Source organism: Shewanella corallii, from assembly GCF_023349125.1.
Taxonomy (GTDB): Bacteria; Pseudomonadota; Gammaproteobacteria; order Enterobacterales; family Shewanellaceae; genus Shewanella; species Shewanella corallii.
In genome coordinates this window covers 1-57,671 of record NZ_JAKIKT010000012.1, presented here as the reverse complement: position 1 = coordinate 57,671, position 57,671 = coordinate 1, and the positions used below count along the sequence as shown (strand labels likewise).

The 57,671-nt window shown below is 51.7% G+C and carries 41 protein-coding genes and 6 tRNA genes; 19 read left to right on the top strand and 28 right to left on the bottom strand.

All coding sequences use genetic code 11. From position 1 onward, the window contains the following. The first annotated feature begins 225 nt into the window (after positions 1–225). Together L2725_RS21060 and L2725_RS21055 are read left to right on the top strand one after the other, a co-directional pair. Complete coding sequence (locus tag L2725_RS21060; protein WP_249250787.1) at positions 226–1,017, top strand: TetR/AcrR family transcriptional regulator; 792 nt, start codon at positions 226–228, stop codon at positions 1,015–1,017. An 85-nt stretch (positions 1,018–1,102) separates the two neighbouring features. Next, positions 1,103–2,194, top strand: coding sequence for a branched-chain amino acid aminotransferase (locus L2725_RS21055; RefSeq protein ID WP_249250785.1), 1,092 nt, complete (start codon positions 1,103–1,105; stop codon positions 2,192–2,194). Between the two features lie 71 nt (positions 2,195–2,265). Here L2725_RS21055 and L2725_RS21050 read toward each other — a convergent pair whose 3' ends face one another. From L2725_RS21050 to L2725_RS21025, 6 genes are all read right to left on the bottom strand, one after another. Then, a complete protein-coding gene (locus tag L2725_RS21050) occupies positions 2,266–2,670 on the bottom strand; it encodes an energy transducer TonB (RefSeq protein WP_249250783.1) in 405 nt (134 codons plus the stop codon). Positions 2,671–3,037: 367 nt separating this feature from the next. Next, positions 3,038–4,234 carry a 2-methylaconitate cis-trans isomerase PrpF gene (prpF, locus tag L2725_RS21045; protein ID WP_249250781.1) on the bottom strand — a complete coding sequence of 399 codons (1,197 nt, stop codon included), beginning with the start codon at positions 4,232–4,234 and terminating at the stop codon, positions 3,038–3,040. Positions 4,235–4,462: 228 nt separating this feature from the next. Beyond that, entirely contained in the window at positions 4,463–7,075 is a 2,613-nt protein-coding gene (gene acnD, locus L2725_RS21040; protein WP_249250814.1) for a Fe/S-dependent 2-methylisocitrate dehydratase AcnD, read from the bottom strand. Positions 7,076–7,175: 100 nt separating this feature from the next. After that, complete coding sequence (gene prpC / locus L2725_RS21035; RefSeq protein ID WP_249250780.1) at positions 7,176–8,303, bottom strand: bifunctional 2-methylcitrate synthase/citrate synthase; 1,128 nt, start codon at positions 8,301–8,303, stop codon at positions 7,176–7,178. Between the two features lie 147 nt (positions 8,304–8,450). After that, on the bottom strand, positions 8,451–9,323 hold the full coding sequence (gene prpB / locus L2725_RS21030) for a methylisocitrate lyase (protein WP_249250779.1): 873 nt from the start codon (positions 9,321–9,323) through the stop codon (positions 8,451–8,453). Positions 9,324–9,333: 10 nt separating this feature from the next. Beyond that, the gene (locus L2725_RS21025) at positions 9,334–10,062 is read right to left on the bottom strand and encodes a GntR family transcriptional regulator (protein ID WP_249250778.1); all 729 of its coding nucleotides are present in this window, start codon (positions 10,060–10,062) and stop codon (positions 9,334–9,336) included. A 290-nt stretch (positions 10,063–10,352) separates the two neighbouring features. On the opposite strand from L2725_RS21025, the gene L2725_RS21020 reads away from it, so the two are divergent. Next, entirely contained in the window at positions 10,353–10,814 is a 462-nt protein-coding gene (locus L2725_RS21020) for a 2-thiouracil desulfurase family protein (RefSeq protein WP_249250777.1), read from the top strand. 83 nt (positions 10,815–10,897) lie between these two features. On the opposite strand, the gene yihG (L2725_RS21015) is transcribed toward L2725_RS21020, so the two are convergent. From yihG (L2725_RS21015) to L2725_RS20975, 9 genes are all read right to left on the bottom strand, one after another. Beyond that, positions 10,898–11,845 carry a 1-acylglycerol-3-phosphate O-acyltransferase, YihG family gene (gene yihG / locus L2725_RS21015; RefSeq protein WP_249250776.1) on the bottom strand — a complete coding sequence of 316 codons (948 nt, stop codon included), beginning with the start codon at positions 11,843–11,845 and terminating at the stop codon, positions 10,898–10,900. A gap of 24 nt (positions 11,846–11,869) precedes the next feature. Then, the gene (yihG, locus tag L2725_RS21010; RefSeq protein WP_249250775.1) at positions 11,870–12,751 is read right to left on the bottom strand and encodes a 1-acylglycerol-3-phosphate O-acyltransferase, YihG family; all 882 of its coding nucleotides are present in this window, start codon (positions 12,749–12,751) and stop codon (positions 11,870–11,872) included. A 182-nt stretch (positions 12,752–12,933) separates the two neighbouring features. Further along, a complete protein-coding gene (locus tag L2725_RS21005) occupies positions 12,934–13,395 on the bottom strand; it encodes a MarR family winged helix-turn-helix transcriptional regulator (protein WP_249250773.1) in 462 nt (153 codons plus the stop codon). 10 nt (positions 13,396–13,405) lie between these two features. After that, the gene (locus L2725_RS21000) at positions 13,406–13,888 is read right to left on the bottom strand and encodes a glutathione peroxidase (protein WP_249250771.1); all 483 of its coding nucleotides are present in this window, start codon (positions 13,886–13,888) and stop codon (positions 13,406–13,408) included. Between the two features lie 171 nt (positions 13,889–14,059). Further along, positions 14,060–14,866 (bottom strand): tetratricopeptide repeat protein, encoded by an 807-nt coding sequence (locus L2725_RS20995; RefSeq protein ID WP_249250769.1) that lies wholly within the window; start codon positions 14,864–14,866, stop codon positions 14,060–14,062. 187 nt (positions 14,867–15,053) lie between these two features. Then, positions 15,054–17,195 carry a M3 family metallopeptidase gene (locus L2725_RS20990; protein WP_249250767.1) on the bottom strand — a complete coding sequence of 714 codons (2,142 nt, stop codon included), beginning with the start codon at positions 17,193–17,195 and terminating at the stop codon, positions 15,054–15,056. A gap of 287 nt (positions 17,196–17,482) precedes the next feature. Further along, complete coding sequence (gene pcp, locus L2725_RS20985) at positions 17,483–18,121, bottom strand: pyroglutamyl-peptidase I (protein WP_249250765.1); 639 nt, start codon at positions 18,119–18,121, stop codon at positions 17,483–17,485. A 14-nt stretch (positions 18,122–18,135) separates the two neighbouring features. After that, on the bottom strand, positions 18,136–19,041 hold the full coding sequence (locus tag L2725_RS20980) for a DUF979 domain-containing protein (RefSeq protein WP_249250763.1): 906 nt from the start codon (positions 19,039–19,041) through the stop codon (positions 18,136–18,138). Beyond that, positions 19,041–19,727, bottom strand: a complete 687-nt coding sequence (locus L2725_RS20975; protein ID WP_249250760.1) for a DUF969 domain-containing protein — start codon at positions 19,725–19,727, stop codon at positions 19,041–19,043. The genes L2725_RS20980 and L2725_RS20975 overlap by 1 nt, the downstream gene beginning before the upstream one ends. 391 nt (positions 19,728–20,118) lie before the next feature. Between L2725_RS20975 and L2725_RS20970 the strand changes: the two genes are divergently transcribed. After that, positions 20,119–21,342: a cyclic di-GMP phosphodiesterase gene (locus L2725_RS20970; RefSeq protein WP_249250758.1), complete on the top strand. Its 1,224-nt coding sequence runs from the start codon at positions 20,119–20,121 to the stop codon at positions 21,340–21,342. A gap of 4 nt (positions 21,343–21,346) precedes the next feature. Here L2725_RS20970 and ung read toward each other — a convergent pair whose 3' ends face one another. From ung to L2725_RS20955, 3 genes are all read right to left on the bottom strand, one after another. After that, a complete protein-coding gene (gene ung / locus L2725_RS20965; RefSeq protein WP_249250756.1) occupies positions 21,347–22,006 on the bottom strand; it encodes a uracil-DNA glycosylase in 660 nt (219 codons plus the stop codon). Between the two features lie 75 nt (positions 22,007–22,081). Next, positions 22,082–23,608, bottom strand: a complete 1,527-nt coding sequence (locus L2725_RS20960; RefSeq protein ID WP_249250753.1) for a YifB family Mg chelatase-like AAA ATPase — start codon at positions 23,606–23,608, stop codon at positions 22,082–22,084. A 29-nt stretch (positions 23,609–23,637) separates the two neighbouring features. Further along, on the bottom strand, positions 23,638–24,468 hold the full coding sequence (locus L2725_RS20955) for a GGDEF domain-containing protein (RefSeq protein ID WP_249250751.1): 831 nt from the start codon (positions 24,466–24,468) through the stop codon (positions 23,638–23,640). Between the two features lie 390 nt (positions 24,469–24,858). Between L2725_RS20955 and paeA the strand changes: the two genes are divergently transcribed. Further along, positions 24,859–26,196 (top strand): polyamine export protein PaeA, encoded by a 1,338-nt coding sequence (gene paeA, locus L2725_RS20950; RefSeq protein WP_248937462.1) that lies wholly within the window; start codon positions 24,859–24,861, stop codon positions 26,194–26,196. A 21-nt stretch (positions 26,197–26,217) separates the two neighbouring features. Here paeA and ilvY read toward each other — a convergent pair whose 3' ends face one another. Then, positions 26,218–27,090, bottom strand: a complete 873-nt coding sequence (gene ilvY / locus L2725_RS20945) for an HTH-type transcriptional activator IlvY (protein ID WP_249250749.1) — start codon at positions 27,088–27,090, stop codon at positions 26,218–26,220. 185 nt (positions 27,091–27,275) lie between these two features. On the opposite strand from ilvY, the gene ilvC reads away from it, so the two are divergent. From ilvC to L2725_RS20915, 6 genes are all read left to right on the top strand, one after another. Further along, positions 27,276–28,757 (top strand): ketol-acid reductoisomerase, encoded by a 1,482-nt coding sequence (ilvC, locus tag L2725_RS20940; protein WP_249250747.1) that lies wholly within the window; start codon positions 27,276–27,278, stop codon positions 28,755–28,757. A gap of 420 nt (positions 28,758–29,177) precedes the next feature. After that, positions 29,178–30,878: an acetolactate synthase 2 catalytic subunit gene (gene ilvG / locus L2725_RS20935; protein WP_249250745.1), complete on the top strand. Its 1,701-nt coding sequence runs from the start codon at positions 29,178–29,180 to the stop codon at positions 30,876–30,878. Continuing rightward, a complete protein-coding gene (gene ilvM / locus L2725_RS20930; RefSeq protein ID WP_115138625.1) occupies positions 30,878–31,129 on the top strand; it encodes an acetolactate synthase 2 small subunit in 252 nt (83 codons plus the stop codon). The genes ilvG and ilvM overlap by 1 nt, the downstream gene beginning before the upstream one ends. A 27-nt stretch (positions 31,130–31,156) precedes the next feature. Then, the gene (gene ilvD, locus L2725_RS20925) at positions 31,157–33,016 is read left to right on the top strand and encodes a dihydroxy-acid dehydratase (protein WP_249250743.1); all 1,860 of its coding nucleotides are present in this window, start codon (positions 31,157–31,159) and stop codon (positions 33,014–33,016) included. Then, on the top strand, positions 33,016–34,563 hold the full coding sequence (gene ilvA, locus L2725_RS20920; RefSeq protein WP_249250741.1) for a threonine ammonia-lyase, biosynthetic: 1,548 nt from the start codon (positions 33,016–33,018) through the stop codon (positions 34,561–34,563). The genes ilvD and ilvA overlap by 1 nt, the downstream gene beginning before the upstream one ends. A gap of 510 nt (positions 34,564–35,073) precedes the next feature. Next, entirely contained in the window at positions 35,074–36,204 is a 1,131-nt protein-coding gene (locus tag L2725_RS20915; protein WP_249250740.1) for a pyridoxal-phosphate-dependent aminotransferase family protein, read from the top strand. Between the two features lie 44 nt (positions 36,205–36,248). On the opposite strand, the gene L2725_RS20910 is transcribed toward L2725_RS20915, so the two are convergent. From L2725_RS20910 to L2725_RS20890, 5 genes are all read right to left on the bottom strand, one after another. After that, entirely contained in the window at positions 36,249–37,370 is a 1,122-nt protein-coding gene (locus L2725_RS20910; RefSeq protein WP_249250739.1) for a PepSY-associated TM helix domain-containing protein, read from the bottom strand. Positions 37,371–37,445: 75 nt separating this feature from the next. Beyond that, positions 37,446–39,569, bottom strand: coding sequence for a TonB-dependent siderophore receptor (locus L2725_RS20905; protein WP_249250738.1), 2,124 nt, complete (start codon positions 39,567–39,569; stop codon positions 37,446–37,448). A gap of 379 nt (positions 39,570–39,948) precedes the next feature. Then, a complete protein-coding gene (gene pepT, locus L2725_RS20900; RefSeq protein WP_249250737.1) occupies positions 39,949–41,169 on the bottom strand; it encodes a peptidase T in 1,221 nt (406 codons plus the stop codon). Positions 41,170–41,178: 9 nt separating this feature from the next. Beyond that, complete coding sequence (locus L2725_RS20895; RefSeq protein WP_249250736.1) at positions 41,179–42,756, bottom strand: AbgT family transporter; 1,578 nt, start codon at positions 42,754–42,756, stop codon at positions 41,179–41,181. A 213-nt stretch (positions 42,757–42,969) separates the two neighbouring features. Further along, on the bottom strand, positions 42,970–43,488 hold the full coding sequence (locus L2725_RS20890; RefSeq protein ID WP_249250735.1) for a DUF4395 domain-containing protein: 519 nt from the start codon (positions 43,486–43,488) through the stop codon (positions 42,970–42,972). A 516-nt stretch (positions 43,489–44,004) separates the two neighbouring features. On the opposite strand from L2725_RS20890, the gene L2725_RS20885 reads away from it, so the two are divergent. Continuing rightward, complete coding sequence (locus L2725_RS20885) at positions 44,005–46,482, top strand: PKD domain-containing protein (protein WP_249250734.1); 2,478 nt, start codon at positions 44,005–44,007, stop codon at positions 46,480–46,482. Between the two features lie 165 nt (positions 46,483–46,647). Here L2725_RS20885 and ubiK read toward each other — a convergent pair whose 3' ends face one another. The 3 genes from ubiK to L2725_RS20870 form a co-directional block, all read right to left on the bottom strand. Then, positions 46,648–46,899 (bottom strand): ubiquinone biosynthesis accessory factor UbiK, encoded by a 252-nt coding sequence (ubiK, locus tag L2725_RS20880; protein WP_249250733.1) that lies wholly within the window; start codon positions 46,897–46,899, stop codon positions 46,648–46,650. 123 nt (positions 46,900–47,022) lie between these two features. Continuing rightward, positions 47,023–50,157: a multidrug efflux RND transporter permease subunit gene (locus L2725_RS20875; RefSeq protein ID WP_249250732.1), complete on the bottom strand. Its 3,135-nt coding sequence runs from the start codon at positions 50,155–50,157 to the stop codon at positions 47,023–47,025. A gap of 12 nt (positions 50,158–50,169) precedes the next feature. Then, entirely contained in the window at positions 50,170–51,288 is a 1,119-nt protein-coding gene (locus L2725_RS20870; RefSeq protein WP_249250731.1) for an efflux RND transporter periplasmic adaptor subunit, read from the bottom strand. A gap of 399 nt (positions 51,289–51,687) precedes the next feature. Between L2725_RS20870 and rep the strand changes: the two genes are divergently transcribed. Beyond that, entirely contained in the window at positions 51,688–53,706 is a 2,019-nt protein-coding gene (gene rep / locus L2725_RS20865; RefSeq protein ID WP_249250730.1) for a DNA helicase Rep, read from the top strand. A 50-nt stretch (positions 53,707–53,756) separates the two neighbouring features. On the opposite strand, the gene L2725_RS20860 is transcribed toward rep, so the two are convergent. Continuing rightward, positions 53,757–56,384, bottom strand: a complete 2,628-nt coding sequence (locus L2725_RS20860) for a sensor domain-containing phosphodiesterase (RefSeq protein ID WP_249250729.1) — start codon at positions 56,382–56,384, stop codon at positions 53,757–53,759. Positions 56,385–56,601: 217 nt separating this feature from the next. Between L2725_RS20860 and L2725_RS20855 the strand changes: the two genes are divergently transcribed. The 6 genes from L2725_RS20855 (at position 56,602) to L2725_RS20830 (ending at position 57,279) form a co-directional block, all read left to right on the top strand. Continuing rightward, positions 56,602–56,678 (top strand) — tRNA-Arg (locus L2725_RS20855). Positions 56,679–56,720: 42 nt separating this feature from the next. Next, positions 56,721–56,796: transfer RNA gene (locus L2725_RS20850), tRNA-His, on the top strand. A gap of 66 nt (positions 56,797–56,862) precedes the next feature. After that, positions 56,863–56,939: transfer RNA gene (locus L2725_RS20845), tRNA-Pro, on the top strand. A gap of 18 nt (positions 56,940–56,957) precedes the next feature. Next, positions 56,958–57,034, top strand: a tRNA-Pro gene (locus tag L2725_RS20840). A 62-nt stretch (positions 57,035–57,096) separates the two neighbouring features. Then, positions 57,097–57,172 (top strand) — tRNA-His (locus L2725_RS20835). Positions 57,173–57,202: 30 nt separating this feature from the next. Further along, positions 57,203–57,279, top strand: a tRNA-Pro gene (locus L2725_RS20830). The last annotated feature ends 392 nt before the right edge of the window (positions 57,280–57,671 follow it).

The window sequence follows — 57,671 nt, the reverse complement described above, 5'->3', positions numbered from 1 at the left end:
AAGTGAACTGGCTCACGGCCGGAATCGAGTGGAAACTTTCTTCATGATTAATATCACGAACAAGTTTTCTCCCCGCCAGGCCCCGTGGCATGAGGTAATTCACGGATTGATTATATTAACTGGAGGGAAATGTGAATCAGCTTCAGCTTTAATGAGGGGCTGCTGTTGTTTTGCCCGAAGTTTACACATACTCGCCGTCGCCACTAACCCTAAGGTGATACAAATATGAAGTGCCCATCCGAGCCGCTGACTACATTGAGATGCAACCAAATTCTGGACGCTGCCGAGTACCTGATTGAAACTCAGGGCATAGTGTCTTTTAAGTTCTCACAACTGGCCAAGGAGGTGGGGTGTTCTACCGGTACTCTGTACAAATTCTTCGAGGGCAAAGAAGATATTCTGGTGTGCCTGTTTATGCGTAATGCCACCAGTAACAACCTGCCGATTTTCATTGCTCAGAATCCCGAGCTGACCGCCCAGGAAAAGGCTTTGCTGCCAGTATTATTCACCTTTGAGACGATTAAGCGTTCGAAGAGCTTCTTTACCCTGAGGTCTGTCTCGGTCAACACCATGGTGTGGCAGTTGGCCAGTGCCGATAAGATTGAGCGCTTCAAAAAACGTATCAACACCTTCTGGACCTTTATCCGCAGCTCATTGGAGGAGGCCGTTGCCCGTGGCGAATTGCAGGCGACACCGCTTCAGCAGAGCGAGTTGGCACAGGGCATCGCCTTCTATCTGACCGGCTCCCTGACCCAGTTCGAGAGTCAGCTGATTAATCCTGAATTTCTCGGGGACCGCCGGGAGACCTGTTACCGTCATTTGGCGCGCCTGATGGCCCAATATAACTGGAGTCTGCCGCTGACCAGGGAGAAGTTTGATGCCCTTGAATATCAAACCAAGGTCTTTTTCGATAAACACTACCGGGCCCATATGACCTGTGCAGCCTGCAACCAGTTGGCCATGGTCAAACCGGGGGAAACTATAGGCTGTACCCGTGAGCAGACAGGCTGCAGCTGAGTAATTTTACGATAGCCATGCCACCAACTTGACTTTGCCTGAGCCTCTCCCTAGTCTGCTCAAACAATCAACAAGGTGGTATGCCATGGAAATAAAATATAATTTAAAACCCTCATCGCAACGCCGCTCGGAACCTTTCGTGCCGGAAGGGGATGTCGGCTTTGGCGTACATCGCACCGATCATATGTTCGTCATGGATTTTTATGACGGCGAGTGGCGCGATCCCCGGATCGAACCTTATGGCCCGTTTGAACTTATGCCGGGTACCATGTCTTTGCATTATGGTCAGGCTATCTTTGAAGGCGCCAAAGCCTTTATGCATGACGATGGCGAAATCTATACCTTCCGCATTAACAAAAATGCCGAGCGTATGAACCGCAGTGGTGAGATTGTCTGTATTCCCCATCTGCCGGAAGATATGCAGGTTAAGGCGATTCAGGCACTGATCGATGTGGATCGTTTGTGGTTCCCCCGTCAGCCGGGTGCCTGTCTGTATATACGTCCTTTTATCTTTGCTACCGAAGACAGGTTGTCTGTCAGCCCCAGCAATCGTTACACCTTCTGCGTGATGTTGAGCCCAAGTGGTGCTTACTATAAGTCTGGTTTCAGCAATGCCATTCGACTGCTGATCAGCACCAAATACCATAGAGCTGTTTCCGGTGGTACCGGCGCCTCCAAAGCTGCGGGTAACTACGCCGCTTCCCTGCGGGCGGCCAAAGCGGCAGCAGATATGGGCGCTGCGCAGGTGTTGTATCTGGATGCCAATAATCAGCAAATTGAAGAGGTGGGTGCCATGAACCACTTCCATGTGCTTAAAGATGGCACTGTGATTATTCCTAAGTTTACTGACACAATTCTCAAGTCCATTACCTCTCTTTCCATCATGGAGCTTAGTGAGATGCTGGGCTGCGAGGTTAGACAGGAAACTGTCATGCTGGATAAGTTTATCGCTGATATTGAAGCCGGTGAGATTGTCGAAGCCGGAGGTTTTGGCACGGCTGCAGTGGTATCGCCCGTGGGTTCATACATCTTTGAAGATGGTCGCACTGTTACCGTGGGTGACGGCGAAGTCGGACCCAAAGTGAAGCGTATCTACCAACTGTTTACCGATATCCAGAACGGAAAAGTACAAGGCCCTGAAGACTGGGTTGTGCAGGTGCCTCATTTGCACGCTTAACTCTGATTAGCCTGCAGTAAAAAGCCACCCTTGAGGTGGCTTTTTGGTTTTGTTCACTTTGCGTTCTGGTGTTAGTGAGATTTGCTGCTCATTAACACGGGGGCCACCGCGGCTCTGATTTCAATCCGATTCGTGATGCTTACTGGAGTGCGTTGCGGATTTTCCTGAGTGGCGATAAACCGGGTTTGCTGCAGCCTAGCCAGCGCTGTTTCATCTATCTGGGTGACCGGTTCAATATTGGTTAGTTCAATATTCGCAATTTCCCCGCTTTCGTTAATTCTGTAGCTGACAGTAAAGCTGACATTGGCAGAAGCAAACAGCTGCTCAAAATCCAGAGGACCCGTTTCAGGTAACCATAAACGGCTGTTTATATCATTGGCATTGATTTTGGGGGCGGAAGTACTGCAGCCATTAAGCAGGCAACTCGCTAACAGTATCATCAGTACAGGCACACACTTTATTATTGTTATTTTCATATTTGGGCCCTGGCAGGATTATTATGCTTATTATTTGTCTGATTCTTATTGGTATTAACACTTGTGTCAAGTGTGATACATGTGTTGCGAGGGGAAATATGTTGGCTGACGCAGCGAACAAGATGGCTTCATAAAAACATTATTTGTCAGTTGTTTATACGTGACTGGGTGGATGTGCTGTTGTGTTGTCTTGTACTGGATATTGGTGCTGTGAAGGTGTGAAATTTAGAATTATTCAGCTTGGTGTGAACTTGGCTGCATTATTGAGTATTAGCTTTTATCGTTGAACGAAAAAAGGCTGAACCGAGCATTAGCGCTGCTTCTGTTCAGCCTTGGGGCTTATCCAAATCTTGTGAATAGGCCGTGGTTACGGAAGGGATGTCTCCTGAGGAATACGTACGGCACCTTCCATCAGTATGCGGGCACTGCGGCTCATAATCGCTTTGGTGACCTGCCACTGACCATCAACCAAGCTGGCCTCGGCGCCCACTTTCAGAGTGCCTGAGGGGTGTCCGAACGTCACGGCCTGACGCTCACTGCCACCTGCAGCCTGATTCACCAAAGTGCCCGGAATTGCGGCCGCTGTACCTATGGCGACGGCGCAGGTGCCCATCATGGCGTGGTGCAGTTTACCCATAGACAATGCGCGAACCAGTAGCTCTACATCTGTAGCCTTTATCTGTTTACCCGCTGAAGAGACATAGTCTTTGGCCGGGGAGACAAAGGCAATCTTGGGAGTATGCTGGCGGGTCTTGGCTTCTTCCAGAGAGTTAATCAGCCCCATCTTGATTGCACCGTGGGCGCGCAGGGCTTCAAATCGCTCCAGCGCCTTGGCATCACCATTAATCACGTCCTGCAGCTCTGCGCCTGTGTATCCCAACTCATCGGCATTAACGAAGATAGTGGGGATGCCCGCATTGATCAGGGTGGCATTGAGTACGCCATCAGTGACTAATTCCTCTGGCACTTCAAGCTTATCGACCAGGTTACCGGTTGGGAAAATCGCCCCTTCTCCATCGGCAGGGTCAACAAATTCCAGCACAATTTCAGCTGAGGGGAAGGTGACACCATCCAGCTCGAAATCACCGGTTTCCTGAACCTCTCCATTGGTGACAGGCACTCTGGCGATAATAGTTTTGCCTATATTGGCCTGCCAGATACGTACTTCACAGATGCCGTTCTCCGGTACCCGGGACGGGTCAATCAGGCCTGCGTGTATGGCAAAGGCACCTGCTGCTGTCGACAGGTTACCGCAGTTGCCACTCCAGTCGACAAAGGCCTCTCCTATGGCCACCTGTCCATAGAGGTAGTCCACATCATGATCCGGCACTGCGCTTGTGTTCATGATGACGCATTTGCTGGTACTTGAGGTGGCGCCCCCCATACCATCGGTATGCTTGGCGTAGGGATCCGGGCTGCCGATCACTCGCATCAGCAAGGCATCACGGGCTTGTCCCGGTGTTTGCGCCTCTTGTGGCAGATCGCCTAAGCGGAAGAATACGCCCTTGCTGGTGCCACCGCGCATATAGGTCGCCGGGACCTTAATTTGAGGTTTGAACGTCATTATCAGTTCCTTATGTCCTGACTACCTGGCAACACAGGGCCTGTCTTACGGAATTCAGGATGAATTTGGAAAGTTCCTGGCAGTGACTGACACTGCTTTATCTGTCTTAAAACGGATGAACAAATATCTTTGCGCGATGTCGGGTCTGAGAGGCGCAATGTAGCTTCTACACATGCATCTCAGACCCCAGGTCCTGGAATTCAGGATCGCGCAAAGAGGTTATTCATATTAAGCGTTAGCCAGGAAGTCCTGGGCAAAGCGCTGCAGTACACCACCTGCCTCGTAGATAGAGACCTCTTCAGCGGTATCCAGGCGGCATTTCACCGGCACTTCCAATGTCTGACCGTCGGCCTTGTGTACCAGCAGAGTCAGAGTGGTACCCGGTACCCGCTCGCCAACCACATCGAAGGTTTCAGTGCCGTCTATCCCCAGAGTCTTGCGGGTGGTGCCCGGCTGGAACTCCAGTGGCAGTACGCCCATGCCGATCAGATTTGTGCGGTGAATGCGCTCAAAACCTTCTGCGACAATGGCTTCAACACCGGCCAAACGCACCCCTTTAGCGGCCCAGTCACGGCTCGAGCCCTGGCCATAGTCTGCGCCAGCGATAATGCACAAGGGTTGCTTGCGATCCATATAGGTTTCAATCGCTTCCCACATGCGGGTGACTTTGCCTTCCGGCTCAACCCGTGCCAGTGAGCCCTGCTTAACCTGCGCCGTGCCATCGGGTCCATTCTCCAGCACCATCTCATTGAACAGCTTGGGGTTGGCGAAGGTCGCGCGCTGGGCGGTCAGGTGATCGCCCCTGTGGGTGGCGTAAGAGTTAAAGTCCTCTTCCGGCAGACCCATTTTCGCCAGATATTCACCGGCGGCCGAGCTGGCCAGAATGGCGTTGGAAGGTGACAGGTGATCTGTGGTGATATTGTCACCCAGCACCGCCAGTGGGCGCATACCCTTGAGCGTACGCTCCTGAGCCATTGCACCTTCCCCCTCTTCTTGCCAATACGGTGGACGGCGGATATAGGTGCTCTGCGGACGCCACTGATAAAGAGGATCGTTCTGCTCGCCATAGTCAACGCTCAGATCGAACATAGGCTCGTACACCTGACGGAATTGCTCCGGCTTAACGCACTCTTTGATTACCGCATCGATCTCTTCATCAGATGGCCAGAGATCTTTCAGTGTCACAGGGTTGCCATTGGCATCATTGCCCAGCACGTCTTTCTCTATGTCGAAACGCACACTGCCTGCGATGGCGTATGCGACCACCAGAGGTGGGGATGCCAGGAATGCCTGCTTGGCGTAGGGGTGAATACGACCATCGAAGTTACGGTTACCTGACAGTACCGCGGTTGAGTAGAGATCTCTGTCGATAACTTCCTGCTGGATCCTGGGATCCAGTGCGCCGCTCATACCGTTACAGGTGGTACAGGCAAAAGCCACGATACCGAAGCCCAGGGCTTCCAAATGTGGCAGCAGGCCGGCTTCTTTCAGGTACAGCTCAACGGCCTTGGAGCCGGGGGCCAGAGAGGTTTTCACCCACGGCTTGCGAACCATGCCTTTTTCCACCGCGTTGCGGGCCAGCAGACCGGCGGCAATCACATTGCGTGGGTTACTGGTGTTGGTACAGCTGGTGATAGCAGCAATGATAACGGCGCCATCCGGCATCTGACCGTCCGCTTCCTGATAGTCTGCAGCAATGCCTTTTTCCGCCAGGGTGCTGGTGGCAACGCGGGCATGAGGATTGGAAGGACCTGCCACATTGCGTACTACGCTGGAGAGATCAAAGCTGAGTACACGCTCATATTCGGCGTTCTGCAGGCTATCGGCCCACAGGCCGGTTTGTTTGGCATATTGCTCTACCAGTGCGACTTGTTTGTCATCGCGACCGGTCAGTTTCAGATAATCTATGGTGGCATCATCGATATAGAACATGGCCGCTGTGGCACCATATTCAGGCGTCATATTGGAGATGGTGGCACGATCGCCCAGGGTCAGGGCGGCAGCACCTTCGCCGAAGAACTCCAGATAAGCACCTACCACCCGCTCTTTACGCAGGAATTCGGTCAGGGCCAGCACGATATCCGTCGCGGTTATCCCCGGCTTTGGCTTACCCGTCAGTTCAACCCCGACGATATCCGGCAAGCGCATCCAGGAAGCGCGGCCCAGCATGACGCTTTCGGCTTCCAGTCCGCCAACACCGATGGCGATCACGCCCAGCGCATCCACATGCGGGGTATGACTGTCGGTACCGACACAGGTATCCGGAAAGGCGATGCCATCTCTCACCTGAATCACAGGAGACATCTTCTCCAGGTTGATCTGGTGCATGATGCCGTTACCCGGCGGGATCACATCCACATTGCGGAAGGCGGTTTTGGTCCAGTTGATAAAGTGGAAGCGATCGTCGTTACGTCTGTCTTCGATGGCGCGGTTCTTCTCAAAGGCATCGGCTTCGAAACCTGCATGTTCCACTGCCAGTGAGTGATCGACGATCAGCTGTGTTGGAACCACTGGGTTAACTTTGGCAGGATCGCCACCTTTGTCTGCGATGGCGTCACGCAGACCGGCCAGATCCACCAATGCGGTTTGTCCCAGAATGTCGTGGCACACCACGCGGGCAGGGAACCAGGGGAAGTCCATTTCGCGCTTACGTTCGATAATTTGCTTCAGCGAGTCAGTCAGGGTATTGGGATCGCAGCGGCGAACCAGGTTTTCTGCCAGCACTCTGGATGTGTATGGCAGTTTGTCATAAGCGCCGGGGCTGATAGCGTCGACAGCTTCACGGGTGTCGAAGTAGCTTAAGTTTGTACCCGGCAAGGGCTTGCGATAAAGGCTGTTGATTGTCATGGCATCATCCATACTTCAGGATCGAAAAGGGCAGGCGCTGCCTATTAATTAGCCGCGCCTGCCATGGCAGAGAGTGACTAGCCGTATCCGGCAGTTAACCACGCTCGGCTATTGGCATCACTTCTCTTGGCTCTTCACCCACATAGTCAGCGCTTGGGCGGATGATGCGGTTATTGGCACGTTGCTCCATCACGTGGGCAGCCCAGCCGGTGACCCGTGAGCACACAAAGATAGGAGTAAACAGCTTGGTTGGAATGCCCATGTAGTGATAGGCGCTGGCGTGGAAGAAGTCAGCGTTACAGAAGAGTTTCTTCTCATCCCACATCAGCTCTTCACAGGCGACAGAGACATCGTACAGACGGCTGTCACCAAACTCATCGGCCAGCTTGGCAGACCACTCTTTGATGATGGCATTGCGTGGATCTGACTCACGGTAGATGGCGTGACCGAAGCCCATGATCTTTTCTTTACGATCCAGCATGCCTTTCAGTGTGGTCTTGGCGTCGACCGGATCTTTCATATCCTGGATCAGCTCCATGGCTGCTTCGTTGGCACCGCCGTGCAGTGGGCCGCGCAAAGAACCAATGGCACCTGTGACACATGAGTGCATATCAGACAGGGTGGACGCACACACGCGAGCGGTAAAGGTTGAGGCATTGAACTCATGCTCGGCGTACAGGATAAGCGATGAGCTCATTACATCGGCGTGCAGCTGTGATGGCTTCTTGCCGTGCAGCAGATGCAGGAAGTGAGCCCCAATCTCTTGATCATCAGTCTCAGTTTCAATGCGTACGCCATCATGGCTGAAGCGGTACCAGTAGCAGATGATGGATGGGAAAGCGGCCAGCAGACGATCGGTGATATCGCTTTGCTCGGAGAAGTCATTTTCCATCTCCAGGTTACCCAGCATGGAGCAGCCTGTGCGCATCACATCCATAGGGTGAGCATCGGCAGGAATGCGCTCAAGTACGTCTTTCAGAGCCTGTGGCAGACCGCGCAGGCCTTTCAGCTTCAGGCGATAATCATCCAGCTGAGCCTGAGTTGGCAGCTCACCGTACAGGATCAGATAAGCCACTTCTTCGAAGCGGGTATTGGCTGCCAGATCCTTGATGTCATAACCACGATAGGTCAGGCCTGAACCCGATTTACCCACAGTACTCAGTGCTGTTTCACCGGCTGATTGCCCACGCAGACCCGCGCCACCTAATTTCTTGTCGACCATTGCTCTTTCCCTCTTGCGTTCGTTCTTATGTCGCCCCGGTTATCTCCGGGGCAATATCAGCAACGACTTCAGGCATCTTGCCCATGCTGCTGTGGCCGGGTTGCCATACAGGGTATGGGTCCGGCTCAGTGTTTGAATTTGGTTTGCTTACTTGCCTTCGCTGAACAGCTGATCCAGCTTGTTTTCAAAGTCGTGATAACCCAGGAACTGATACAGCTCGGCGCGGGTTTGCATCTTATCCACAACAGCACGCTGATGACCGTCATTGAGCAGTGCCTGCATCACTTCCAGTCCGGCTTTGTTAGCGGCGCGGAAGGTGCTCAGTGGATACAACACCATATCGGCACCGGCATCTGCCAGTTGGCTGGTAGAGAACAGCTCCGTTTTACCGAACTCTGTCATATTGGCCAGAATTGGGGCTTTTACCGCTTGGCGGAAACGGGTGTACTGATCCAGTTCGGTCAGTGCTTCGGCAAAGATCATGTCGGCGCCGGCTTCCAGATACGCCTGGGCACGTTCGATTCCTGCATCCAGACCTTCTACGGCTACTGCATCTGTGCGGGCCATAATCACGAAGTTGTCGTCGGTGCGGGCATCAACTGCCGCCTTGATACGGTCTACCATCTCTTCGGTACTGACTACGGCTTTGTTGGGTCTGTGACCACAGCGTTTTTGAGCGACCTGATCTTCCATGTGCACAGCAGCAACACCGGCTTTTTCGAACTCTTTGATGGTTCGGGCGATGTTGAACGCGCCACCCCAACCTGTATCGATATCGACCAGCAATGGTACGTCGGTGGCAGAGGTGATACGACCGGCATCGATCAGCACATCATTCATCGAGGTCATCCCCAGATCCGGCAGACCATAAGAGGCATTGGCGACGCCTGCGCCGGACAGATACAGTGCCTGGGCACCAGTTTGCTCAGCCATTTTGGCGAAGTAGGCATTCATGGTGCCTATAATCTGCAGTGGTCTGGCATTGGCCAGCGCCTGACGGAATCTTAATCCTGCGCTCATTTGCTTTTCCTTATTGATTGAGTGACGACAGGCCTTCAGCCTGTTGCATAGCTTTAAGTTTGTTTTCTGTGCTGATGCGGCCCCGTTCGATATGACGGCGCATCAACAGAGCGGCCAGCTCGCCATCACCCCCGGCAATGGCTTCCACTATGGCCTTGTGCTCTGCAATGGCTTCTACAGGGCGGTTACGGTTGGACGTTTGGAATCGGTACATACGCAGCAGATGGTACAGACCACCCACCAGAGTTTCCTGCAGATGGCGGTTACCACTGGCCTGAATAATCTGATAGTGAAAATCCACATCCCCCTGTTGTTGAAAATAGGGGTCGTCGCTGGCAAGTGCTGCCTGCTGGGTTTTTATCAGGGATTTGAGTTTGGCTAATTGTTCCGGGGTGATGTTTTTGGCGGCCAGTTCACAGGCCATGGCTTCAAGCACGCTGCGTAATTGATAAAGCTCATTGAGCTCTTCTATGGTGAGATGCGCGACTCTGGCACCTATATGGGGGGCGCGAACAACCAGGCGTTGTCGCTCAAGAGCCTGCAGCGCTTCTCTGGCAGGGCCCCGGCTGATACCAAAACGCTGGGCGATATCCTGTTCGTTTATCTTACTGCCAGGAGCCAGTTCGCCCCTGATAATATCGGTCTGCAGTTCAACCAGCACCTGATCCACCAAACGGCCCGGCTTGGCCTGTTTGTCAGCATCTTTGTCCTGTTCCCTGTGTAGTGTGACCGAATCCATATCACCCCCTGATGTTGGTGCTTAAAAACTAGGCTTTATCGTGCTCATTGTCAACAATGAATTAACCAAAAGGTAACCTTTGGTGTGTAAATTTAAAATTAAGATACTGATAAATAATGTTTTGATGGTATTGGGTTGGGTTTGATGGATTTTTATTGTTGACAATATTGGTGGGTTTCCTGCCATAAGCAGCAAAAAAGACAATCCTCTGTTTGGAAGATATATCGCGGGTTAATATGGTGGTAGTCACCAAGGCGCGGTATTGGTAAGGGCAATGAGATAACACTGAAATGGAAAAGATATTGATCAGCAGCTGCCTGATGGGCAATCCGGTACGTTACGACGGTAAAGATAATGGTCTGACCGACGCCTGTATTAGCCAGTGGCAGTCTCAGGGGAGGCTATTGGTCTTCTGCCCGGAAATGGCCGGTGGCTTACCAACGCCCAGAGCCCCAGCTGAGCAGCAAGGTGACAGAGTGATAACCCATGAAGGTGTGGATGTTACGCGGGAATTCCGCCTTGGAGCCGAATTGGCGCTTAAGCTTGCCAGTGAGCATGGGGTGAAACTGGCAATATTGAAAGCCCGCAGCCCCTCATGTGGCAGTAATCAGGTTTATGACGGCAGTTTCAGCCGGACGTTGATTGAAGGTGATGGTTTAACTGCTGCCAGACTCAAGCAAGCGGGTATTAAGGTGTTTACTGAGCTTGAGTTGGATCAGGCGCAGGCTTTCCTTCGGCAGTTGGAAGGGTGAGCATCGGCAAGACCGGAGTCATTTATACCAAAAAAGAAAAGCCAGAACTGGGTTCTGGCTTTTTCTTCATTAGAGAAGTGTTATCAGTGCGATGGGCTTTGCTCTACAAGCTGAGGATAGCTGTCAGTATCGGCATCATATTCCAGTAACAGCTGGTGGATAAGCTCATCCTTATCGGCCCACACACCATTGAGCCAGCGCTGGAAGTTGGCACGATAGGCCGCATCGCTGAAGTATTGATCGGCATCCACTTCAGGAACCGGCATGGCTTCTACCCGTACCACGACTTTTTGTACCTTACCTTGCATGGCGCCAGCCAGGATGTCCCGGGGCGCATCCGGATACACCACTGTCACATTCAACAGGTTGGTAAACTGAGGTCCCATGGCTGAAAGTGCAAAGGCGATACCGCCGGCTTTTGGTTTCAGCAGATAGCGATAAGGTGAGTTCTGGCGACGACGTTTTTCTTCAGTGAAGCGGCTGCCTTCCACATAGTTCATGATGCTGGTGGGAATACGGCGGAACTTCTCACAGGCTTTGCGGGTTGATTCGAGGTCTTTACCCTTGAGCTTGGGGTTCTTTTTGAGTTTGGCCGCACTGGTGCGGTTCATAAAGGGCATATCCAGTGCCCAGCAGCCCAGCCCCAGAACAGGTACATAGAGGAGTTCCTTTTTCAGGAAGAACTTAAGCATAGGAATGTGGTTACGCAATACATAGGATTGTGCGGCGATATCAAAACCACTCAGGTGGTTACTGATCACCAGATACCAGGAGTCTTTGCTCAGTTGCTCCAGTCCCTGAACGTCCCAGTCAATTTTTGCGATTAGCTTGAGAATGCCGCCATTGCCGGTAGCCCAGGCCCACATGAAGCGATTCATCAAGTTGGACATAGCCAGACGGCCACCCTGCCAGGGAACAAACAGTTTGAGGATACCGCCTATGGAGATGAGGCCACCCCAAACAAAGGTATTAATGACCAATAGCGTACTGCTGAGTGCAAATAGAATAGGTCCCGGTAGAAAGTTCAGCATATTTAGTAATAACCTCGCTCAGTTTCAGCCAGCTTGCAGCTGACTGAGCACTTCATCCTTGTGCTGCCAAATCTGGTTCAGCTGTTGCTGAAACAGTTTTTTGAATTCCTTATCGTTTTGGTAGTCCCCCCGCATACTGTCACCAATTTCACGTAACTCGATATTGATACGGATTTCACCACCATTGCCGCATATGTAGTCCCAGAAACTGGGAACGCCATCATTGTAACAAATAGTCACATCGACCAGTTTATCGATTTCAGCCATGGCAGACAAAGCAAACGCCATGCCTCCGGCTCTGGGACGTAACAGATGTTGGTAAGGGGAGTTTTGCTTGTCATGTTTTACCGGTTTAAAGCGAGTGCCTTCGACAAAGTTCATGACGCTGACAGGCTGATGCTTGAATTTGGCGCAGGCTCTACGGGTAATCTCAATATCTTTGCCTTTGAGCTTGGGGTTTTTCCTTAATTGAGCGGTGGAGTAACGGCGCATAAAGGGGAAGTCCAGTGCCCACCAGGCAAGACCCAGCACGGGAACATAGATCAGTTCCTGTTTGAGGAAAAATTTCAGAAATGGAATCTTGCCGTTAAAAACGCGCTGAAGGATAAGAATATCCACCCAGGACTGATGGTTGGCAATCACCATATACCATTGGTCTTTGCTCAATTGGGCGTCTCCGGTAACAGTCAGCTTTACTGGATGAAAATGCTTCTCCATAAAGCTATTGCCACAGATCCAGCAGCTTGCCAGCCAGTCCAGAAGACGGCTGCAGAGATTTCTCAGCGGTTTAATTGGTAGCAATTTGAATAAGCTAACCAGCAACAGAGGGGTGGCCCAAAAGAGTGTATTTACCACATAGCCCACAAAAACAATGCTTCCCCTGAGCTGTGACAACAGCTTCGACATCCGCTATCTCCTGACAAATTAGGGAGCATTATGTTACTCGCTGGCGGGTTTTTCCTCAAATCAAGAAAGGCTTTTAGTGGTCAAACCCGGATTTTCGGGGCGTAATCACAACAAAGTTAGTCAGTTGCTTAAAATCAGCAAAAACTATCTTCAAAGGTCATTAGCCCCTGGCTGTCTGAGGTTTACTCATTAATCAGCAGGCCCAGTACCGACTTAAGCTCTTCCCGTAACTCCTGAAGCCGCTTAAGTTGTGCATCATCAAACCGGCAAAGCAGTTTACCGGGAACCTCCGCTGCGTGACGCTTCATTTCCAGACCTTTTGATTGCAACTGAATATCGACCTGACGCTCATCCCTGTCATTCCTGCGTCGGGTGATAATTGCCTTCTGCTCAAGGCGTTTCAGCAGGGGAGTCAAAGTTCCTGAGTCGAGATGAAGTCGCTTACCTATTTCACTGACGCTGATCGGCTTTGACTGCTCCCACAGTACCAACATCACCAGATACTGCGGATAGGTCAGATCCAATGCCTTTAACACGGGCTGATACTGCCTCGTTACTTCGCGTGATGCTGTATACAGCAGGAAACATAGCTGGTCATCCAGTCTGGGGGCGTTTGTTCCCATCGCTGTATTGACTGATTTCAAGGGGATTACCTCAGCTCAACAGTTTTTGAATGTCTGCGGTCAACTTTTCCGGTGCATCAGTAGGAGCAAATCGTTTAAGCACTTTACCTTCGCCATTAACCAAGAACTTGGTGAAGTTCCACTTAATAGACTTGGAACCCATTAACCCGGGTGCCTCTTGTTTCAGATATTGGTAAAGAGGGTGGGTGTTATCGCCATTAACCTCTATTTTGGCGAACATGGGGAAGCTGACACCATAGTTCAGCTGACAGAATTCGGCGATCTCAGACTCGCTGCCGGGATCCTGACTGGCAAACTGGTTACAGGGAAAGCCAAGTATCTCCAGCCCATTGTCTTTATATGCCTGGTACAGCTCTTCCAACCCTTTGAATTGAGGCGTCAGCCCACACTTACTGGCGGTGTTAACAATCAACAGCACTTTGCCCTGATAGTCGCTCAGGCTTTTGCTGTCGCCGGTAATTGTGTTGGCACTGAAGTCGTAAACGCTGCTCATGGACATTCCTTTGGATAGCGGGTTATTTGTTTTTAGATGATTGCGCAAAATTGAATTGTGTACAATTTAATTTTTGGGATCGCTGTAATTGAAATAATCGATTCAAAGGAAGTTGAGGTTTGTACAGAAAACAACAGCACCTTCAAAAAAGGCGCTGTTATTCTGAAGGTGTTAGCTCTGACTACAGCCGCGGAAGTTCTTCTCCAGGCACTCTTCAGTCATCTTCTGTGCCTGACGGATGTCGCCGAATTTCATGGTGTGGTTGAGGATTTCGACAATCTCATCACCTTCGCCACCATTGTAGTAAGACAGATTAGCCCACATGTAAGCCAGCTTTTCATTCTTGGTGGTGCCTTTACCCAGCGCATACATAATGGCCAGGTTGTTCTGAGCGATGGCGTTACCTTGTTCCGCTGATTGCTGGAACCAATTTACCGCCTGCTCATGATTCACATCTGTGCCTTTGCCGCTGGTGAGCATCATGCCAAGATTAAGCTGCGCTTCGGAATGACCCTGTGTGGCAGCCTTTTGATAGAACTCCAGTGCCTGCTTATCATCCTGAGCCAGGGTAACACCGTTTTCGTACATGTTGCCCAGACGGAACAGAGCGCCCGCTTGCTCTTGCTTGGCGGCTTTTTCAAACCATTCAACCGCTGTTTCATTACTCTGAGTCACACCGCGGCCCAACGAATAGCTCATCCCCAGATCGTATTGAGCTTGAGCATGACCCTGCCGGGCTGCTTTTTCGAACCAATTTGCGGCTTCACTGTTGTTCATGGCGACGCCACGGCTGCGGGCATGCATAACGCCAATTTGATACTGAGCTTCAGCATTACCCGCCTGCGCCAGCGGTTGTAGCTCTTGATAAGCCTGTTGATATTCGCCTTTGGTGATTTTCTCCATTGCGGTTTGCAGGGAGTCGGCGGAGGCGGCAGCTGACAGACACAGCGCCGCAAGAGCGGTTAATGTTCTTTTCATAGCAGTTGCGGTTACTCTGTATTAGTTGATTCTAAGTAATTGTTTGTCATGATTTTATCATTGGCTTCTGCGGCGAAATGCGTCACGGCATCCAGTTTTGGCAGATACCTGGTTTGTTAAGGCGGGAAAATAAAAAAGGTTGGCAGCAGCCAACCTTTTTAGTTTGATTATGTCCTGTAGGCAGGGGCTATTTCAGACCGCGACGCTTCAGCAGGCCATCCGTGGTTGGCTCTTGACCACGGAAGTTTTTGTAAGCTTCCATCGGTGGTACTGAGTTACCCACTTCACGGATCGTCTTACGGAACTTCATGCCGATCTCGCGGTTCAGACCGCCTTGAGTCTGCACATAGGCGTAAGCGTCAGCTGCCAGAATCTCTGACCACATATAGGCGTAGTAGCTGGCGCTGTAGCCACCCGGGAAAGCGTGGGCGAAGTAAGTTGAGCGATAACGTGGTGGGATCGCCTCGATATTCACACCATGCTTTTCCAGAGCTTTGGCTTCAAAGCTCTCGACATCCTGCAGTGGCGTACCTGATTTGAGTGAGTGCCATTCCAGATCCACCAGAGCTGCCGACATGTACTCCAGGGTGTCGAAGCCCTGATTGAAGCTGCGCGATTTCAGCAACTTGTCCAGCAACTCTTTTGGCAGAGGCTCACCTGTCTCATAGTGACGGGCATAGTTTGCCAGCACCTGCGGATGAGCGGCCCAGTCTTCTTCGAAGGTGGAAGGGAACTCAACAAAGTCACGGGATACTGAGGTGCCTGCCAGGCTTGGATACTTCACCTTGGAGAACATGCCGTGGGTACCATGGCCCATTTCGTGGAACATGGTGGTCACTTCGTCATAGCTGACAAAGGTCGGCTCGCCGTCCGGTGCCTTCTTAATGTTCATCACGTTCACTACCACAGGCTTTTCACCTGTCAGTGTAGACTGGCCAACGAAAGAGCTCATCCAGGCGCCACCACGTTTGCCTTCACGGGCAAAGTAGTCAGCGTAGAAAATAGCCATGCTGGTACCATCTTCGTCGAACATCTCATAGGCTTTCACATCAGGATGATAAACCGGCAGATCCGGACGTGGCTTCATGGTCACGCCATACAGCTCTTTAATGGTGTAGAACACGCCGTCTTCCAGTACACGTTCGAACTCGAAGTATGGCTTGGTCATCTCTTCATCCAGCGCATACTTCTCGGCGCGCACCTGCTCGGCGTAGAAGGCCCAGTCCCATGGCTTCAGTTCGAAATCGCCACCAGTCTTGTCGATCATCGCCTGGATATCAGCAGCTTCTTTGTTGGCGTTGGCGACAACCTTGGGGACCATGGTGCCAAACAGCTTATATACGGCCTCAGGTGTTTCCGCCATTTGTGGAGCAAGACGGTAGCTGGCCCAGTTATCAAAGCCCAGCAGTGCCGCGCGCTCGGCTCGTAGCTGTGCCAGACGGGCAACCAGAGAGGCGGTTTCATTGTCGCCTTCCAGGCCTCGATTGGCAGAGGCTTCCCACACCTTCTGGCGCAGTTCGCGGTTTTCCAGCACAGACAGCACAGGCTGACGGGTGGTATTGGTAATGCTCAGCAGGTATTTGCCTTTGTGACCGGCAGCCTCTGCATCATCGGCTGCCATGCGAATCGCTGTATCAGACATACCGGCCAGATCGGCTTCGGTATCCACCACTACGGCAATCTCTTTAGTCATGCGCAGCAAACGTTGTTGGAACTCATCGGTCAGCTGGGAGTGTTCTTTGTTGAGCTTGCGGATCTCTGCTTTCTGAGCTTCGGTTAATTTGGCGCCGGCCAGCACCATGCGCTGATGGTAAACCTCTACCAGTCGGACTTCCTCAGCAGACAGGTCCAGCTCATGGCGGTTGTCATACAGAGTATCTACCCGCTCAAACAAGTTGGCATTGAGGTTGATGTCGTCTGAATGGGCAGACATCAGAGGCGCCATTTTACCCTGTAGTGTGCGCAGTTCAGGATTGGAGTTGGAGCCAGTCAGGTTATAGAACACCCGGGAAGTCCGGCCAAGTAGTTCGCCACTGGTTTCCAGGGCGACGATAGTATTGGCAAAAGTTGGGGCGTCCGGGTTGTTGGCGATAGCCAGTACTTCGGCTTTCTGTTCAGCCATGCCCTGCAGCAGGGCGGGTTCAAAATGCTCGTTCTGGATTGCGGCAAAATCAGGAGCCTGATATTGCAATGCACTTGGAGCATAGAAAGGATTATTTGCAGTCAAGGTTTGTGCCTGTTTGGCAGTTTCCGAGATCTGATTGTACTGAGCGCAGCCGCCGAGAAGCAAAACGCTTCCCACAGCCAGGGCGAGTAGGCTCTTATGCATGTTTGATTTCCTGATTGTTATTGTAATGCTTGAGGAGGTCCACGGTTCAGACGGGATTAATGTCTGGTGAAAACCTTGTTGCTTTTAGGGTTAAGCTCTTGGATTGTGTCCAATTCATTTTCATCCGACAAGCAAAATTTAAACAAAAACAGGAAATCTTGATTTCAATATATCAATTGATTTACTTGAGTATTTACTTAATTTTGAAGCAAGTTTTCAAACGCGGAAATAAAAAGGCTGCCTAAGGCAGCCTTTTTATAGTCACCAGGGCAATGACTTTCGCCAGACTAACAAATCGTGCCAGCGCCCTGGGTGATATCCACTTCATGGTCGATAACGGCCTGGGCGGCGATGGCCAATCCTTCTGTGATCATTTCCAGTGACATGGCAGCCTGGTTGCCATCGGTTGCCTGCTCAGGCAGCAGTGGGATATGCACAAAACCGTGGCGGATATGACTGTCACCCAGATAGTGCTGAACACCGTAAAACAGGTGGTTACACACGAAGGTGCCTGCAGTGTTGGAGACCTGAGCTGGAATGCCGCAGTCCTGCATAGCCTTGGTCATGGCTTTAATGGGCAGAGTGCTGAAGTAGGCGTCTGGGCCGCCTTCCACAATCGGCTGGTCCACAACCTGAATGCCTTCATTGTCGGGAATGCGGAAGTCATCCACATTGATAGCGACTCGCTCAGGGGTAATACCGGCGCGGCCAGCAGCCTGGCCGACAGTGATCACACAGTCAGGCTGGTGGGTTTCAATGGCTTTAATGACCGCATCTACAGCTTTAAAGCGGACGACTGGTACCTGGCAGGTCACGATAGTGCCACCATTTAGCGCTAGTCCTTCTAAACGTTTTACTGCTTCCAGCGCAGGGTTAATGCTGGCGCCACCAAAAGGTTCAAAGCCAGTGATCAGAATCTTTTTCATATTGCTCTCGTTTCTCAGAAGGCCAGGAAGTACATCAGGGCAGTATTCAGTGCCAGCATACACAGGCCTGGCGCAACCTGGGTGTATATCACCTGATTTTTATTTTTTAGCTCCAGCAGGGCCGCGGGCACCATATTGAAGTTGGCGGCCATGGGTGTCATCAGGGTGCCACAATAGCCGGACAACATGCCCAGCACGCCGATAATGGCAGGGTTACCGCCTTGATCGACCATCAACAAAGGAATACCTACACCGGCAGTAATCACTGCGAAAGCGGCAAAGGCGTTACCCATCACTATGGTAAACAGTGCCATACCCAGGGTGTAGGCCATGACGTAAGCCAGCAGATTGTTGTCCGGCACTATCACTTTGACGATTTGTGAGACGGTTTCACCTACGCCGGCCTGACTGAACAGAAAGCCCAGTGCTGCGAGAAATTGCGACAGAATCGCTGCCCAGCCAATGGCATCAATCAGGCGGCGTCCTTCATGCAGGCTCTGTTTTGCTTCGCCTTTGGTGATCCACAAGGCTACGCCGAGAGCCAGCAGTGAGCTCAGCCCCAAACCGACCAGCGCACTTTCAGAGGTCAGCTGGCTCCAGGCAATCGTCCCTACTGGCACCAGAATGGCGGGAATAAACAATTTGTTTTTCCGCGATTCAGCACCTGCTTTGCGGAACCCGGCACTGCTTTGGCCATATTGGCCCGTGCCCATAAAGCCGCCGGCAGCCAAAAGCGTCAGCGCCAATACCATCAGGCCGGTCATCCAGTTGGGAATAAATGGGCCAAGACAGAACGACAAGCCATAAACCAGCCAGAATAAACCGGTACCCAGTCGTTTGGCATTATGTGTGTCGGCAAAGGTTTGCAGTGCGAAGGCGATCAGCAGCAGGCCAGTGGCTTGATAAATATATTCCAGCATTATTGGTTTTCCTGCTGTTTTGCAGCTTGCTTAAGGCGACGATCTGCGCGCCAGGCAAACAGGCCAAAGATAATCACAGAGCCTATGGCCGTAGGCAGTGCCCAGATATACATATCTTCAAGTTTCACCGGGAAACCGTTGTCATCCAGCACGCCTTTGATCAGCAGCAGGCCACCGGTACCGATAAACAAAAGTTGGCTGAAGAAATTGCCAAAGTTCTCACTGGCGGCAGACAGGGCTTTTACCTTCTGGCTTTCATCTTCGGCGAGGGGATGACGGCCCTTCTCTGCAGCGGCTTCCGCCATAGGTGCTACTAAAGGGCGGATCATGGAGGGATGGCCGCCCAGGTTAAGTCCCATGGCATTGGTGACTTTGCGCAGCAGTAGGTAGGTCATGAGTACCCTGGCGGCAGAAGCGTTCTTGATGGAGCCAATCAATTGCTCAGCACGCTCCCGCAAGCCAAAACGCTCCAGTACGCCAATCATGGGCAAAACCAGTATAAACAGGGACATATACCGGTTATTGGTGAATGATTCTCCAAGGATTGAGAGGATCTGCATGGGACTGATATCAGCCACCAGCCCGGTGACGACACCGGCGCTGAGGATCACCAACAGGGTGTTGAGTTTAAGCGCCAAACCCAGAGTGATAATGACAACGCCGATTAGCGGCCAGAAGTCGATCATAGTGAATTCCTGACGTGTTTCAGTGGTAAGTAAATTAGTTTGTATTGCTCAATACCATGGCGTGGAAACAGTCTTCAACACAAAAATTCGGCTTAGGAAGAATAAATATCTTCAATTTCTGGATATTTTGCTGTTTTCTGGAATAACGTGATGAATTCGATACTTTTTACTAACACGAATGTCGGTAATTGGATTGAATAAGTGGCATGCTGATATAAATGTTGCCATTTGTATTCTTAAGTTTGGCTGGTATGGCCTGTTGAATACCAGATACACAAAGTAACACTTGCAGCGGTGCTTAAGTGATTGATGATTCGTACAATGGCTGCCGCTTTCGACCTCAAACTATGGAAGTTGGTTGAGATAGGGTCAGGACAAAATGGAGAACTAAATGACCGCAGTCGCCGAATCTCCGGATTTGATTAAATTACCGGTTTCCCGCCTGGCATTGGGTATGTACGTCACCGCGATCGATCAACAGGGTAAGGTGACAGTAGTGAATGCTGGTTTGCTGAAGCATAAAGATGCCATCACTCATCTGGTCAAAAGCGGTATTCGATTTGTCTGGGTCGATGCGGAAAAGTCCTTGCCTGGCAGTGGCCTTAAGAAAGCTGGCTCAACTGCTTCGTTGCGAGGAAAGGACAAGGTTAAGTTTGGCGCGGGAGCCAAAACTAAAACGAAGCTAGGGTTAGCGCCCAATCAGATGCGCCAGCAAAAGGCAAAAAACCTGTTATTTGAGGCCAAAGGATTAATCCGCAAGGTATTGGGTGAAGTGTTCGAAGGGAAAGCTATCGAAGTCGCTCCCTTTGAAGCCCTGGCTGACAATCTGATTGAGTCTGTGATGTCTGACGCCGGAGCGATGCAGTTTGCCTCTGCGCTGAGAAGTAAAGACGCATATCTGCTCGAACATTCTGTCAATGTAGCGGTTTTACTGGTGACATTTGGGCGTCACCTGGGCTTTGACGCCACAACATTAAAGCAGTTGGCGGTCGGGGGGATTTTGCATGATATCGGTAAAATCAAAGTGGATAACCAGATCCTGCATAAGCCAGGCAAACTGAGCGAAGAAGAGTTTGAGCATATGAAGCTGCATCAAGTGTATGCCATAGATGCGCTTGCAGAAGCTCCTGACTTGCATCAGATCAGTAAAGATGTGTGCCTGATGCACCATGAAAAGCTTGATGGGCGGGGCTACCCCAATGGTTTGAAGGGAGATGAGATCCCTCTGCACGGGCGTATGAGTGGGATTTGCGATATCTATGATGCTTTGACCGCGACCCGTTGTTATAAAGAAGCAATGAGCCCGGCATCGGCCTTTAAAATACTTTTGAGCCTGACGCCTCATCACCTGGATCAGAAGCTGGTTTACGAGTTTATCCGTTGCGTCGGAGTGTATCCGGTCGGCTCTTTGGTGGAGTTATCCGACGGCAGGGTGGGGATTGTATGGGAAACCAATGGGCGTGAGGTGCGTCAGCCCATAGTGAAGTGTTTCTACTCTCTTAAACTCAAACGCTATACCCAGGTGGCCTATGTGGATCTACTCAAATCTGAGCTTGAGATTGAGCGCGGTGTAACTCCCGGAGCGCTAGAGGTTGACCCTTCACCTTTCTACTAGGGCACTATAGCTGCCAAAGTATTTGCGACTCTCCTCTTTCTGCCAGAATGTGATTGGCTGTGGAAAAATGTCTGCAGCCGAAAAATCCTCTGTGCGCAGACAAAGGCGATGGGTGAGGTGCCTTGAGTACTATATGCTTTTGTGAATTAATTACCTGACCCTTCTTCTGCGCATGTGACCCCCAGAGCATGAAAATGACTCCTTGTCTGTGGTCGTTAATCTGCTGAATGACTCTGTCGGTAAACTGCTCCCAGCCAAGATGCTTATGGGAGTGCGCTTGTCCACCCTCGACCGTCAGCACAGTGTTGAGCAGGAGTACGCCCTGCTCGGCCCATGATTGCAGGTAACCGTGATTTGGTATTTGAAAGTCGGGGATATCACTGGCCAGCTCCTGATAGATGTTTTGCAGCGAAGGTGGGGGTTGAATACCGGGCTTGACTGAAAAACACAGACCGTGGGCCTGTCCTGGTCCGTGGTAAGGATCCTGCCCCAGAATCACGACTTTTACTGTCTCAAAAGGTGTGATGGTGAAGGCACTGAATACTTCCTCTTTGGGAGGGTAGACTGTGATGCCCTCAGCTCTTCTGGCTGCCACATATTTCAGCGTATCCATAAAATAGAGCTGACTTTTCTCTGCTGCCAGCATATCCGTCCAGGTTGTCATCTGTTCGAATTCCATTTGCTATTTATCTGCTTTCAGCATGCCATGGAACGGGAGTAAGGTCATCCGGGCTAACACTCAGCGAGTTTGGGCCAGACTGGTGAGCAATCTGTCCATGGCCCGGAATCCCAGAGCTCTTGCCAGGTGCCTGCGCTCTACTCTGTCATCGCCATCCAGATCGGCTATGGTGCGGGCCACCCGTTGCAGTCGGTGAAAACTGCGCACTGACAGGCCCAGTTTCTCCACACTCTGCTCCAGAAACCTTAAATCCTGTTGGCTCAATCCGGTTGTTTGTTCCAGCTGCTTACCACTGAGTGCTGAATTGAGCACGCCGGCTCTGGCGAGTTGTGTGTCTCTGGCGGCCAATACTCTGGCACGAACCTGCTCACTGGTTTCGCCGCTCTCTCTGGCTTCACTCAATGTGCCCGCTGGCAGACGCGGTACATCGATACTGAGATCAAATCTGTCCAGGAAAGGCCCTGACAAACGGGAGAGGTAACGGCTTATCTGCTCAGGCGTTGCCCGGCTTTGGGGGCCTGCATCGCCACAGGGGCTGGGGTTCATGGCGGCAATCAGTTGAAAGTTACTGGCAAAGGTCAGCTTGGCCGCAGCTCTGGAGATCACGACTTCACCGGTTTCCATCGGCACCCGCAAGCAATCCAGCACTTTTCTGGGGAACTCTGTCAGTTCATCCAGAAACAGCACTCCTCTGTGGGCCAGGGAGATCTCGCCCGGCTTGGGAATAGCGCCTCCGCCCACCAGCGATATGGAAGATGAAGTGTGGTGAGGAGCCCGAAAGGGCCTTTGATAGAACAGACCGGGATCTGTGTTCATTCCCGCTACTGAATGAATCGCTGCAACATCAAGAGCCTCCTCATAATCCAGTTGAGGAAGCAGTCCCATAATCCGGCTGGCCAGCATGGTTTTACCGGTTCCCGGAGGGCCCAGAAAAAGCAGGTTATGATTGCCGGCCGCTGCAATTTCCAGCGCCTGTTTAGCCTGGTACTGGCCTATCACATCACTCAGACAGTTGATGGCTGTAGCAGGAGTTGTAGATATCCATTGGGTATCCTGGCTGATACCGGCAAACTCCTGTTGGCCATGCAGCGCAGCGGATAGTTGCTGCAGATGAGTGGCAAACCTGACTTTGGGATAGCCCACCAACTCAGCTTCGGCCCGATTACCAACTGGCAGAATAAGCGTGCGATTGGCAGCCTGAGACTGAATCACCATGGGTAGCATTCCGGGGCATTCCCGCACTTCTCCGGACAGCGCCAGCTCTCCGGCAAACTCTGTGTCTTTAAGCGACTGCAGAGGAATTTGACCTGATGCGGCCAAGATCCCTATCGCAATAGGCAGGTCATATCGGCCCCCTTGTTTGGGTAACTCGGCCGGTGCCAGATTCACAGTTATCCGGCGCATGGGAAACTCAAAGCCGGAATTGATGATGGCACTGCGAACCCGTTCCCGGGACTCTTTGACCGATGTTTCGGGAAGTCCTACGAGACTGAAGGCTGGTAAGCCGTTGCTGAGGTGTACTTCCACTGTTACCTCTGGTGCATCCACACCGCACAACGCCCGGGTAATAACGCAGGCCATGGCCATATCTCAAATCCTTTTGCTGATGATGCCGCTTATTCGTGATAGTTGACGGCTTTGGGGAGTTCCATATCTGAATTAAATACCTGAAAACTGCGGGTGCTGCGTTTGGCCTGATACATAGCGATATCAGCGCTGACCAGCAGAGTCTCTCTATCATGCCCATCCTGAGGAAAAGCCGCGATGCCTATACTGGCTTCTATCGGCTCCTGAAAGCGACCACAATTAAAGGGCTGTGCCAGCTTGGACTGTATCTGTTGCGCTACTTCCACTGCGTGTCCAACATCTGATTCCGGCAACAGAATTGCCAGTTCATCACCGCCAATACGTGCCGGTACCGCACCTTCGGGAATGGTATTTTGCATACGCTTGGCGATAGTTTGCAGCACCATGTCGCCATGATCATGGCCATAGGTGTCATTGATAGGTTTAAAGTTGTCCACATCCACCAACATGCAACAAAAGTTGGCGTCAGTATTGGCGATAAGCTGGTCCAGCTGTTCGTAAAAGTACAGTCGATTAGGCAGCCCGGTCAGCGAGTCATGATAGGCAAGGAAGTGCTTTTGTTCGGCGATACGTTTGAGGTCACCTATGGTTTGTCGACTCATTCGGGTGATTATGTATACGAAGCCACCCCCACCACAAAATATGGCAGACACCACCATGTCGACGCTGTTTACCTGTTTACTGGCCAATACCCAGACAAACCCAACATATCCCAGCACGAACAGCATGATCATGCTGAGCAGAACCATCCAACCATTGTGCTGGTAATCTGACATATGGATGATCTGAAATGCCGGGGACAATGCGCTCAGCAGCCCGCTCAGACCTATGCATACAATGGTAATTGCCAGTATTTCCATAGTTACACGCCAATTGATTTGACCCTAAGTATAGTCAAGCCTGAGTACGGCGAGACGGCCTCCAGTGATTTTGATGGAGATAGTATTGAGGTGTGTCCAGTTGCGGCTTCGGTCTTTGTTATCTGTGTGAGGTGGCCCCTCGCCAATTTGGGGGCCTTGGGTATATACTGAGCACAGCAAATTTGCTGTCTAACTTCAGGGAGAAATGCTTAAGCCCCATTCTTGGGAAAATAAGTTATATCCCTCAATATGTTGGCTTTCGCTTTCAGTCAACCTGACCTCATTTTTACCATGACTTCACTGGCGCCATTATCAGGCCGGAGTCTGGGTTGCAGGCCTTCTCCCTAAATTTCCGTGCCTTTGCATTAAAGGCGCGTTTCAAGGTGCTTTATGGGCTTATTTGAAAACTTATTGGTTATATTTTGTCTTATCGGTGTCAGTTGCTTTTTCTCTATGTCAGAGATCTCCCTCGCGGCGGCACGCAAGATGCGACTGCGTCAGTCGTTGGAGGAGGGAGATCTGCGCGCCGGAAAGGTATTACAGCTGCAGGAGCATCCGGGCAGCTTTTTCACTGTGGTGCAAATTGGTCTGAATGCCGTGGCCATTATGGGCGGTATTGTGGGTGAGTCCTCTTTTACCCCCTATTTCCGTGCGGCGCTGGACGGAGTATTGCCTGCGGCTTATCTGGATCAGGTGAGCTTTCTGCTCTCCTTCGTGATGGTCACCAGTATGTTTATTTTGATCGCCGATCTGATGCCAAAGCGCATCGCCATGGCGATCCCTGAAAAAGTGGCCGTGGTGCTGGTCGGCCCTATGCTGGTGTGCATTACCCTGCTCAAGCCATTTGTGTGGCTGTTCAATATGCTGGCTGACGGCATTATGAAACTGCTGAGCCTGCCAACGGTGCGTAATGACGAAGTCACTATAGATGATATGTATGCTGTGATGGATGCCGGTGCCGAAGCCGGTGTGCTGGATAAAGATGAGCAGCAGATGATTGAGAATGTGTTTGAGATGCAGACCATTCCTGTGACGGCAGCCATGACCTCCCGTGAAAGTATCGTCTACTTCCTCAGCTCAGATTCGGAAGAGGATATCAAACGCAAGATCACCGAAGATCCCCACTCTAAGTTCCTGGTGTGTGATGGCCAGCTGGACAATATTAAGGGCTTTGTCGATGCCAAAGAGCTGCTGCTGCGTCTGATTAACGGTAAGAGTCTGGACCTGAATGATGCCAAGGTGCTGCATACCAGTTTGATTATTCCGGATACCCTGAACCTGGCTGAGGCGATGGAGTTCTTTAAAAACCACAGAGCCGATTTCGGCGTGGTAATGAACGAATACGCTCTGGTGGTAGGTATTGTCACCAGTAACGACCTTCAAAGTGCCGTGATGGGTACCTGGGCACTGCACGACGTAGAGGAGCAGATCGTTGCCCGTGATACCAACTCCTGGCTGGTGGACGGCGTCACGCCAATCACAGACGTGATGCGTGCCTTTGAAATTGAAGAGTTTCCCTACAGTGAGAACTATGAAACCGTGGCCGGTTTCGTGACGTATATGCTGAGGAAGATCCCCAAGCGCACCGACTTTGTGGTCTACGCCGGTTTTAAGTTTGAGGTGGTGGATATCGACGCCTTCCGGGTCGACCAGTTGTTGGTGACCCGCATCGATGCTGCCGACAACCCATTGCCCGTGTTGCCTCCTGTGGACGACAAGAAGCAGTAGCTTTTTGCTGGCTTAATCCCATTAGGCAATGATGTTGAAAAACGCACTGATGATGCCATCATCGGTGCGTTGTTTTTTACAGCAACAGCCAAGTACAAAAGGCTCTATGGGCACAGGTGAGTCCAGCAGCTCAATTCTGTCCCGCACCGGGCTGTTATCCAGTACCGCTGAGGGCAGAATACTGATACCACACCCCAGGGCAACCATGGAGGTTATCGCTTCATGACCAGAGGCCTGAGCATAGATGGTGGGTCTTATGCCCATCTGCCGAAACCAGGCGTCACAGCGACGGCGTGCCGGGCCATGGTCCGGCACAATAAAGGGTAACTGTTCCCAGGGGATTGGTTTTTGCTGCAGCAGGGCTCTGGCATGGCAGGGCACCACTGGCACACTCAGATGCAGGGGCACTGTATCTATGGCGCTGAAAAACAGACTGTTTGGTAGGTTATCCGGTCTGGCTGCGATGGCGATATCGGCCCGCCCCTGTTGCACTTCAGTGACGGCGTTGGCCGCATCACCTGTGATCAGGTTAATCTCAACCTGTGGTTGTTCTTGCCGAAACTTATCCAGCAAGTTGGGCAGATGGCTGTAGGCAGCGGTCACCGAACAGTAGAGATTCAACTTACCCTTCAGTTGAGCCTGGGGATCCAGCCTGCCTTTCAGCTCCTGCCATTGCTCCACTGTCTCCCTGGCGAATTGTTGAAACTCTCTGCCCGCTCTGGTTAACGCCACAGATCTGTTGTCCCGCTCCATCAGGCTCGACCCCACCTGCTGCTCCAAACGTTGCAATGCCCTGCTCAGGGTCGACGGGCTCATATGCATCTGCTCAGCAGTGCGGCTGAAGTTAAGGCTGTCGCACAGGTGCAGGTAAAGCTGCAGTGACCTGATATCCATACTGTTATTTGAATCCCTTTGGCTGAGTTTGTATTGCGTAAAGCGCAATAACATTTTGTGAATATATCAGTTCAAGCAATATTTGCCATGGGCTATAGTGGATAAAACTTCATCAGGGCTGAGGTTATTTCTCAATGCCGGATGAGATGGGATTTAAGTGATATCAACAGCAGTAGGTGCGCAGGATGGCTAATTATTTCAACACTTTGAGTTTACGTCAGCAACTGTCCCAATTGGGTCAGTGTCGTTTTATGGATAAAGACGAGTTCAGCAAAGGCTGTGACTATATCAAGGACTGGAATATCGTCATTCTTGGCTGTGGTGCCCAGGGCCTGAATCAGGGCTTGAACATGCGCGATTCCGGCCTGAATATCTCCTATGCTCTGCGTGCCGAGGCGATTGCCGAGAAACGGGCATCCTGGCAGCGTGCCACTGAAAATGGGTTTAAAGTGGGCAGCTTTGAAGAGCTGATCCCCCAGGCCGATCTGGTCCTGAACCTGACGCCTGACAAGCAACACACTAATGTGGTGAATGCCGTTATGCCACTGATGAAGCAGGGCGCGACCCTGTCTTACTCCCACGGTTTCAACATAGTGGAAGAGGGTATGCAGGTACGTCCGGATATCACGGTAGTGATGGTGGCACCCAAGTGTCCGGGTACCGAAGTGCGTGAAGAGTATAAGCGCGGTTTCGGCGTGCCTACGCTGATTGCAGTGCACCCTGAAAACGATCCCAATGGCGATGGCTTTGAGATCGCCAAGGCTTATGCCAGTGCCACTGGTGGTGACCGCGCCGGTGTATTGCACTCCTCCTTTATCGCCGAAGTGAAATCAGATTTGATGGGTGAGCAGACCATTCTGTGCGGCATGCTGCAAACAGGTGCCATCCTGGGGTACGACAAGATGGTGGCCGAGGGGGTTGAGCCCGGCTATGCCGCCAAGCTGATCCAACAGGGTTGGGAGACAGTGACCGAAGCCCTGAAGCACGGTGGTATCAGCCATATGATGGACAGGCTGTCGAACCCGGCCAAGATTGCTGCCTTTGAACTGGCAGAAGAACTGAAAACCCAGCTGCAGCCTCTGTTTGAAAAGCATATGGATGACATCATCAGCGGCGAGTTCTCCCGCACCATGATGGCTGATTGGGCTAATGACGATGCCAATCTGCTGCGCTGGAGAGCCGAGACCAATGAGACTGGTTTTGAATGTGCGCCCAAATATGACGGCCACATCGATGAGCAGGAGTACTTCGACAAAGGTATCTTCCTGGTCGCCATGATCAAAGCTGGCGTTGAGCTGGCGTTCGATACCATGGTGGAAGCCGGCATCATCGAAGAGTCAGCCTACTATGAGTCGCTGCACGAAACACCGCTGATCGCCAACACCATTGCCCGTAAGCGTTTGTACGAGATGAACGTGGTGATTTCAGACACCGCAGAGTATGGCTGTTACCTGTTCAACCATGCGGCCGTACCACTGCTGCGGGAGTTTGTGAACAATATGCCATCAGAGTACCTGGGAGGCGGCCTTAAGTCTGACTCCAACCAGGTGGACAATGTGCGTCTGATTGAGGTGAATCAGGCCATCCGTAACACAGCCGTTGAATTTATCGGTGAAGAGCTGCGCGGTTATATGACTGACATGAAGCGTATTTCTGCCGCGGAATAATCGCCACAGAATAGTGAATATGGGGGCCTGTTTCCTTAGCCGCAGAAACAGGTTCCCAGCCTCACGGCTTAAGGCGGCAATGTTGAATCTTTTTTGACTTGAGAGAAAAGACAGCGATTAGTGGTTGTGTTTTTCAGCAGCAGTATGCTATTGCTTAAAAGGTATTCACTCGATAACCCTCATGGTGAGCGGCTATCGACACTGAACCAAAGAATTCAAGGAATCTGTCAACGCATGTTTAACCTTTTGCCGGCCCCAATCACAACAGCAGCTTCGCTGGTCCTAGTGATTATTACCGTGGTGATTATTAAGTCACAGCGGGGGCGGCTTATGGCCAGTTGACAGCCGAAAGGCGAATAAAACGTCAACCCCCCGCTCCGAAAGGACCGGGGGGTTTTTTGTTATCAGGGCAATGGAAAAATGACAGAGACAAAGCAGGAACAAGAGCAGGACAGCCAGACGAAACAGACCCGGGGCGCCGATGCTGTGGTTAAGGTGTTGGCCGCTCACGGGGTAGACAGGGTATTTGGTTATCCAGGCGGTGCCATCATGCCCATCTACGACGCTCTGTATGACGGTGAGGTGGAGCATGTACTCACTCGTCATGAGCAGGGGGCGGCATTCGCAGCCGTAGGTTACGCCAGAGCCAGTGGTAAAACCGGCGTTTGCCTGGCCACATCCGGTCCCGGTGCCACCAACCTGATCACTGCCCTGGCCGATGCCCTGCTGGATTCTGTCCCGGTGGTAGCCATTACTGGCCAGGTTCCATCCTCCCTTATCGGTACCGACGCTTTTCAGGAAATCGATGTACTGGGCCTGTCACTCTCCTGCACCAAACACAGCTTTATGGTCACCTCGGTTGATGAGCTTATCCCCACCCTGTATCAGGCCTTTGAACTGGCTGCAGAAGGCCGCCCTGGCCCGGTGCTGGTGGATATTCCCAAGGACATTCAGGTTGCCGCCATGGAGTATCGTCGTCCTTTGCAGCCTGTCACGGCTTTGCCTGCTGCGGCGCAAACCGATCTCGATAAAGCCAGAGCCCTGCTGGCGGAGGCCAAATGCCCTATGGCCTATATCGGGGGAGGCGTTGGTATGGCAAGTGCGGTTGAGCCACTGCGCCGGTTTCTGAATCAAACCAAAATGCCGTCAGTATGCACCCTTAAAGGCCTGGGCACGGTACCCGGCGATGATGACCTGTATCTGGGCATGTTGGGGATGCATGGGCTAAAAGCCGCCAACCTGGCGGTGCAGGAGTGCGATCTCCTGTTGGTTGTAGGTGCCCGCTTCGATGACAGGGTGACCGGCAAGCTGGCTACTTTCGCTCCCAATGCCAAAGTTATCCATCTGGATGTTGATGCTGCTGAGCTGGGCAAGCTGCGTCAGCCGGATGTGGCGATTGCTGCCGATCTCTGTGAAGTACTGCCAGCTTTGTCTGGCGATCTGGATATCCAGCCTTGGCGGGACCAGATAAGCGCATTGAAAGCTGAGCACCGTTGGGACTACGACCATCCCGGCGAGCTGGTTTATGCCCCGGCCATGCTGAAAAGTCTGTCTGAAAAGCTGCCCAAGGACAGTGTGGTTGCCTGTGACGTTGGCCAGCATCAGATGTGGGTGGCCCAGCATATGCAGTTTCGCCGTCCTGAAGATCACCTCTCAAGTGCCGGACTCGGCACCATGGGGTTTGGCTTGCCAGCGGCTATTGGCGCTCAGTTTGCACGCCCCAATGCCACGGTTGTGGCTGTGTCCGGCGATGGATCTTTCATGATGAATGTACAGGAGCTGGCCACCATCAAACGTATGGGACTGCCGGTGAAGATCCTGCTGCTCAATAATCAGAAGCTGGGCATGGTAAAGCAGTGGCAGCAGCTGTTTTTCGACGGCCGCCTGTCTGAGACAGACCTGTCTGATAACCCGGACTTCCTGTTGATGGCATCCGCCTTCAATATCCCTGGTCGCAGCATATCCAAAGCTGAAGAGGTGAACGAGGCTCTGGATGAGATGCTGTCGACCCCGGGTCCTTTTATGTTGCACGTCGCCATTGATGATGGCTTTAACGTCTGGCCCCTGGTTCCCCCCGGCGCCGCCAATAATGAAATGCTCGATAAGATGGAGGATAAGTGATGATGCATTCGCTGGAGTTGGAAGTGAGCCGCAGGCCTGAGGTGTTGGAGCGTGTACTGAGGGTAACACGTCACAGAGGATTCAGAGTGACCAATATGCAGATGCGTGAGCAGGGAGAGAATACCTTGCTTGCCATCACAGTTGAAGCGGAGCGGGCGATAGAACTGCTCAGTAACCAGCTGACCAAGCTGGTAGATGTTAACCTGTGTGTCGTCAAAGCGCAGGAAGCCGCCAGACAGGCAGCTCGATAAGAATTATTGCAGTAGGAAGGAAACCAGATGCCAAAGTTAAGATCAGCAACCAGCACCCAGGGACGTAACATGGCCGGAGCCCGCGCATTGTGGCGAGCCACCGGGGTGAAGGATTCAGATTTCGGCAAGCCCATTATTGCCATTGCCAACTCCTTTACCCAATTTGTTCCCGGCCATGTGCACCTTAAAGATATGGGGTCGCTGGTGGCTGGCGCTATCGAAGAGGCCGGTGGTATTGCTAAAGAGTTCAACACCATAGCAGTGGATGATGGTATCGCCATGGGTCACAGCGGCATGCTGTATTCCTTGCCCTCCCGTGAACTGATCGCGGACAGCGTGGAGTATATGGTCAATGCCCACTGCGCCGATGCGCTGGTATGTATCTCCAATTGCGACAAGATCACACCCGGCATGCTGATGGCGGCGCTGCGACTGAATATCCCAGTGGTATTTGTATCCGGCGGCCCTATGGAAGCGGGTAAAACCAAGCTGTCTGACAAGTTGATCAAACTGGATCTGGTGGATGCCATGGTCGCGGCTGCTGACGATCGCATCAGTGATGAAGACTCGGAAAAAATTGAGCGCAGTGCCTGCCCGACCTGTGGCAGCTGCTCCGGCATGTTTACTGCCAATTCAATGAACTGTCTGACCGAGGCTCTGGGCCTGTCGCTGCCGGGCAATGGTTCCCTGCTGGCGACCCATGCCGACCGTCGCGAGCTGTTCCTGGAAGCCGGGCGCAGGGTAATGGCGTTGGCGACGCGGTACTACCAACAGGATGATGAGTCGGTGCTGCCCCGCAATATCGCCAACTTCCGCGCCTTTGAAAATGCCATGACGCTGGATATCGCCATGGGTGGTTCCTCCAATACCGTGTTGCACCTGCTGGCGGCAGCTCAGGAAGCGGAAGTGGACTTCACCATGGATGATATCGATCGCCTGTCCCGTAAGGTGCCGCATCTGTGCAAGGTGGCGCCCGCCACCCCTAAATACCATATGGAAGATGTGCATAGAGCTGGTGGTGTGATGGGGATTCTGGGGGAGCTTAACCGGGCTGGGCTGTTGCATGCCGATGTAGGTCATGTGGCGCTGGACGATGGTGATCTGAGCCAGCTGCTGTCCCGTTTTGATGTGGCCGTTTCTCAGGATAAGTCAGTGCAGGAGATGTATCGTGCAGGCCCTGCCGGCATTCCGACTACTCAGGCTTTCAGTCAGGATTGCCGTTGGGACACTTTGGATGTGGATCGCCGCGAAGGCTGTATCCGCAGTCGTGAATTTGCTTTCAGTCAGGATGGTGGCCTTGCCGTGTTGTCGGGCAATATCGCCGAGAACGGCTGCATAGTGAAAACCGCCGGGGTGGATGAGTCCAACCTGACGTTCCGCGGTACAGCCCGGGTTTATGAGAGTCAGGATGATGCGGTGGCTGGCATTCTTGGCGGCGAAGTGGTTGCCGGTGACGTGGTGGTGATCCGCTACGAAGGCCCCAAAGGTGGCCCGGGAATGCAGGAGATGCTGTACCCCACCAGCTACCTCAAATCCAAAGGTCTTGGCACCCAGTGTGCGTTGATCACTGACGGTCGTTTCTCCGGTGGTACCTCAGGTTTGTCCATTGGTCATGTTTCACCTGAAGCCGCATCCGGCGGCACCATTGCCCTGATTGAAAACGGCGATCCCATTGCCATTGATATCCCCAGCCGGGGTATCACACTGGAGGTCAGCGAGGCTGAGCTGGCCAGTCGCCGTGAAGCAATGGAAGCCAAAGGCCCGCTGGCCTGGAAACCGCTGGCCCGGGTCCGTCCAGTGTCTTTGGCACTGAAGGCTTATGCCATGTTGGCGACCAGTGCTGACAAGGGCGCGGTGAGAGATGTCAAAAAGCTGGAGGAAGGCTAATGCTGGCGCTGGCCAAGGAGTCTCATTTGAATCTTGCCAACTATTATCTCCAGCGGATCTTGCGGGCGCGGGTGTATGACATCGCCAAAGTCACGCCGCTCTCTGCCATGGATAAGCTGTCGGCGCGACTGGGCTGTCAGGTGTTTCTCAAGCGGGAAGATATGCAGCCGGTGCACTCCTTTAAGCTCAGGGGCGCTTACAACCGCATTGCGGCGCTCAGTGAGTCTGAATGTCAGCGGGGCGTGGTATGCGCCTCAGCGGGCAACCATGCTCAGGGGGTGGCTTTGTCAGCTTCCAGCCGTGGCATCTCGGCGGTGATTGTGATGCCGACGACGACGCCGGATATAAAGGTGGATGCGGTGCGCCGTCGTGGCGGCACTGTGGTGCTTCATGGTCAGTCATTCGATATGGCCAATGATCACGCCAGGTCTCTGGCCGAGCAAGATGGGCGGGTTTATATCGCGCCATTTGATGATGAAGCCGTGATTGCCGGGCAGGGCACAGTTGCTCAGGAGATGCTGCAACAGCAGCAGGATCTGCAGGCTGTGTATGTGCCGGTTGGTGGCGGCGGACTGGTGGCGGGGATTGCCGCTTACTACAAAGCTGTGATGCCGGAAGTGAAGGTGATTGCCGTTGAGCCGGAAGATGCAGCCTGCCTGAAAGCTGCGATGGAGGCTGGAGAACCTGTCACCTTGCCTCAGGTCGGCCTGTTTGCCGACGGTGTGGCGGTAAAGCGTATCGGTGAAGAAACCTTCCGCCTGGCGCAGGCGTTTGTGGATGAGGTGGTCACTGTCAGCTCTGATGAGATCTGCGCGGCGGTGAAAGATATCTTTGAAGATACACGTGCCATTGCCGAGCCCGCGGGGGCGCTTGCGCTGGCGGGACTGAAGAAACACGCCCAGATTCAGTCGCAAGAACAGCCATCAAAAGTGGCGGCCATTCTCAGCGGCGCCAATGTAAATTTCCACAGTCTGAGATATGTCTCCGAGCGCTGTGAGCTGGGCGAGCAGAAAGAAGCCGTACTGGCGGTCAAGGTACCTGAGCAACCGGGTAGTTTCCTGCGTTTTTGTGAGCAGCTGGGTAACCGTGCCATTACCGAATTTAATTACAGGTTCAGCGGCCGGGACGGCGCAGTGGTATTTGCCGGTATTCGCTTAAGCGGCGGTCAGCAGGAGCTGGAACAGATAGTCGCCAGTCTGACTGAATTGGGTTTTGGCGTGCAGGACTTGTCCGACGATGAAACCGCCAAATTGCATGTGCGCTATATGGTGGGCGGCCGCCCGCCTGAATCATTGCAGGAACGCCTGTTCAGCTTCGAGTTTCCTGAGCATCCGGGCGCACTGCTTAAGTTCCTGTCTACGTTCAGGAACAAGTGGAATATCAGTCTGTTCCATTATCGGAACCATGGCGCGGCCTTTGGCCGGGTACTGGTGGGCTTTGAGATCCCCGAGCAGGATGGGCTTAAGTTTCAACGGTTTTTGAATGAGTTGGGGTTTGTATATCAGGAAGAAACAACAAGCCCCGCCTACAAGCTGTTTTTAACTTAGGGTCGTGGTTATTTGCATCCATAACTGCGTTGCTGAAATCTCATTTAGCGCTGCTAAACGTCGATTTCTTGCGCCTGGTTCTGAATGCAAATTCCTCACGACGTTGATGATTTGGTTGTTGGGGCGGCAGAGATTCATCAATGCGTTATCGGCTGCTCGTGTAGCGCTACTACACGTCGCAACCTCTGGCCTTGTCTTGAAGAAAAATCTCTCACTGCGGGACATAAAGAAAAGACTGACTGAAAAGAGAATCGGCTCTCCTGAGTGAGTTAGTCGTGACCTTCATTGATAAGAGTGAGCACAAGTAATAAGAGATTTCACTCTGCGTATGTTTGGGCTTTAAGAAATCGGTGGGTTTTACCTTGTATATACAAGCTTGCGTACCAAACTTTTTGAGGGTTAAAAGTTAGCCTAAAGCAGGGGCTGACAGTCTGTGTGAATGTGTTAACTTAACACCTTGAGTGATAACTCTAAATTCGGCAGATGTCTGCCAGGTTCAAGGAGATCGACATGATTGCTGCACCCAAGTTTCCGCCATTTAATCCTCCCCGCCGTATCTTAATGGGGCCGGGTCCTTCCGATGTGTATCCTGAAGTGCTGGCGGCGCAGTCGAAACCCACTGTTGGTCACTTGGATCCTCTGTTTGTTGGCATGATGGATGAGCTGAAAGCGCTGATCCAATATGCCTTCCAAACTGAAAATGAAGTCACAGTTGCCGTGTCTGCTCCCGGCAGCGCCGGTATGGAAACTTGCTTTGTTAATCTGGTGGAGCCGGGTGACAAGGTAGTGGTATGCCGTAATGGTGTGTTTGGTGAGCGTATGCGCCAGAACGTCGAGCGTTGCGGTGGCGAAGTGGCGATGGTGGATAATGAGTGGGGTGAGCCTGTCGATCTGGCCGAAGTTGAGGTGGCGCTGCATGCTAACCCGGATGCAAAATTCCTCGCTTTTGTGCATGCCGAAACCTCAACCGGTGCACTGTCTGACGCTAAAGGTCTGTGTGCGCTGGCCAGGGCTCATAACTGCCTGACCATAGTGGATGCAGTAACCTCTCTGGGGGGCGTTGAGCTGAGAGTCGATGAGTGGGGTATTGATGCTATCTATTCCGGTTCCCAGAAGTGTCTGTCCTGCGTACCCGGCTTGTCGCCAGTGTCGTTCTCGCCTGCGGCGGTAGAGAAGATTAAGGCCCGCAAGACGCCGGTACAGAGCTGGTTTTTGGATCAGACTCTGGTGATGGGGTATTGGAATGGTGATGGCAAACGCAGCTATCACCATACCGCGCCGGTGAATGCGCTTTATGCCCTGCATGAGTCCCTGCGGTTGCTCGCCAATGAAGGGCTGGAAAATGCCTGGGCCAGACACAGTGAAATGCATGAACTGCTGAAAGCCGGGCTGGAAAAGCTGGGACTGGAATTTGTTGTGGAAGAAGCGAGTCGCCTGCCTCAGCTGAACGCTGTCTATATTCCGAATGGTGTGGATGACGGTGCAGTGCGTAAGCAACTGCTTGAGCAGTATAACCTTGAGATTGGTGCTGGACTTGGTGCCCTTGCCGGTAAAGCCTGGCGTATCGGCCTGATGGGCTTTGGTGCCCGCCGCGAAAACATCGCTCTGTGCCTGCGGGCGCTGGAAGATGTATTGAATTAAGCTGTCACAGTAGACTCGAGCCAAAAGGGTTGGCTCGAGTCTTTTTACTGGGTATGCCTGCTGAGTACATTTATTTTATCAGCTGGATTTGTGTTGAACGCTTTGGAGGGGGATTTTCGTTTACGCCACCACAGGTAGAGGCCGGTAAAGCCCAACACCAGGGGCATAGCACCCAGTAAACACCAGACCAGTTTACTGGCCAGACCGGCGAAGGTGCCAAAGTGCAACGCTCTGAAGCTGTCATCCAGCACAAAGTACCAGGCCCTTTCCCGCACATCCCAATGGGTCTGAAGCTCACCACTATCCGGGGTAAAACTCACCATATTCGCATAGTCACTGTAAAAGGGATTATTGATCTGAATCCGCCCGTAAATCATAAGTGGCACACCGGGTTCGTAGGCGAGTACCAGATAGGTAGGCTCGAAGCCTTTTATGGTATCGCTGGCCTGTTGCATCAGCGTATTGATGGACAGTTTTTGATTGTACAGAGGTTGCTGCAACACATAAGGTGAGGCGCTGTGTTCCTCACTTTCATGGAGCAGATGCAGTACATTCCAGTAACCACCGGTAAAGCTCAATATCAAGAGCACCGGAGCGGACCATACGCCTGCCAACTTGTGTATTGAGGAGTACTGTTTACGTTTATCTTTACTCAGTTTGAGGGCAAAAAGCTGGCGCCAGAATTTGCGGTGCATCACCAGTCCGCTTATCGCCAGATACAGCATAATGAGTGAGGAGAGCAGGCCTATGATCAGACCTGAGGTATCCAACAACAGATTATGGTGCAGTTCCAGCAACCAGTCTGTCAGGTAGTGATGCAGTGGTACCGGCTGGCTCAGTGCTTCACCCGTATAGGGATTGAGAAATACTTTGAACCAATCAAAGCTGCCACGCTTGATCAGGTAAACCCTGTCCGCGGTTTCACCATCCTGAAATAGCTCCCAGGTCCCGACTTCGTACTCCGGCAGCTGAGTTTTCATCTGCAGCAGCAGAGTATCGATATTAAGCCGCTGGCCGGTTTCACTGATGCTGACCTTATCTGGCATCAACAGACTGTCGAGTTGGTGTTTGAACACCAGAATACTGCCGCTGACGGCAATTAAAATAATGGGCAAAAAAGCCAGTAAGGCCAGCAATTTGTGCCACTTAAACCAGAGTCTGGACATGATTGTTCTTCCGCTAAGAGGTTTACAGACGCGATAAAGGCCGGTAGTTATCGACCTGTCACTGGCGTAGTCTCATCAAAAGCGATATTTCACATTGCCGGTGATAGTACGACGTTGACCATAAAAGCAGTCGCCGCGGAACAAACAGCTGGTAATCACAGTTTCATCTTCCAGATTGTCCACATTCAGACTCAAATCAAATGCCCCAATTTCATAGCCAATCATAAAGTCATACAGGTCATAACTTTCTGTGGTCAGTGGAGTGTTTACCTGTACGCCATTCAGTACCATTTCGGCGCTGCCGTCAGAGGTCTCGCCGACAAAGCGGTAACCCGCACCAACCTTGAATCCGGGTAGCAGATCTGCCGGGCGCCAGGTGGCCCAGACTGAGAGCATATTATCGGGCATGGCTTCCAATCGGCCACCCTGAGCACCGAAGGTGTCTTTGACCTTTTCTGTGTCTGTGTAGGCATAGCTGGCGTATACATCTATCTGCTTCCATTCCAGTTGGGCTTCCAGTTCAAAGCCGCGGATTTCGACTTCACCTGTCAGGCTGGTATTACCCAGGGGATCTGTATAAGGCTTGTTCTTCTCTGTGATGTCATACACTGCAGCCGTAATAAGGTGGCTGGTGCCTGCCGGTTGATACTTGATCCCTAACTCGATCTGATCGCCTTTGAGCGGATCAAGTGCCACGCCATTGGCGGTATCCAGCTGAGGTGCAAACGATTGTGCATAACTGATATAGGGTGACAGACCATTATCGAATGCATACATCAGACCGGCGCGGCCGGTTGTTGCATCATCGGACAAAGATTGTTGAGTTGGGCTGCCGGGTTCAGATTTGACCCAGTCCTGGCGCATAGCCAGACTTAGGATCCAGCGGTTCCATGTGATGGAGTCCTGCATATAAAAGCCCAACTGGCTTTGCTTATTGGACGGGCTATCGGGGATATCGTCATCGCTGGGGAAGGCTGTCGGTACTTTGCCGTATTCAGGGTTGTAAATGTCCAGCAAACCTCCTGCACCAACTAAAAACAGACGATCTGTATCCAGAGTTGCTTGCTGATAGTCCAATCCGGATGACAGGTTATGGCTTAAGCTGCCGGTGTCAAAAGCCCAACGTAGCTGCAGGTCAGAGGTGAATGATTCGGCGCTGTTATTGCTCATAAAGATAGCGCGATTGATATACCTGTCCTCCACCAGAGCAAATGGATAACCGAACATGGAGCGATACTCGGCGTCGCTGTCGCTGTAACGGCTGGACCAATTCAACTCCAGGTCATCGGTTAACTGCTGTTCGAGCAGTACCGTGATGGAGGATTGCTTGACGTCATAACGGTCATAACCCGGTTCGCTGACGAAACGTTCGCTCGGTATCTGACCATTGGGTGCCGGCAGGCGAGTGCCTGCATGGGGGAAAAACTGGGTACTGGAACCGGTTTCATTCTTCTGGAAATTGGTCAGCAGTGTCAGTCTTGTGTCATCTGTGATGTACCAGCTCAATGCGGGAGAGATAAAGTAACTGTCATCTTTGACAAAATCGGTTTGGGTTTCAGAATCCCGGTACAAACCGGTAAGACGGTAAAGCAGAGTGGCATCTTCATCTATGGCACCGGTTACATCGCCAGCCAGTTGCACTCGGTCATAGTTACCCACCTGAGCCCAGAGTTCGCCAGCAGTTTCAGCCTTGGGGCGTTTGGTGACCAGGTTTATGATACCGCCGGTGGAGCCTTGTCCGTATAGTACTGAAGAGGGGCCTTTGAGGATCTCAATCTGCTCCAGCATATAGGGATTGGCGCGAGTGTTGTTGTAATTGCCAAACAGAGTTTGTAAACCGTCTTGATAGGTCAGGGGAGCTACACCACGGATTTGTGCCCAGTCCCCCCGGGTATCAACACCAAAGGGGCCATTGTAGACGCCAGCCACAAACCCCAAAGCATCCTGAATGGTTTCAGCCCCGAGATCTTCAATCCGTTTTTCAGTCAGTACAGATACTGACACAGGTGTTTCGACCACAGGTACACTGTTTTTGGCTGCAGAAGCGCTGACGTAGGAGATAATGCCCCTGGGACTGACCTCAATAATCTCCATCTCAGGCTCTTCAGTCTGCTCTTTAGCTGTGACACCGAGGCTGACTCCTGTGGACAGCAGGGCCACCCATATTTTGTTGTGGTTGAACAGTTTGGCTAGCATCATCAACTCCCTGTGAAATTGTCACAATTGTTAAAATTGACGGCATATTAGATCGAATAAAAATCATTCTCAATATCATTTGATAATTATTATCATATGGATGTAGTTAAACCAGGGTGTCCGGTTGATAACTTTGTTGCGTATTAAACTGGGGGCCAGCGACGTGGGGAATGCACTTTAGCCAGGCCTTGTGTGTAAAGCCCCATGCTGGAGTCAGTGGAATAAAAAAGCCCGCAGTTGCGGGCTTTTTGTCGAGCGTTTGCTGGACGTTGGATTCAAGTTATGTCGCTTGCCTCTCTGCTTATCTTCGTGTCCTTTGTGTAGCTTACGAAGTGAGCGCTTCGTGGTGAAGCGCCTTTATTGGCTGTCGCGTGAATCTCGTTTACGCCAGTTCCAGCAGGCGTTTGGCGACCTTGTAGCTGTCGACAAACGAAGGGATAGGCAGGAACTCATACTTGCTGTGGAAGTTATGGGCGCCGGTAAAGAAGTTAGGGGTAAACAGTCCCATGGCTGACAGGGCTGAGCCGTCGGTGCCCCCACGCATAGGGATAGTTTTGGCTGGGATCTCCAGATCCTTCAGCGCCTGATACAGGTTATCCAGCGCGGAGGTGTTTTCACTCATAGCCCGAGCAATATTGCTGTAGACGTCGGTAAGGGTAAGTTCTATCTCTGCTTTAGGATGCTTCTGGCGCAGGAAGGTCAGCAGGTTCTGCAGGTAAGTTTTACGGGCTTCATAGCTGTCAGCATCGAAGTCGCGGATCGCCACTGACACCTGAGCCTGATTCTGATTGCCACTGATATCTGTTACCCAGAAGTAGCCTTCGCGTCCTTCGGTCAGTTCTGGTCGCCCCATATCCTGCACCATGGCAATAAAGTCAGCCACCACCAGGTTTGGGTTAACCAGCACATTCTTGGCACTCATAGGGTGGGCGGTAATGCCCTTTACATCCAGGCGGGCGCTGCCGGCATTGAAGGTTTCGAATATCACTTCGCCGCGCTCACAGCAGTCGATGGTGTAGCAGTGGTCAACCGGAAACCGCTCCAGCGGCATCACCTTGGCACCGCGCAAGCCTATCTCTTCATCCGGCACAAAACCCAGATAGATATCGCCGTGTTCAATCTTGCTGTCACTCAGTTCTTTAGCCAGCGACATCATCACGGCGATGGCGGCCTTGTTGTCGGCACCCAGCACACTGGTGCCATCGCTGAACAGGATCTCCTGCCCCAGATATTTGGCCAGCTCAGGACACTCCTGCTCTGACACCATAATGCCTTGCTCTGAATTCAGGCACAGTGGCTCGCCCTCATACCTGAGCAACTGCGGCTTGATATCCGGGCTCAGACCCACATCCACGGTATCCAGATGAGCGACAAAGCCCAAAGTTTTAGCGCCGGCTTTATTGCCCGGCAGTTTGGCAATCAAAATGCCTGAGTCCAGCAACTGAGTCTGGCTATAACCCATTTCATTGAGGTCGGCCTGTAACTGTTTGGCCAATTCCAGCTGTCCCGGCGTTGATGGCAGGCAGTTAGCAGCCGCATCAGACTGGCTGCTGATGGCGATATAGCGACGGAAGTAATACAGCAAATTCTCTTCGGGTTTCATCACGGTTCCTTACTGACCGACATCAAGAGTAGAGGGATAGGTATACCCGCTGTTGAAGCCCAGGGGAATATCCAGACCCCAGAACAGATACAACATGGCGGTCAAGGCAATCAGCAGACCCACTGAATAGGGCACCATCATGGCGACCAAAGTACCAATGCCCGACTGAGTACAGTATCTCTGCATGTAGGAAATGATCAGTGGGTAGAAGGCAAACATAGGGGTGCTGACATTAATGGCGCTGTCGGAAATACGGAAAGCTGCCTGAGTAAGCTCTGGAGACAGACCCACAGCCATCAGCATAGGCACCAATACCGGCGCCAGAATCGCCCACTTGGATGAAGCCGAGGTGATTATCAGGTTCAAGCAGGCGGTCAGCAGGATCACTCCAAGAATGGTCAGCTGGCCGGGCATATTCAGGGCTTTCAGACCTTCGGCACCCGAAAGCGCAACCAGACTGCCGATATTGGACTGTCCAAAGCAGTAAAGGAACTGAGCACAGAAGAAGGCAAATACGATAAAAGAGATCAGCGAGCCGGTGATGCTCTCCATGGACTTGGTGATGTCCTTGGCCGAGGTAAAGGTCTTGCTGACATAGCCATACACCAGACCAGGTAGGGCGAAGAACACCAACAGCAGCGGCACAATCAGCTTCATCGCCGGAGCATCCGGGTGGGTCAGTGAGCCATCTGCGGCGCGGAACATGGAGTCAGCCGGCGCCATCAGGGCGATACAAAGTACAATCAGACCCAGCAGGGTCAGGTTAGCCAGACGGAAGGCTTTGGTCTCGGCGCTGGTCAACATGCCTGGGCTGGATTCTTCCGGTCCTGATTCTTCAGGCGTTGTATCGATAGGCATGGTCTTGGCAAGACGCGGCTCAACGATCTTGTCTGTTATGTACCAGCAGGTGGCGATGACAGCAAAGGTGGAAGCAACCGAATAGAAATAGTTACACAGCACGTTCACGCTGTAGCTGGGATCCAGTACATGAGCCCCTGTCTCGGTAAAGCCCGCCAGAATAGGGTCAATAATGGATGGCGTGTAAGAAGCGGTAAAACCGCCTGCCAGACCCGCAAAACCTGCGGCGATACCCGCCAGAGGGTGCTTGCCGGTTTTATAGAAGATATAGGCTGACACAGGCATCAGGATCACATAGGCCGAATCCGAGGCAACATGGGCCAGAATGCCGATAAAGATCACCGACGGCGTGACCGCCGACAGGGGCACCACAGACAATAACTTCTTCAGTGCCGTGGTGATATAGCCAGAACCTTCGGCAATGCCGATACCTAAAGTGGCGACAATCACTATACCCAGTGGCGGAAAGTTAACGAAGTTCTTCACCATGGAGCTGAACAGCCCCATCATGCCATCGGCACTGAGCAGGTTAACGACCCGGATAGGCTCCTGAGTCAGGGGATGTACATAGCCAAACTGAATATGGGACAGGGCCCATGAAAGGCCGATACAGATTAGGGTGGCGAAGAAAAACAGCATGGTGATATCCGGGATACGGTTACCCAGATTTTCAATTTTATCCAGCCAGGTGCTGGTTGGTTTGGGCGGGACAGAGGTGCCGACTGTCATGGAGGTTCCGGTACATTAGTAAGGTTATTGTTCGTGTTCAACAATAAAGCCCGTAAGCAACCACAGACAATGACTAATACAGTGATCCCGCAAGCAGTTCAGGCATGGCGGCTCACTGACTTTACATTCCAGATTATGAATAAACCAAATGATTACAATGGGATGACCTTATCTCATTGATGTCATACCCGTAGCACTATGTAACCGGAGAGCTTAGTTCAACCGACACTCTTCGCATCCGAACAGCTTGGCATGCATCCAACAGCCAACGCAAAAGCCCATAACGGCTTCCAACCAGGTCAATACAAAGCAGATCCCTAATACTGCCAGCAGCCACTCCACAGAGAAGTCGGGCAGCCTGAATGCCAGACAGCTGATGCCTATAATAGCTCCCAAAGTCCAGGCGAACTGTTTAGGTTTAGCAGGCTTCCACAGAGGCGGGAGTCTTAATGTCATAGCTGTTCCCAGGAGGCCAGACGGAGAGAGGGGCGTCAGACCAAAGATAGCGGCAACCGTCATATCAAAAATGACATAGGGTCCAACATAGATGACTGGGTCCAGCTCAGGTTTCCACAAGAGTATGAATATGGTGACCATGGAGAGAATGTTCAGCAGTCCGGCCCTAGCCCGCGTCGCTGTTTCGTTGACTCTGAGACCTGACTCACCTTTAAAGGATTGCCCCATGGCGAACATGGGCGAAGTAAAGAAGCTGTGTTTGTCCAACTGACTCATGATCCTGCTCCCTGAAGTACTGACAAATTAAGTTTATGTCTGAAATTACGTTTTGGCAGGACAGGCTCACACCTATGGCTGATAGAGAGTGAGACCTTTTTACTAGTGAGTAGCGCTATATTTCTACAGAATCCCAATTGTATCTATTTGTTTCAGTCGTGTGTTTACATTCTATTTACGCTGGTGTGGGGTGTTTGCAAACAACTTGGAAATATCTAATGCACTGATAAATAATAATTAAATTTTTCTTTTTTTGATTTTTGCACCTTCTTACTACCTCTTTTACGCCAGCACTCAACGGCATTCGACAGGGTGTCTGTTTTGTTGAAAAAGGGATTAGAGTGGCATTGCGGCTGTATCATTCGTTTCGCCTGTTCTGGCATATATCTGAGTCGTCTGTTTGCCATTTACTCGCATTGATTACCCGCATTTTGGGGTTGGTGTGGTTTGGTTACTGACAAGGAGTTTTCGCATCTTCCCCATTAGCTGAATATTCAGGATATTGACGAGGATGTTATGGACTTCAAAAAAATTACTTACGCCATGGGCTTGGCTGGTTTGCTCTGCAGTGCTGGAGCTATGGCCAGTTCGCCTTTGTCTTTTTCTAAATCCGAGGTAGGTGGCCAGCCAAAGGTTATGCAGATGCCTGGCTTGGATAACGCTAAACTCAGACAAAGAGAAGAAATAAACCGGGCGATGAACCCAAGGGATTATGTGCTGCAGTTCGCTGAGCCCCTTAAAGTGTCATTGTCGCCAGATAAGTGGCAGAAAGTGCAGGTTATTAATGAGGGTAAAGCCAGCGAGATGTCAGTTTGGCGTATGCAAATTACCTCTGCCGGTGCGCTCTCGTTGAACTTTGGTTTTACGCAGTTTGAGATGCCTGAAGGTGGATCTCTGCATATTTACACTCCGGACCGCAGCCAGCGGATCCGCGCATTTACCGCTGCAGACAATGACGCCCATGGCCAGTTGTGGACGCCAATGCTGGCCGGTGACAGTGCCATTATTGAAGTGAATGTTCCTGCTCACAAAGAGAAGCAACTTAAACTTGAGCTGACCTCGGTTAACCATGGTTATCTCGGCGCCAACGTAAAAGATATTTTCGATACTCTATCCGGTGCCTGTAACGTAGACGTGGTTTGTCCAGCTGGTGATGACTGGCGGGATCAGATTCGATCGGCTGCGGCAATCAGTTTGGGCGGTTCCCGTTTCTGTTCAGGTGGTGCACTGAACAACACTGCCAATGATGGTCGCGCATTCTTCCTGACCGCCTATCACTGTGGTGTTAATGCGGGTAATGCTGCCTCACTGGTAACTTACTGGAACTTCGAAAACAGCTATTGTCGTGACCCAGGCAGCAGTGATAGCGGTGGTCAGGGTGATGGTACGCTGGATCAGTTTAATACAGGTTCGATATTCCGTGCCGGCTACTCACCTTCTGATATGACCTTGGTGGAGTTGGATGACCCATTTGACCCAGCCCATAACGTCTTCCTGGCTGGTTGGAATGCCAATGACGAAACTTCTACTTCTGCCGTTGCGATTCACCATCCCAATGTGGATGAGAAACGCATAAGCTTTGAAAATGAAGCCACAACCATTACATCCTATGGCGGTAACTCAAGTCCGGGTGACAGCACCCACATCCGTGTTATTGACTGGGACCTGGGGACAACTGAAGGGGGCTCATCCGGCTCCCATCTGTTTGACCAGAACAAGCGGGTTATCGGTCAGCTTCATGGTGGTGGGGCGGCCTGTGGGAACGATCTTTCAGATTGGTATGGTCGAATCTACACCTCATGGGATGGTGGAGGCACAGCCAGTACCCGTCTGAGCACCTGGTTGGATGCTGCAGGTACCGGTGAGATGGCGATCGATGGTATGAATGCAACCGATCCGGGTGACAACCAGTTACCGGTTGTTAATGCCAATGGCCCTTACCTGGCGTTTGTTGATACTGCGGTGAACTTCTCCAGCGCTGGAACTGAAGATCCCGATGGCACAGTCGTTAGCCTTGAGTGGGACTTTGGTGACGGCAGTGACGTCAGCAGCGAAGCTAATCCATCTCATGTGTACACGGCCAAAGGCAACTATGAGGTGTCTTTGAAAGCCACTGATGATGACGATGCCTCCAGAACGGTATTTACTCAGGCCAATGTGTTTGATCCTACTCAGGATGAGCTGATGAATGGTGTGGCCAAAACCGGCTTGAGTGGAGAAACCGGCGAGGAAACCTACTTCTATATGCAAGTGCCTTCCGGTGCCACCAACCTGCAGTTTGTCACTCAAGGTGATAACGGTGATGCGGACCTCTACGTTAGTCAGGGTCAGTTGCCTACAACCAGTAGCTTTGATTGTCGTTCTTGGTCTGGCAGCAGTAATGAGACCTGTAGCTTCCCAACACCGGAAGCCGGTACCTGGTATGCGATGGTTCGTGCTTATTCTGGCTACAGCGATCTGTCTTTGACCGGTAGCTATGAGGGCGGGCAAACCAATGAACCACCGGTTGCCGGGTTTGATGCCAGCTTCAGTGGTGCTCTGGGTAGCTTTACCAGTACCAGTACTGACTCTGATGGCTCAATTACCGATTGGAGTTGGGACTTTGGTGACGGCAACACAGGCTCGGGTGAGATGACCAGCCATACCTATGCAGCTTCCGGAAGCTATAGGGTAACGCTGACAGTAACCGATGATGGTGGTGCACAGGACAGCGACTCCCAGACCTTTGATGTCACCGTACCGGATGCCAACATCGATCTGGAGATAGGCAAGGTGCTTAAGTCACGCCGTGGTAGCGTCAGAGTTTCCCTGAGCTGGGAAGGCAGCACCGGAGACTATACTGTGAGCCGCGATGGTGAGGATGTCGGTACAACCGGCAGAACCCGTTACACTGACAGATTCCGTGTCAGTGGCAGTGATCCCGTGACTGTGACCTACAAGGTATGCGGTGCCGATGGTGGTTGTTCTGCTGAGGTCCCAGTGGTCATTGAGTAACTCTTTTCCCTATTGAAGTAATAAAGCAAAAGCCCCTGATAACAGGGGCTTTTTTTGGGATATATATCCTGGAAGACCAGTGAATTAGATTGATTGGGCTTCGTCTGTGCATCTCATCAATGGTTGGATTAAGTCACTAATCCGGATCACTCAAATTCAATGCAATCACTTATCAGCCAGACGGGACTCCAGCTCATCCTGCTTGGTTTGCAGGGCTTCCAGCTTTTCGCGGGTTTTTAGCAGTACATGCTGCTGAACTTCGAACTCCTCGCGGGATACCAGATCCAGTTTCATCAGTTGGTTTTGCAGGACTTTCTTGCTGCGGTCTTCAAACTCATCGGCAAATTGCTTCAGACCCGGAGGCAGATTGTCGGTCAGTTGCTTGGCAATATCTTCAATTTTCTTTGGATTTAGCATGGATGAGCCTGAATTAAGTCATGTGGAATTGTGGGTGATTGTAGCCCAGTGGTCAGGGAAATAAAAACGCCCGCAGTTGAGATATCAATGCGGGCGTTTGCGGCTGAGCTGACTGGCGATAGATCAGCTCTGAGGTTGAGCCTCCGGTTGCTCAATGTTTTCCGGGTTATCTCTGGGTTTGGCCCGAGCTTCCGGGCTTTCGTCAAACTCTGGTAGCGGCTCATGTCTTTCTGCCAGGTAGGTATAAACCACGGGCAAGACAAACAGGGTGAACAGGGTGCCTACCCCCAAGCCTGCCACAATCACAATACCTATGTTAAAGCGGGAAGCCGCACCGGCACCTGAGGCGAACAGTAGCGGGATCAAACCAGCGATCATTGCGGCTGTGGTCATCAGGATTGGACGCAAACGTATGGCGGCCGCGTGTTTAATTGCATCCACCTTGGAGGCGCCATGGAACATCTGCTCCTCCTTGGCCACTTCACACATCAAAATACCGTGCTTGGAGATAAGCCCCACCAGGGTAATCAGACCCACCTGGGTATAGATGTTGAGCGACGTGAGGCCGAAGACATGGGTCCATCCCAGCGCGATCAGGGCGCCACTTATCGCCAGTGGTACAGTGACCAGAATAACCAATGGATCTCTTACACTTTCAAACTGGCTTGCCAGAACCAGGAAGATAATGGCGAGTGCGAGGGCAAAGGTAACGTACAGAGCATCGCCCTCCTCTACAAACTGACGGGCTTCACCCAGGAAGCTGTAGGTGTAGCCTTTTGGCAGCTCGGTTTCAGCCAGACCTTCCATAAAGTTAATCGCATCACCCATAGCGACGCCTGGGGAGGGCACTGCGCCAATGGTCACTGAGTTCATCTGATTGAAGTGAGGCAGTGAGCGGGGCTCTGAGACCACTTCCACATTCACCAAACTGGACAGAGGAATAGCCTTACCGTCGGCGGCTTCAACATAGTACTTGGACAGATCCTCCGGATTGGCACGGTACATACGCTCTACCTGAGGGATCACCTCATAGGAGCGTCCGTCAATGTTCACCCGGTTGACATAGCCATCGGTGATCATGGTGCTGAGGGTGACACCAATGTCCTGCATGGTAATGCCATAGGCACCGGCAAGGTCACGATCGATATGGATCTTCATGGTGCCTGAGTCGTACTTGAGGTTGACCTCAGAGTAAACAAACAGCGGACTGCGCTGCACCTTGTCCAGAATGTTGGTGCCAATATTGAACAAGCTTTCAAAGGCGTTGGAACTGGTAATGACAAACTGCATGGGCAAACCGCTGGATGCACCGGGTAATGCGGGCATCTGGAAGGTGGTTACCGCCATGCCGGGGATCTCTTTAGCTTGCTCACCAATGATCTTCTGCATCTCCTGCTGGCTTTTATCCCTTTGACTCCAGGGAACCAGTGGCGCAATACCCATAGCCTGATTGGAGCTTGGGATACCGACAAAGGCCAGAGAGCCTGCAGACTCAGGTTGTTCTTTAATGATGTCGGTGACCAGCTTCATATTGGCCTGAATATAGTCAAGGTTTGCGCTGGATGGCGCTGTGCCCATCATCATTACCACACCCTGATCTTCATTGGGTGCCAATTGCGATGGGATATCCTTAAACATGATTGGCAATGAGAGAAACACAATAATCGCAAACACGACGATAACCGGCTTGATATCCATTACAGCATCAAGGGTTTTGGCGTATTTGTGCTGCAGTCCTTCCAGGAAAGATTCCACTCTGCGCTCAAAGGCATTTGGCTGAGTGTTGGACTTAAGCATGCGCGAACACATCATGGGCGATAGTGTCAGCGCCACAATACCTGAAATAAACACGGCGCCGGCCAGCGTCAGGGCAAACTCTTTGAACAGAGCACCGGTTACCCCACCCATAAGGGCGATAGGCGCATAAACTGCTGCTAGGGTAATTGTCATCGAGATTACCGGTACGGCGATTTCGCGGGTACCAATAATGGCCGCTCTGAACGGTGTTTCCCCCTCCTTGATGTGGCGATCGACGTTTTCTACCACCACGATGGCGTCATCCACCACCAAACCAATAGCCAATACCATGGCCAGCAGTGTCATCAGATTCAGCGAGAAACCAAACATCTGCATCACCACTGCCACACCGATAAGCGACAGGGGAATGGTGACGATAGGAATAACCACGGCGCGCAGTGATCCCATAAACAGCATGACCACTACGATTACGATGACTGCAGCCTCAATAATGGTCTTGGCAACCTCTTTAATGGACTCATCAATAGCCAGGGAAGCATCGTAGAGAATTTCGGCTTTCATGGATGGCGGCAGGTTGCGCTCGATATCCGGCAGCATGGCGCGGGCGTCGGCGGCCACTGTCAGTGGGTTGGCTGTGGGGGTCACGTTCAGGCCAATGACCACAGCCTCTTTACCGTCGGCTAGGGCGCGATAGACATCATGACTCTTGGCCAGGCTGACTTTGGCGACATCACCAAGGCGGATCACCATACCGTTGTTACTGCCCACAACCAGCTTTTCCAGTTGCTCAGGAGTGGCAACCTGAGTATCGGCGGTACCATTGAGCAGGGTGAAGTAGGAATTCATTTGGCCCACCGCACTCTGGTAGTTATTGGCCTGCAGTACATTCAGCAGTTCACTCGCTGTGATGTTGTAGGCACCCATGCGGGCTGGATCTGGCCAGACTCTCAAGCCGTAGGGCATACCGCCATAGAGGTTAACCGTGGATACGCCATTGATGGTAAACAGTTGAGGTTTTACCACACGCTCCAGGTAGTCTGTGATCTGACTGGAGTTGAGCTCATGACTGGAGAAGGAGATATACAGGGTTGAGGTCTGGGAGCCTGTGGACATAGTCACAGTGGGATCCTGCGCCTCTTTGGGTAGCTGAGAAGCCACCGAATTAATCTTGGCCAGGACATCGGCCAGGGCACCGTTTGGATCTGTGTTTAGCTTCATATACACAGAGATAGTGGATGTCCCGAGAAAACTCTCCGAGGTCATAAAGTCGACGTTATCCACCTGGGCCAGAGCCTGTTCCAGTGGTTGGGTGATAAAGCCCTGGATCAGGTTCGCATCAGCTCCATAGTAGGAGGTGGATACCTGGATCACCGTGTTGGTCATCTTGGGATATTCACGCACCTGCATACCTGTGAGGGCATTAAGCCCGAGGATCAGCAAGAGGATGCTGATGGAGGCCGCCAGCACCGGTCGTTTGATAAAGATATCAGTAAATGTCATGGTCGCCTCCCGTTACAGCGTCGGCATGGAGGCAGGAAGTTTGAGGGCATTATCCTCGGTAATCTTCACCAGACTGTTGTTACTCAGCCTTACCAGACCGGAAGTGACCACCTGGTCGCCGGCTTTTATCTCTCCGGTGACCAGGGCATTGTTACCATTGCGTTCAACCACATCCACATTTACCTGTTTCACCCGCTTTTCTGTCTTACCTTCTTTGTTGGTTTCTTCGATGATATAAACCGAATTGCCATAGAGCGCGAAGTTGATGGCGGTTTGGGGGACAACCAGCTGATTGGTCATTTCTGGCAGGACGATGGCTGCTTTGGCAAACATACCGCTGCGCAGTTTGCCATGAGCGTTGGGGATACGAGCCTGAACCTGAATCAAACCACTTTGATAGAAGACTGCTGGTTCAATGGCAGCGATCTGCCCTTCGAAGACTTCATCCGGATAGGCGTCCACATAAATATGGACTGGCTGACCAACGGCGATGCGGCTGAGCTGAGTTTGGGGAATGGTAAATCTGAGCTTCATGGAGCTGGTATCTTCAAGTCGAACTATCTCAGTCCCTACCTGTAGATATTGCCCCAGGTTGATGGAGCGGATCCCCAGGCTTCCGGAGAAGGGCGCTTCTATCTCGCGCTGGTCAATTGTCGCTTCAAGGCTGCTGATATCGGCTTGCATTGCCATATAGCGTGACTCGGCATTATCCAGATCCTGCTGTGACACTGACTTTTGCTTATAAAGTCTGAGTAGGCGTTCATAGTCAGCTTTCAACGCGGGTAACTGCACCTGCTTGGCTTTGAGGTTGGCTTTCTGTACCTCAGAGTCCAGTTGCACCAGCATATTGCCCTGCATTACCTGAGCACCATTTTCAAAGTCGATTGAGGTGACAATACCGGACACTTCGTTGGAGATGGTGACGCCTTGATTAGGCTCGATAAAACCAATGGCATCTATGGTGGGTTGCCAGTTGACTGATTGGAGGGTGATGGCGGTTACCGGATACACAGCCTCCGGCATATTGGCGATGGCTTCTTTGGTTTTTTGCTGTACAAACCAATTGAAACCTATCACGGTACCGAAAGCCAATAAGGCGATGATCACCATGATTACAAACCACTTTTTCATTCTGAATACTCCGTCATTGAGCAGGGCAGAGAGGCCGCCATCACTCGTCAGCTTCCAAGCTTAAGCTGGCGTGACTGAATGGCATCTGACTGAGAAATCACATACTTGTCTGTTATTTTATCAAGTATGACATCACTGGATGACAGCATAATGTGATCTGTGTAACGTCAGATGGAAGGTGTCACCGGAAATAAGTGCAAGAAAATCAGCGATTCCCGGATGACCTTCCCTGGGCCAGATACGCCGGTTGCGACAGCATCCATGCAGGGCGGTGTAACTGATGCTGGTTATTTTGTGTCCACTGAATGTTAAGCTAGGGGAAATCCCTTTCAGGTGCAAGTGCGGTACTTTCTGTTAGAATCTGCTGCGTTTTTCAAATCTTGAGGTCAGTCCCCATCCATGAAGCTTAATCCCGGGCAAAATGATGCCGTTCACTATGTTTCAGGTCCCTGCCTGGTATTGGCTGGCGCTGGCAGCGGTAAGACGCGGGTAATCATCAATAAGATTGCTTACCTGGTGCAGAAGTGTGGTTATAACGCCCGAAACATAGCTGCCGTGACTTTTACCAATAAAGCCGCGCGGGAGATGAAAGAGCGGGTGGCTCAATCTATGGGGCGTAAAGAAGCGCGGGGGCTGTGGATATCCACTTTCCACACGCTCGGGCTCGAGATCCTCAAGCGGGAACATAAAGCCGTTGGTTTGAAAGCCGGTTTCTCACTGTTTGACGATCAGGACACTATTGCTCTGTTGAAAGAGCTTACAGAGAAAGAGCTGCAGGAGGACAAGGATCTGCTGAAAGCGCTGGCGACAGCGATCTCCAACTGGAAAGGTGCTCTGGTGATCCCTGAGCATGCCCGCAAGGTGGCCAAAGGGGAACAGGAGCAGCTGTTTGCCCTCTTGTACCAGCGTTATGCCCAGCATATGAAAGCCTATAATGCGCTGGATTTTGATGATCTGATTTTGATCCCGACTCTGTTGCTGCGCCATAACGCAGAAGTGCGCGAACGCTGGCAAAAGCGTATTCAATACCTGCTGGTGGACGAATATCAGGATACCAACACCAGTCAGTATGAACTGGTGAAACTGATAGTGGGGGAACGTGCCCGTTTTACTGTGGTAGGGGATGACGACCAGTCTATCTATTCCTGGCGAGGGGCCAAGCCTCAGAACCTGGTGTTATTGGGCAAAGATTTTCCCAGCCTCAGGCTGATTAAACTGGAACAGAATTATCGCTCCAGTCAGCGAATTTTGCATGCCGCCAATATTCTGATTGCCAATAACCCCCACGTTTACGACAAGTCGTTGTTCTCTGAATTGGCCTATGGTGAGCCGCTGAGAGTATTGATGGCCGCCAACGAAGAGCAGGAAGCTGAGCGCGTGGTGGCGGAAATTGTACGCCACAAGTTTGTCGGTCGGACTCAGTTCGGTGACTATGCCATTCTGTATCGGGGTAACCATCAGTCACGCTTGTTGGAGCGGGCGCTGATGACCAACCGTATTCCCTACAAACTCAGTGGGGGAACCTCTTTCTTCGCCCGCGCTGAGATTAAAGACATCATGGCTTACCTCAGGCTGGTGGTGAATCCGGATGATGACAATGCGTTTCTGCGCATAGTAAACCTGCCCAAACGTGGCATAGGTCCGGCAACACTTGAGCGTTTGGGCAACTTTGCCAACCACAAACATATTTCTATGTTTGAGGCGATCTTCCACCCTGACCTGAACCACGAACTGGCTCCGGCGGCCATGTCGACCCTGTATGAATTCGGGCGCTTTATTGTGGATACGGGTGAAATTGCGACCCGGGGTGAGGGAGTGGATGCCATCAAACAGTTGATCCGCAAGATCAACTACGAAGACTACCTGTACGAAACCAGCACCAGTGCCAAGGCGGCAGAGATGCGGATGAAGAACATCTCTGAGCTTTACCGTTGGGTGACAGAGATGCTGCAGGGAGACGATCTGGATGAGCCGATGACGCTGCCTGAGGTGGTAACCCGACTGACATTACGGGACATGATGGAGCGTAATCAGGAGGATGAAGGTGGTGATCAGGTCCAGCTGATGACACTGCATGCCTCCAAAGGTCTGGAGTTCCCTTACGTGTTTATGGTGGGGATGGAAGAGCGGATCCTGCCGCACCAGACCAGTATTGATGAGGATAATGTAGAGGAAGAGCGACGTTTGGCCTATGTAGGTATTACCCGGGCACAAAAAGAGCTTTGGTTTGTGATGTGTCGTGAACGCCGTCAGTTTGGGGAAACTATGCGATGTGAACCAAGCCGCTTCCTGGCTGAGTTACCCCAGGATGATCTGATATGGGAAAACCGTAAGCCGCAGCAAACAGCTGAAGAGCGTCAGCAATCAGGTAAGGCGAATATTTCCAATATTCGCGCCATGCTCAACAAGGGTAACTGATCCTTCAGGGTAGGTAACCCTCTTGGGGAAGGGAGTCAGGAAGGTGTCATTCAGGCACTTTCCTGATGTTCAAGCATCTCAATGCTGCTGCCAAGCAGTGGCCCCTGACCATAAATGACACCCATTTCAATAAATTTTCTATGGGTATCTGGCTGAGCAATACCGGTGGCAAACACCTGCAGATCCAATTCTGCTGCAGCCAGACTGCTGGCTTTAGCCAGTTTGTAGTGATGGCTGTTGTCCAGATGAGCCGCGAAGCTTGGGTCCAATCTGATTGCTGAAACTGGCATAAATGAAAGGCTGGACAGTGAACTGTAACTTGTACCATAGCCGTACAGGCCAAGCTTAACTCCCTGCTTACTCAGATTATCAAACATATTGATGTGATTTTCTGTGTCCTGTACCAGTTGCTTTTCATGGAAGAACAGCCAGAGGTATTGAGTTGGGAGTTGAGCATCTGCCAAAGTTCGCCGCAGCTTTTCCATCGATTGCTTTTGTTTTCCATGCAAACTGCAAATACTCAATTGGATCTGTGGTTTGTGATACACCCTGGCCAATTGTGAATACTCTTCACTGAGCATTTTCAGTGTCAGTAGATCCAGCTCTTTTTGCAGGTTTGCCTGCTCTGCAATGTCGTTCAGGCTGGCGTGGTGAAGCTTTCCCCTGGTTGGATGCTGCCAGAAGGGGCGCGCTTCCAACGCGATCAAACGCATCTTGGTCAGATCATAGATTGGCAGATATTGCAGGCCAATGGCTGAGGTTTTAATGGCTTGTCTCAACTCTTCGGTCAGGCCTGTTTCAGTGGCTACTGTACCGGGTTGTTTGGGATCATAAATCACATAACAGCCCTTGCCTTTGGACTTGGCCTGATACATAGCGTTGTCGGCATTTTTCAGCATGGACTCGCTGGTGTCATGGGCTGTAGTAATCGCGACACCTATGCTGCCTCCTGAGAAGAAGTGATGTTGATCCAGCTGGTAGGGTTTTGCCAGTTCTGCCAATACTCTTTCACAGATCTCATGGACATCATCAGCGTGCTGTATGGTGTCCAGTAAGATCACAAACTCATCTCCTCCCAGCCTGCCAAGCGTGTCGCAATCCCGAATACAGGTTTTCAGACGTTTGGCGGTTTGGATCAGAAATCTGTCCCCCTCGAGGTGGCCAAGGGTATCGTTAATCAGTTTGAATCGGTCCAGATCGATAAAGAGTACGGCAAACTTATCAAGTGGATGGCGACGCATATGTTTACAGGCCTGCTCCAGGCGTTCCATAAACATCATTCGGTTTGGCAGACCAGTCAGGCCGTCATGGTTGGCATCATAAATTAGCTGCTGCTCGATCTTTCGCCGTTGTAGTATCTCTTTCTCCAGTTCCTGATTGGTTCGGGCCAACTCCCGGGTCCGGGCTTCAACCTTATTCTCAAGTTGCTCATAGGACTGTCGCAGCGATTGTGCACTCAGCTTACGTTCAATGGCTGTGGCGATATGCTGGGATACAAAAGTCAGCAGTTCCATATCGCCGGGAGCGAAGCTGTGGTGTTCATTGAAGCTGTATATCGCCAGCACGCCCATCACTTTCCCCTGAATAAACAGAGGTACACCAATCCATTGATGAATCAGGTCTGTGTTATTGAGTCTGGGAGATTGGCGGTACAGGACACCTTCATCGATAAGACGTTTGATATCCTGGTTACCAAGCATCAAGGGGCGACGCTGTCCGAGCAGATATTCGGTCAGTCCATCCTGACGTAAGCGCGGCAACGGGTGAGGAGTCCCCTGTTGCGACATATAAAAGGGAAAACTGATTTTGTCGCCCTGTGCGTTGAGCAGGCCGATATAGCAGTTATTGGCGGGCAGCAGATGATTCAGGACCCGGTGGATCTGTTGATAAAAGGAGGTGTCATCCAGTTTGGCAGCAGCCAGATTGGCAATTTCATAGAGTGACTTTTGCAGAGCTTCGGCTTTGCGTCTGACCGAGACTTCATCTTTCAGTTTGTCATAGGCCTGACTCAGTTCCTGAGTCCGTTGGGCAATGGCTCTTCCCAACTGTTCCTGCTGCTCGAGTCGATCCAGCACACCGGAGATATGCTGGCTGATAAATTCCAGCAACTCAACTTCTGCTTCCCCATAGAGAGTTTGTTCATCATAGCTCTGAACAACAAGCACGCCTGTGGTAACGCCATTACTCAGAATCGGTACGCCCAACCACTGATGGCAGTCACTGCCAAGGCCAATCACTTCGCCTTTTGCGAGAAGTTGCTGGTATTTGTCATTATCAGCCAGCAGTGAGCTGCGGGTACGGAATACATAGCCTGTCATTCCTTTCACCAGGAGTTCATTAAGGTCCTGATCCGGATACAATTCGGATGGGTGCGAGTCCTTCTCATCTGCGAAGAACGGGATAGCAAATTGCCTGGCCAAAGGATCGTAGGTGGCAATGTAGAAGTTATCAGCCGCAAACACATTTTTGAGTTGCTGGTGGAGAAAACTGTAGAATTCGCTGAGCGAGCTGGCACGTATTGCAGCGTTGGAGATCTCCAGCAGGGCTTTTTGGATTTTGTCTGCACGGCGATATTTGGCAACAAGCTGCCTCAGACGTTTAAGTCTGCCGCGTAATCCCCGGGTAGTGGAGTCGGTTTCCCCGGTATAGTCATCCCTGTCTAAACGATCCCTGAACATAGTGCCTGTTATGAATAATTATTGGATTTATTCGGGCTTGTTTACAAGCTATACAATTAACATATATGTGGTTAATAACCAAGTCATAAATATGGTGTATGCGACTACAAAGTCGGTCCTGTTCAGTTAAAACTTGAGCAGTTGGATGAAAAAAGCCAAAACAGTGCTGGACGGCATCAAAATAAAATCCTAGTATATGCCCCGCTGACAAGGCAGGGCACCCATAGCTCAGTTGGATAGAGCGCACCCCTCCGGAGGGTGAGGCCGAGGGTTCGAATCCTTCTGGGTGCACCAGAATGGGCCAGAAGATGTTTGTCAGCACGCGGTAAGGATATGGTGGCTATAGCTCAGTTGGTAGAGCCCTGGATTGTGATTCCAGTTGTCGTGGGTTCGAGTCCCATTAGCCACCCCACTCCGTTTCACTTTCGAGTGATCTGAAACGGCAGCACAGTCGTAAATCAAGTGCAAAATATATCGTCGGTGATTAGCGCAGTCTGGTAGCGCATCTGCTTTGGGAGCAGAGGGTCAGAGGTTCGAATCCTCTATCACCGACCAGCTTTAAGAAGTTTCTTTCGGTGATTAGCGCAGTCTGGTAGCGCATCTGCTTTGGGAGCAGAGGGTCAGAGGTTCGAATCCTCTATCACCGACCAGATAACGACAAAAGCCCGCATGCAATGCGGGTTTTTTGTTGCTGTAACGCAGACTCGTTATGGTGGCTATAGCTCAGTTGGTAGAGCCCTGGATTGTGATTCCAGTTGTCGTGGGTTCGAGTCCCATTAGCCACCCCATTCTGCTTACATTCAGCAACAAACAAACATCGGTGATTAGCGCAGTCTGGTAGCGCATCTGCTTTGGGAGCAGAGGGTCAGAGGTTCGAATCCTCTATCACCGACCACCTTCAGCAAAAAGCCCGCACCTAGTGCGGGCTTTTTGCTTTCTATCTCAATCACAAATTAACTCCTTTCAGCATGCTGGTATCCAGGCATGTAATGAGACCTGCATAGCAGGGATTATCATTGCTGAAACTGAGGGAGGTGCAGTCTGGTAGCGCATCATGATGTTGATGAGAGAGCGGAGCAGAATTTCAGAGGTTCGAATCCTCTATCACCGACCACATTCAGTAAAAAGCCCGCACCTAGTGCGGGCTTTTTGTTTTCTATCTCAATTCAAATTAATTCCTTTCAGCATGCTGGTATCCAGGCATGTAATGAGACCTGCATAGCAGGGATTATCATTGCTGAAACTGAGGGAGGTGCAGTCTGGTAGCGCATCATGATGTTGATGAGA

Bases quoted from the DNA above. Each gene is read 5' to 3' on its own strand.
- L2725_RS21060 (WP_249250787.1), top strand. From the start codon at position 226: ATGAAGTGCCCATCCGAGCCGCTGACTACATTGAGATGCAACCAAATT.
- L2725_RS21055 (WP_249250785.1), top strand. From the start codon at position 1,103: ATGGAAATAAAATATAATTTAAAACCCTCATCGCAACGCCGCTCGGAA.
- L2725_RS21050 (WP_249250783.1), bottom strand. From the start codon at position 2,670: ATGAAAATAACAATAATAAAGTGTGTGCCTGTACTGATGATACTGTTA.
- prpF (WP_249250781.1), bottom strand. From the start codon at position 4,234: ATGACGTTCAAACCTCAAATTAAGGTCCCGGCGACCTATATGCGCGGT.
- prpC (WP_249250780.1), bottom strand. From the start codon at position 8,303: ATGGTCGACAAGAAATTAGGTGGCGCGGGTCTGCGTGGGCAATCAGCC.
- prpB (WP_249250779.1), bottom strand. From the start codon at position 9,323: ATGAGCGCAGGATTAAGATTCCGTCAGGCGCTGGCCAATGCCAGACCA.
- L2725_RS21025 (WP_249250778.1), bottom strand. From the start codon at position 10,062: ATGGATTCGGTCACACTACACAGGGAACAGGACAAAGATGCTGACAAA.
- L2725_RS21020 (WP_249250777.1), top strand. From the start codon at position 10,353: ATGGAAAAGATATTGATCAGCAGCTGCCTGATGGGCAATCCGGTACGT.
- yihG (WP_249250776.1), bottom strand. From the start codon at position 11,845: ATGCTGAACTTTCTACCGGGACCTATTCTATTTGCACTCAGCAGTACG.
- yihG (WP_249250775.1), bottom strand. From the start codon at position 12,751: ATGTCGAAGCTGTTGTCACAGCTCAGGGGAAGCATTGTTTTTGTGGGC.
- L2725_RS21000 (WP_249250771.1), bottom strand. From the start codon at position 13,888: ATGAGCAGCGTTTACGACTTCAGTGCCAACACAATTACCGGCGACAGC.
- L2725_RS20995 (WP_249250769.1), bottom strand. From the start codon at position 14,866: ATGAAAAGAACATTAACCGCTCTTGCGGCGCTGTGTCTGTCAGCTGCC.
- L2725_RS20990 (WP_249250767.1), bottom strand. From the start codon at position 17,195: ATGCATAAGAGCCTACTCGCCCTGGCTGTGGGAAGCGTTTTGCTTCTC.
- pcp (WP_249250765.1), bottom strand. From the start codon at position 18,121: ATGAAAAAGATTCTGATCACTGGCTTTGAACCTTTTGGTGGCGCCAGC.
- L2725_RS20980 (WP_249250763.1), bottom strand. From the start codon at position 19,041: ATGCTGGAATATATTTATCAAGCCACTGGCCTGCTGCTGATCGCCTTC.
- L2725_RS20975 (WP_249250760.1), bottom strand. From the start codon at position 19,727: ATGATCGACTTCTGGCCGCTAATCGGCGTTGTCATTATCACTCTGGGT.
- L2725_RS20970 (WP_249250758.1), top strand. From the start codon at position 20,119: ATGACCGCAGTCGCCGAATCTCCGGATTTGATTAAATTACCGGTTTCC.
- ung (WP_249250756.1), bottom strand. From the start codon at position 22,006: ATGACAACCTGGACGGATATGCTGGCAGCAGAGAAAAGTCAGCTCTAT.
- L2725_RS20960 (WP_249250753.1), bottom strand. From the start codon at position 23,608: ATGGCCATGGCCTGCGTTATTACCCGGGCGTTGTGCGGTGTGGATGCA.
- L2725_RS20955 (WP_249250751.1), bottom strand. From the start codon at position 24,468: ATGGAAATACTGGCAATTACCATTGTATGCATAGGTCTGAGCGGGCTG.
- paeA (WP_248937462.1), top strand. From the start codon at position 24,859: ATGGGCTTATTTGAAAACTTATTGGTTATATTTTGTCTTATCGGTGTC.
- ilvY (WP_249250749.1), bottom strand. From the start codon at position 27,090: ATGGATATCAGGTCACTGCAGCTTTACCTGCACCTGTGCGACAGCCTT.
- ilvC (WP_249250747.1), top strand. From the start codon at position 27,276: ATGGCTAATTATTTCAACACTTTGAGTTTACGTCAGCAACTGTCCCAA.
- ilvG (WP_249250745.1), top strand. From the start codon at position 29,178: ATGACAGAGACAAAGCAGGAACAAGAGCAGGACAGCCAGACGAAACAG.
- ilvM (WP_115138625.1), top strand. From the start codon at position 30,878: ATGATGCATTCGCTGGAGTTGGAAGTGAGCCGCAGGCCTGAGGTGTTG.
- ilvD (WP_249250743.1), top strand. From the start codon at position 31,157: ATGCCAAAGTTAAGATCAGCAACCAGCACCCAGGGACGTAACATGGCC.
- ilvA (WP_249250741.1), top strand. From the start codon at position 33,016: ATGCTGGCGCTGGCCAAGGAGTCTCATTTGAATCTTGCCAACTATTAT.
- L2725_RS20915 (WP_249250740.1), top strand. From the start codon at position 35,074: ATGATTGCTGCACCCAAGTTTCCGCCATTTAATCCTCCCCGCCGTATC.
- L2725_RS20910 (WP_249250739.1), bottom strand. From the start codon at position 37,370: ATGTCCAGACTCTGGTTTAAGTGGCACAAATTGCTGGCCTTACTGGCT.
- L2725_RS20905 (WP_249250738.1), bottom strand. From the start codon at position 39,569: ATGATGCTAGCCAAACTGTTCAACCACAACAAAATATGGGTGGCCCTG.
- pepT (WP_249250737.1), bottom strand. From the start codon at position 41,169: ATGAAACCCGAAGAGAATTTGCTGTATTACTTCCGTCGCTATATCGCC.
- L2725_RS20895 (WP_249250736.1), bottom strand. From the start codon at position 42,756: ATGACAGTCGGCACCTCTGTCCCGCCCAAACCAACCAGCACCTGGCTG.
- L2725_RS20890 (WP_249250735.1), bottom strand. From the start codon at position 43,488: ATGAGTCAGTTGGACAAACACAGCTTCTTTACTTCGCCCATGTTCGCC.
- L2725_RS20885 (WP_249250734.1), top strand. From the start codon at position 44,005: ATGGACTTCAAAAAAATTACTTACGCCATGGGCTTGGCTGGTTTGCTC.
- ubiK (WP_249250733.1), bottom strand. From the start codon at position 46,899: ATGCTAAATCCAAAGAAAATTGAAGATATTGCCAAGCAACTGACCGAC.
- L2725_RS20875 (WP_249250732.1), bottom strand. From the start codon at position 50,157: ATGACATTTACTGATATCTTTATCAAACGACCGGTGCTGGCGGCCTCC.
- L2725_RS20870 (WP_249250731.1), bottom strand. From the start codon at position 51,288: ATGAAAAAGTGGTTTGTAATCATGGTGATCATCGCCTTATTGGCTTTC.
- rep (WP_249250730.1), top strand. From the start codon at position 51,688: ATGAAGCTTAATCCCGGGCAAAATGATGCCGTTCACTATGTTTCAGGT.
- L2725_RS20860 (WP_249250729.1), bottom strand. From the start codon at position 56,384: ATGTTCAGGGATCGTTTAGACAGGGATGACTATACCGGGGAAACCGAC.